The organism is Pseudacidobacterium ailaaui (genome assembly GCF_000688455.1).
GTDB classification, from domain to species: Bacteria; Acidobacteriota; Terriglobia; order Terriglobales; family Acidobacteriaceae; genus Pseudacidobacterium; species Pseudacidobacterium ailaaui.
The window spans coordinates 2,849,556-2,907,226 of sequence record NZ_JIAL01000001.1; the positions used below are offsets into that span (position 1 = coordinate 2,849,556).

46 protein-coding genes and 1 tRNA gene (2 of these 47 cut by a window edge) are annotated in these 57,671 nt (G+C 55.2%); 27 read left to right on the forward strand and 20 right to left on the reverse strand.

What is annotated here, in order from left to right; all coding sequences use genetic code 11:
• The 3 genes in view from N655_RS0112770 to N655_RS0112780 are tightly spaced (at most 11 nt apart) and all read right to left on the reverse strand, a layout consistent with a single transcriptional unit that may run on beyond the window.
• Positions 1–62 carry the beginning of a galactitol-1-phosphate 5-dehydrogenase gene (locus tag N655_RS0112770; RefSeq protein ID WP_026443299.1) on the reverse strand. Its footprint begins 970 nt before the window's first position, so only the first 62 of its 1,032 coding nucleotides appear in the window; it begins with the start codon at positions 60–62; the stop codon falls past the left edge of the window.
• An 11-nt stretch (positions 63–73) separates the two neighbouring features.
• Positions 74–1,597, reverse strand: coding sequence for an ABC transporter substrate-binding protein (locus N655_RS0112775; RefSeq protein ID WP_026443300.1), 1,524 nt, complete (start codon positions 1,595–1,597; stop codon positions 74–76).
• Positions 1,590–2,729, reverse strand: coding sequence for an anhydro-N-acetylmuramic acid kinase (locus N655_RS0112780; protein ID WP_238324724.1), 1,140 nt, complete (start codon positions 2,727–2,729; stop codon positions 1,590–1,592). Before N655_RS0112780 ends, N655_RS0112775 begins: the two co-directional genes overlap by 8 nt.
• A 200-nt stretch (positions 2,730–2,929) precedes the next feature.
• On the opposite strand from N655_RS0112780, the gene N655_RS0112785 reads away from it, so the two are divergent.
• From N655_RS0112785 to N655_RS18900, 4 genes are read left to right on the forward strand one after another with little or no spacing between them, the layout of a single operon-like run.
• Positions 2,930–3,952 carry a zinc-dependent alcohol dehydrogenase family protein gene (locus N655_RS0112785; RefSeq protein ID WP_026443302.1) on the forward strand — a complete coding sequence of 341 codons (1,023 nt, stop codon included), beginning with the start codon at positions 2,930–2,932 and terminating at the stop codon, positions 3,950–3,952.
• A gap of 6 nt (positions 3,953–3,958) precedes the next feature.
• Positions 3,959–4,462 carry a hypothetical protein gene (locus tag N655_RS0112790; RefSeq protein ID WP_026443303.1) on the forward strand — a complete coding sequence of 168 codons (504 nt, stop codon included), beginning with the start codon at positions 3,959–3,961 and terminating at the stop codon, positions 4,460–4,462.
• Between the two features lie 3 nt (positions 4,463–4,465).
• Entirely contained in the window at positions 4,466–5,065 is a 600-nt protein-coding gene (locus N655_RS18895) for a DUF4126 domain-containing protein (RefSeq protein WP_044934651.1), read from the forward strand.
• A gap of 33 nt (positions 5,066–5,098) precedes the next feature.
• The gene (locus tag N655_RS18900) at positions 5,099–5,707 is read left to right on the forward strand and encodes a UbiX family flavin prenyltransferase (protein WP_044935906.1); all 609 of its coding nucleotides are present in this window, start codon (positions 5,099–5,101) and stop codon (positions 5,705–5,707) included.
• A gap of 133 nt (positions 5,708–5,840) precedes the next feature.
• Here the strand turns inward: N655_RS18900 and N655_RS0112810 are convergent, their stop codons facing one another.
• The 4 genes from N655_RS0112810 to rpsO all read right to left on the reverse strand — a co-directional run bounded on the left by N655_RS0112810 (position 5,841) and on the right by rpsO (position 10,671).
• Positions 5,841–6,704 (reverse strand): aldo/keto reductase, encoded by an 864-nt coding sequence (locus tag N655_RS0112810; protein ID WP_026443304.1) that lies wholly within the window; start codon positions 6,702–6,704, stop codon positions 5,841–5,843.
• Between the two features lie 55 nt (positions 6,705–6,759).
• Positions 6,760–7,716, reverse strand: coding sequence for a CPBP family intramembrane glutamic endopeptidase (locus N655_RS18905; RefSeq protein WP_044934654.1), 957 nt, complete (start codon positions 7,714–7,716; stop codon positions 6,760–6,762).
• A gap of 92 nt (positions 7,717–7,808) precedes the next feature.
• The gene (gene pnp, locus N655_RS0112820) at positions 7,809–10,190 is read right to left on the reverse strand and encodes a polyribonucleotide nucleotidyltransferase (protein WP_026443305.1); all 2,382 of its coding nucleotides are present in this window, start codon (positions 10,188–10,190) and stop codon (positions 7,809–7,811) included.
• Between the two features lie 214 nt (positions 10,191–10,404).
• The gene (gene rpsO / locus N655_RS0112830) at positions 10,405–10,671 is read right to left on the reverse strand and encodes a 30S ribosomal protein S15 (protein WP_026443306.1); all 267 of its coding nucleotides are present in this window, start codon (positions 10,669–10,671) and stop codon (positions 10,405–10,407) included.
• A 296-nt stretch (positions 10,672–10,967) separates the two neighbouring features.
• Here rpsO and N655_RS0112840 point away from each other — a divergent pair, with 296 nt between their 5' ends.
• Positions 10,968–12,212: an NRAMP family divalent metal transporter gene (locus tag N655_RS0112840; protein WP_026443307.1), complete on the forward strand. Its 1,245-nt coding sequence runs from the start codon at positions 10,968–10,970 to the stop codon at positions 12,210–12,212.
• A 140-nt stretch (positions 12,213–12,352) separates the two neighbouring features.
• Here the strand turns inward: N655_RS0112840 and N655_RS0112845 are convergent, their stop codons facing one another.
• Positions 12,353–13,600, reverse strand: coding sequence for a molybdopterin molybdotransferase MoeA (locus N655_RS0112845; protein ID WP_049961422.1), 1,248 nt, complete (start codon positions 13,598–13,600; stop codon positions 12,353–12,355).
• A 127-nt stretch (positions 13,601–13,727) separates the two neighbouring features.
• On the opposite strand from N655_RS0112845, the gene N655_RS0112850 reads away from it, so the two are divergent.
• The gene (locus tag N655_RS0112850; protein WP_026443309.1) at positions 13,728–15,449 is read left to right on the forward strand and encodes a glycoside hydrolase family 57 protein; all 1,722 of its coding nucleotides are present in this window, start codon (positions 13,728–13,730) and stop codon (positions 15,447–15,449) included.
• On the opposite strand, the gene N655_RS18910 is transcribed toward N655_RS0112850, so the two are convergent.
• A complete protein-coding gene (locus N655_RS18910) occupies positions 15,446–16,351 on the reverse strand; it encodes an alpha/beta fold hydrolase (RefSeq protein WP_049961423.1) in 906 nt (301 codons plus the stop codon). The two genes, N655_RS0112850 and N655_RS18910, sit on opposite strands and share 4 nt — an antisense overlap.
• Positions 16,352–16,759: 408 nt before the next feature.
• Between N655_RS18910 and N655_RS0112860 the strand changes: the two genes are divergently transcribed.
• The 4 genes from N655_RS0112860 to N655_RS0112875 all read left to right on the forward strand — a co-directional run bounded on the left by N655_RS0112860 (position 16,760) and on the right by N655_RS0112875 (position 22,722).
• Positions 16,760–19,588, forward strand: a complete 2,829-nt coding sequence (locus N655_RS0112860; protein WP_026443310.1) for a GAF domain-containing sensor histidine kinase — start codon at positions 16,760–16,762, stop codon at positions 19,586–19,588.
• Positions 19,581–21,017: a sigma-54-dependent transcriptional regulator gene (locus N655_RS0112865; protein WP_026443311.1), complete on the forward strand. Its 1,437-nt coding sequence runs from the start codon at positions 19,581–19,583 to the stop codon at positions 21,015–21,017. Before N655_RS0112860 ends, N655_RS0112865 begins: the two co-directional genes overlap by 8 nt.
• An 85-nt stretch (positions 21,018–21,102) precedes the next feature.
• Positions 21,103–21,882, forward strand: coding sequence for an MlaE family ABC transporter permease (locus N655_RS0112870; protein WP_026443312.1), 780 nt, complete (start codon positions 21,103–21,105; stop codon positions 21,880–21,882).
• A gap of 6 nt (positions 21,883–21,888) precedes the next feature.
• Entirely contained in the window at positions 21,889–22,722 is an 834-nt protein-coding gene (locus N655_RS0112875) for an ABC transporter ATP-binding protein (protein ID WP_044934657.1), read from the forward strand.
• An 87-nt stretch (positions 22,723–22,809) separates the two neighbouring features.
• On the opposite strand, the gene N655_RS0112880 is transcribed toward N655_RS0112875, so the two are convergent.
• The 6 genes from N655_RS0112880 to N655_RS18915 all read right to left on the reverse strand — a co-directional run bounded on the left by N655_RS0112880 (position 22,810) and on the right by N655_RS18915 (position 26,741).
• On the reverse strand, positions 22,810–23,070 hold the full coding sequence (locus N655_RS0112880) for a 4Fe-4S dicluster domain-containing protein (protein ID WP_026443314.1): 261 nt from the start codon (positions 23,068–23,070) through the stop codon (positions 22,810–22,812).
• Positions 23,071–23,217: 147 nt separating this feature from the next.
• Positions 23,218–23,910: a type 1 glutamine amidotransferase gene (locus tag N655_RS0112885; protein WP_026443315.1), complete on the reverse strand. Its 693-nt coding sequence runs from the start codon at positions 23,908–23,910 to the stop codon at positions 23,218–23,220.
• A gap of 9 nt (positions 23,911–23,919) precedes the next feature.
• Entirely contained in the window at positions 23,920–24,813 is an 894-nt protein-coding gene (locus N655_RS0112890) for an inositol monophosphatase family protein (protein WP_238324727.1), read from the reverse strand.
• Positions 24,810–25,136 (reverse strand): RNA chaperone Hfq, encoded by a 327-nt coding sequence (locus N655_RS0112895; protein WP_026443317.1) that lies wholly within the window; start codon positions 25,134–25,136, stop codon positions 24,810–24,812. Before N655_RS0112895 ends, N655_RS0112890 begins: the two co-directional genes overlap by 4 nt.
• Positions 25,137–25,149: 13 nt before the next feature.
• Positions 25,150–26,046, reverse strand: coding sequence for a VWA domain-containing protein (locus N655_RS0112900; RefSeq protein WP_044934660.1), 897 nt, complete (start codon positions 26,044–26,046; stop codon positions 25,150–25,152).
• Positions 26,043–26,741, reverse strand: coding sequence for a molybdenum cofactor biosynthesis protein (locus N655_RS18915; protein ID WP_044935916.1), 699 nt, complete (start codon positions 26,739–26,741; stop codon positions 26,043–26,045). The genes N655_RS0112900 and N655_RS18915 overlap by 4 nt, the downstream gene beginning before the upstream one ends.
• A gap of 153 nt (positions 26,742–26,894) precedes the next feature.
• Between N655_RS18915 and N655_RS0112910 the strand changes: the two genes are divergently transcribed.
• Positions 26,895–26,987: transfer RNA gene (locus N655_RS0112910), tRNA-Ser, on the forward strand.
• A 41-nt stretch (positions 26,988–27,028) separates the two neighbouring features.
• Here N655_RS0112910 and N655_RS0112915 read toward each other — a convergent pair.
• Positions 27,029–27,691 carry a KdsC family phosphatase gene (locus N655_RS0112915; protein ID WP_026443320.1) on the reverse strand — a complete coding sequence of 221 codons (663 nt, stop codon included), beginning with the start codon at positions 27,689–27,691 and terminating at the stop codon, positions 27,029–27,031.
• 73 nt (positions 27,692–27,764) lie between these two features.
• On the opposite strand from N655_RS0112915, the gene thiE reads away from it, so the two are divergent.
• From thiE to N655_RS18935, 7 genes are all read left to right on the forward strand, one after another.
• Positions 27,765–28,409, forward strand: coding sequence for a thiamine phosphate synthase (gene thiE, locus N655_RS18920; protein WP_044934663.1), 645 nt, complete (start codon positions 27,765–27,767; stop codon positions 28,407–28,409).
• 319 nt (positions 28,410–28,728) lie between these two features.
• Entirely contained in the window at positions 28,729–30,723 is a 1,995-nt protein-coding gene (locus tag N655_RS0112925) for an alpha-1,4-glucan--maltose-1-phosphate maltosyltransferase (protein ID WP_026443321.1), read from the forward strand.
• A gap of 4 nt (positions 30,724–30,727) precedes the next feature.
• Positions 30,728–34,012: a maltose alpha-D-glucosyltransferase gene (treS, locus tag N655_RS0112930; RefSeq protein ID WP_026443322.1), complete on the forward strand. Its 3,285-nt coding sequence runs from the start codon at positions 30,728–30,730 to the stop codon at positions 34,010–34,012.
• Positions 34,013–34,018: 6 nt separating this feature from the next.
• Positions 34,019–35,227 carry a hypothetical protein gene (locus tag N655_RS19970; protein ID WP_049961424.1) on the forward strand — a complete coding sequence of 403 codons (1,209 nt, stop codon included), beginning with the start codon at positions 34,019–34,021 and terminating at the stop codon, positions 35,225–35,227.
• A 15-nt stretch (positions 35,228–35,242) separates the two neighbouring features.
• Complete coding sequence (locus N655_RS0112940; RefSeq protein WP_026443323.1) at positions 35,243–35,947, forward strand: mechanosensitive ion channel family protein; 705 nt, start codon at positions 35,243–35,245, stop codon at positions 35,945–35,947.
• 63 nt (positions 35,948–36,010) lie between these two features.
• Positions 36,011–36,526, forward strand: a complete 516-nt coding sequence (locus N655_RS18930; protein ID WP_081823718.1) for a MarR family winged helix-turn-helix transcriptional regulator — start codon at positions 36,011–36,013, stop codon at positions 36,524–36,526.
• On the forward strand, positions 36,523–38,397 hold the full coding sequence (locus N655_RS18935; RefSeq protein WP_044934666.1) for a chloride channel protein: 1,875 nt from the start codon (positions 36,523–36,525) through the stop codon (positions 38,395–38,397). The genes N655_RS18930 and N655_RS18935 overlap by 4 nt, the downstream gene beginning before the upstream one ends.
• Positions 38,398–38,433: 36 nt before the next feature.
• On the opposite strand, the gene N655_RS0112955 is transcribed toward N655_RS18935, so the two are convergent.
• Positions 38,434–38,703, reverse strand: coding sequence for a glutaredoxin family protein (locus N655_RS0112955; RefSeq protein WP_026443324.1), 270 nt, complete (start codon positions 38,701–38,703; stop codon positions 38,434–38,436).
• A gap of 166 nt (positions 38,704–38,869) precedes the next feature.
• On the opposite strand from N655_RS0112955, the gene N655_RS0112960 reads away from it, so the two are divergent.
• The 3 genes from N655_RS0112960 (at position 38,870) to N655_RS0112970 (ending at position 45,538) form a co-directional block, all read left to right on the forward strand.
• On the forward strand, positions 38,870–40,420 hold the full coding sequence (locus tag N655_RS0112960) for an APC family permease (protein WP_026443325.1): 1,551 nt from the start codon (positions 38,870–38,872) through the stop codon (positions 40,418–40,420).
• Positions 40,421–40,446: 26 nt separating this feature from the next.
• On the forward strand, positions 40,447–41,991 hold the full coding sequence (locus N655_RS0112965; RefSeq protein WP_026443326.1) for an amino acid permease: 1,545 nt from the start codon (positions 40,447–40,449) through the stop codon (positions 41,989–41,991).
• 286 nt (positions 41,992–42,277) lie between these two features.
• The gene (locus N655_RS0112970) at positions 42,278–45,538 is read left to right on the forward strand and encodes a TonB-dependent receptor (protein WP_238324729.1); all 3,261 of its coding nucleotides are present in this window, start codon (positions 42,278–42,280) and stop codon (positions 45,536–45,538) included.
• A 48-nt stretch (positions 45,539–45,586) separates the two neighbouring features.
• On the opposite strand, the gene lspA is transcribed toward N655_RS0112970, so the two are convergent.
• Both lspA and ileS read right to left on the reverse strand, forming a co-directional pair.
• On the reverse strand, positions 45,587–46,084 hold the full coding sequence (gene lspA / locus N655_RS0112975; protein ID WP_238324731.1) for a signal peptidase II: 498 nt from the start codon (positions 46,082–46,084) through the stop codon (positions 45,587–45,589).
• Positions 46,085–46,151: 67 nt separating this feature from the next.
• Positions 46,152–49,025, reverse strand: a complete 2,874-nt coding sequence (gene ileS / locus N655_RS0112980) for an isoleucine--tRNA ligase (protein ID WP_026443329.1) — start codon at positions 49,023–49,025, stop codon at positions 46,152–46,154.
• Between the two features lie 281 nt (positions 49,026–49,306).
• Here ileS and N655_RS0112985 point away from each other — a divergent pair, with 281 nt between their 5' ends.
• A complete protein-coding gene (locus N655_RS0112985) occupies positions 49,307–50,419 on the forward strand; it encodes an energy transducer TonB (protein WP_026443330.1) in 1,113 nt (370 codons plus the stop codon).
• A 50-nt stretch (positions 50,420–50,469) separates the two neighbouring features.
• Here N655_RS0112985 and N655_RS0112990 read toward each other — a convergent pair whose 3' ends face one another.
• Entirely contained in the window at positions 50,470–51,213 is a 744-nt protein-coding gene (locus N655_RS0112990; RefSeq protein WP_044934672.1) for a PIG-L deacetylase family protein, read from the reverse strand.
• 96 nt (positions 51,214–51,309) lie between these two features.
• On the opposite strand from N655_RS0112990, the gene N655_RS0112995 reads away from it, so the two are divergent.
• The 5 genes from N655_RS0112995 to N655_RS0113015 all read left to right on the forward strand — a co-directional run.
• A complete protein-coding gene (locus N655_RS0112995; protein ID WP_026443332.1) occupies positions 51,310–52,188 on the forward strand; it encodes a metallophosphoesterase in 879 nt (292 codons plus the stop codon).
• Positions 52,189–52,256: 68 nt separating this feature from the next.
• On the forward strand, positions 52,257–54,209 hold the full coding sequence (locus N655_RS0113000; RefSeq protein WP_026443333.1) for a peptidyl-prolyl cis-trans isomerase: 1,953 nt from the start codon (positions 52,257–52,259) through the stop codon (positions 54,207–54,209).
• A gap of 60 nt (positions 54,210–54,269) precedes the next feature.
• On the forward strand, positions 54,270–55,808 hold the full coding sequence (gene malQ, locus N655_RS18940; protein ID WP_285222261.1) for a 4-alpha-glucanotransferase: 1,539 nt from the start codon (positions 54,270–54,272) through the stop codon (positions 55,806–55,808).
• Positions 55,809–55,881: 73 nt separating this feature from the next.
• On the forward strand, positions 55,882–57,099 hold the full coding sequence (gene coaBC, locus N655_RS0113010) for a bifunctional phosphopantothenoylcysteine decarboxylase/phosphopantothenate--cysteine ligase CoaBC (RefSeq protein WP_026443334.1): 1,218 nt from the start codon (positions 55,882–55,884) through the stop codon (positions 57,097–57,099).
• 5 nt (positions 57,100–57,104) lie between these two features.
• Positions 57,105–57,671: the 5' portion of a uracil-DNA glycosylase gene (locus tag N655_RS0113015; RefSeq protein WP_026443335.1), read on the forward strand. The gene runs 270 nt beyond the window's last position; 567 of the gene's 837 nt are visible here — the first part of the coding sequence; it begins with the start codon at positions 57,105–57,107; its stop codon lies off the right edge, out of view.

Genomic DNA, 57,671 nt, shown 5'->3' on the forward strand with positions numbered 1-57,671 from the left:
GAGGGGCGGGGGAGGTCGGTGATCTCCAGCTTCTTGTACTCCGAAAGTAATAGCGCTTTCATGCTCTCCCTTTTTATTCCTTTACTGTCGCATCGCGCAAAAAATCATAATTGCCTGAAGGCGACAAATGAATATTTTGCAGCCTCCGGCTGTGGACCAGAACTGTATCCAGATACCAGAGGTTGAGAGTAGGCAGATCGCTGGCCAGAATCTCCTGTACTCGGTCATAGTCTGCCTTCTGTCTTTGTTGGTCTGTGTCGGAAGCCGCGTCTTCAAGCAAACGGTCGAGTTCGGGATTCGTATAGAAGCCTCGGTTGGCTCCATGTGGAGGAAAACTCGCCGTTGCGAAAGAGTAACGAAAGATGTCTGGAGCTTCATTTCCTCCGATCCAGCGTGAGGGCGCTATCTGGAAGATGCCGCGGCTGATGTCGGAGTAAAATGTGGCAAATTCATAGCTGCGAAGGTCCACTGCAATTCCTGCCTGCGAAAGCTGTTGCTGGATGGCCATGGCGAGCAGGCGGCTTCCTTCATCGGTAGAAGTCTTCAAGCCAATGTGAAAGCGGAAACCGTTGCGCTGGCGTGGATATCCGGCATTGTCGAGCAGTCGGTTTGCCGCTGCCAGGTCATACTTGTGTGCTTCTACATTTCCGTTCCAGGCCCAGTGCTCCGGGGGCAGTACGCTTTCGGCGAGTCGCGCCTGGTCACGGTACAAAGAGTGAATCAGCAGCGGGCGGTTGATGGCCAGTGCAATGGCCCTCCGCACGCGACCATCGCGCAGAATGGGGTCGCGCGTATTGAAAATGAGATACATCAGTGTGGTCCCAGGTCCGGAGTCGATCTCCAGATTGCGCTCACGCCGGAGCGCATAGACCGTATCGGCGGGCAGGGCATTCATGGCTGCGTCTGCGGAACCTTTCTGTAATTCCAAAGCGCGGGTGGTAGCATCCGGAACAACGGCGAAGCGCACCCTTTCGATAGAGGGTTGTGGTTGCCAGGAATGTGGTGCGCGTTGGAGGACGACTTCTTTGTCCTGTTCCTGGCTGACGAACTCAAAGGGGCCGCTGCCGATGGGGTGCTTCCAGAAATCGCGTCCGCTGCCTGCAGGCACAACGCCAAATCCGCCATCGCTCAGGTTCCACAGCAGCGCAGGGTCCGGCTTCTTCAGGTAAATGACTACAGTGAGCGGGTCGGGTGTTTCCACGCGGTCGATGGCCTGATAGGCATTCGCTTTTACGCTGATGACCATTCCCTGAAGGATGGAATCTAAGGTGTACTTTACATCTGTTGAAGTAAGAGGGTGGCCATTGTGAAAACGCACATCTTTGCGCAGATGGAAGACATAAGTCAGTGGGTTAGGAGTCTCCCATTTTTCTGCCAGCCAGGGTTGCAGATTGAAATGATGATCGCGGCGCACCAGCGCATCAAATAGGAGCGAGTCAATGCGTTCTGACTGGGCGTCTACGCCAATCCGCGGATCAAGGTTGGTTGGGCTGCTTTCAATCAGCACGGTCACGATGTTTCCTGTTGCATGGTACCGGTTGCAGCCGGAAATAAAAAAAAGGAGCGCAAGTACCAGCATGGCAAATCGTTCAGGCATAGGTAATCTGCCCCAGAATCGCCAGATGTTTTGCTCCGGTTGCAGAGGGCACATTGGCCGGCTTTCTGTGCCAGGTGTAGTAGGCAAGCAGAGCAAATGCCGCTGCCTCCTTGGCTTCCACGGGCAGGCCCAAAGCAGTGGAATCATGCAAAGTACAGCCAAAAGGCCCCAACCTCTCGCGCAGCATTCGCATCAGAACAGGGTTCTTTGCCCCGCCGCCGGAAACAATATAGTCCACCGGAGCGCTGCGTGAGAGGCTTGGACGCACAAAACGTTCAAAGGCAAGAGCAATGCTTTGTGCGGTGAGCGCCGTGGCTGTAGCGACAGCGTCTTCGCTCGATCCGCCCGCTTTTTTACATGCCCGCAGAAAGCTGGAGGTAAAGGCTGCCCCAAACTCCTCACGTCCAGCAGACTTTGGAGGCCTTGCCTGAAAAAAGGATTGTTGAAGCACCCGGTCCACTACCTTTCCAAGCACACGTCCCCGTGCAGCAATTCTCCCATTTTGGTCAAAAGGCCGATGGAATTGCTGCTCGGTCAGTGCATCGATCACCATGTTTCCAGGGCCGGTGTCGAAGGCCAGAAGTTTGTCGATCCCGGATGATGGAGGAACGAGCGTCAGATTTGCGATGCCGCCAATGTTCTGCAAAACGCGCGCGCGTTTTGTATCGGAAAACCATACGAAATCCAGCAGCGGCACCAGGGGCGCAGCCTGTCCTCCTGCTGCCATGTCCGCGGGGCGGAAATTACTCACCACAGGAAGACGCATTGTGGCAGCAATCAGTGCGGCTTCGCCGAGCTGCCAGGTACAGGAAAATTTCTTACCGGCGTACAAGGCCGGTTTGCCCTGATGGTAGATGGTCTGTCCATGGCAACCAATCAGGTCCAGTTTGCAAGGATGCAGGTCCCAGGTTTTTCGGACCGCTTCAGCATACGCGATTCCCAGACGCCAGTTCAGCCGGGCCAACTCTGCCGCAGAGATGGACCTTGCATCCATGGCCGCCAACACGGCTGTGCGCAGTGTTTTAGAGTAGGGAGACGATTCATGCGCGATCAGTTCAATCTTGAGCCTGTCTTTTTGGGGGCCAATATGCACAAATGCAACATCGATTCCATCTGCGGAAGTACCGCTCATGATGCCAGCCAATGTCATGGAACGAAAGGGAAGTGGTTTCAAGACGATTGCCTCGTAGCTACAGACCCATTGTAATGAGTCATTGTCCGGCACGGATTGAAATGCAGCGTGGCATACGGCCTACTGCTGAAAGAAGCGATACCGTTGCCATCAGGCAACTGCCAGGCAGATCACTGTAAAATCGTCGCATCAGAATCTGTATGCGAGCTGCTGTTCTTCGTCGTACTGGCCGAGTTGAGGAAAAACCGCTTCGTATCGAAGATCTCCCTTTGCCGCAGCCATCCGATGGAGAAGTTCTGTTGAAAGTGGAGGCGTGTGGTGTCTGCCGCACAGATCTGCATCTTATCTCCGGTGAATTGCCCCCACCATTGCCTGCCGTTACGCCTGGGCACCAGATCGTAGGCCGCGTGGAAGCAGTTGGCCATGGCGTAACCAGTTGGAAAAAAGGTGCACGTGCCGGAGTTTCCTGGATCGGTGGAACTGACGGAACATGCCTTCTTTGCCGTAAGGGGTTGGAAAACCTCTGCGACAATCCGGTCTTTACCGGTTACAGCGTGAACGGCGGATTCGCCGAATACGCCATTGCGCGCGCAGATTTTTGCATTCCTCTGCCGGAAAGCGTCTCTGCCATTGACCTTGCTCCTTTGCTTTGTGCTGGAATCATTGGCTTCCGCAGTCTGCGCGTTGCTGGTGTAGAACGGCAAGACCGTGTCGGACTTTTTGGCTTCGGTGCATCCGCACATCTGGCCATCGAAGTCCTGAAGCATTGGCGATGCGAGATCTTTGTTGCAACCCGCGGGGCCTCGCACCAGCAACTGGCCCGTGAGCTTGGTGCGTCCTGGGTCGGAGAAGCGATGGAAAGGCCGCCGGTGCCGCTGGACCGTGCCGTGACCTTTGCTCCCAGTGGAGACGTGGTCATTGCGGCGCTGCGCTCTCTTCGCAAAGGTGGAATTGTTGCGATTAATGCCATACACCTCGACCGCATACCGCAATTCGACTACGACACGCTGTTATGGGGCGAGCGCCAGTTACGCAGCGTGACGAACATGACCCGGCAGGACGCACAGGATTTTATAAAACTTGCGGCTGAAATCGGTATCCGTCCTCGCACCACGGTTTTCTCTCTGGACGAGGTGAACGAAGCATTGGCTGCCGTTTACCATGATTCTGTGAACGGAGCAGCAGTGGTGAAAATGATGGATCACTTAACATCCGCCAGCTAAGGTACTATGCTCAAACGCATGTGCAAACCATTCCTGTACATCGCTTTTCTCTTTGTCGTCAGCCTGGTTGCGTCAGGCGCAAATGCGCAAAGGGATGTATCTGTGCCGCAGAGCTGTACCCCGCAGGTCAACCAGAAGCTCGGTGACTTGCTGAGCGCCGGCCAGTCCCATGCCGTGGACAACGTGATGGTGTGCGGTATCACCGTCAGTTCTTCCCGCACGCAGCGAGGGGGGCGTCATGGCAGTCATGAGGTCCTACCCCTCCGTGTCCAGTTTCCTGACGGTAGCACTCATTTGGTCGAGGTGGTAACGAACGACGATCTGGACGGTATGGTGACGGCTCCTGTGAATGCCCAGGTCTTTGCATATGGACAGGCGTTCTTTCCTTCCCGCGGGCGCTTTGTTGCCGGAATCCATGATGTACATTGCGCTACGCATCGAGGTGCTGACAACGGCTGGGTCGTGGTGAATGGTCAGAAGTATCCATCAAGCTGTACCGCATCGAGGTGAGCCATGTCTTTTACGCCGACCACAATCGCCGCTCTTATCATTGCGGCCAGCTTTGCTGCCGGGCTGAATGTATATGCCACACTCCTCACACTGGGTCTGCTTGCTCATGTTCATTGGATTGCACTTCCAGCTGGCCTCGATGTTCTGAGCCACTGGTGGATCATCGGCGTAAGCGGTGCGATGTTCGTCATAGAGTTCTTTGCGGACAAAATTCCCGGCTTTGACATGATCTGGAATGCGCTCCATACCTTTGTGCGCGTCCCCGTCGCCGCGCTTCTTGCTTATCGCGCCAGTGAGCAGCTTTCGCCAGAGATGCAGCTACTTGCGGCCATTGCCGGCGCAGGGATAGCCATTGTCTCTCACGGATCGAAGACGGCCGTGCGCGCTGCCGTGACTCCAAGCCCGGAGCCGGTATCAAATATAGCGCTCAGCACAGGTGAGGACGTGGCTGCAATTGGCGTTACCTGGCTGGCGACGCGCCATCCATACCTTGCCGCAGGCATTGCGGTCTTCTTTCTCATCATGGCCGTCATCACCGTTCGCTGGCTGGCGCGCTTTGTCAGGCGCATGTGGAACAAGCCGCGAACTGCCAGTGCTACGTGATTCGCTTAAGATGGAACAGGCAGTCATTCCATGATGCATTCTCCACTTAACCTAACCGTCGCCATTACCGGGGCCAGTGGTTCCATCTTTGGGCAGCATCTTTTGCGGGCACTGGATATGGATTCCCGTGTGTCACGGATACACCTTGTAGTTTCAGAAAGTGCGCTGCGGGTCATGGCCGAAGAGCTTAAAATCAGCGGACGCAATGGACTCGCTGAAAAACTGCTGGGACGGCCCCCGGTCAAGATCCAGCAGCATCCTGAGTCTGACGTAGGCGCGCCGATTGCCAGCGGGAGCTATCCCTCACAGGGAATGATTATCCTGCCTTGCAGCATGGGGACCCTGGCAGGCATTGCCAATGGTCTGGCACAGGGCCTGATCGAACGCGCGGCGGATGTCTGCCTCAAGGAGCGACGCCCTCTGGTGCTCTGTGTGAGAGAGACACCTCTCAACAAGGTCCACCTGCGGAACATGTCGCTGGCAGCCGATGCCGGAGCGACCATTTTTCCTGTGATTCCTACCTTCTACAATCATCCAGTGGATTCGACCGTGATGGCAAAGCAGTTTGTGTCCCGTGTTTTGGCGCACATCGGGCTACCACAACCGGACGCCTTTGTGTGGAAGGGGGAAGACTCCACATAAAATTTGTAAATTCTTCAATATAAGAAGGTTATGGGCATGGTCCTTAAAACCTCATCAGCCGTCTTCCAGGCGTAAGAGGTTGGTCACGGTCATCCCCTACACCTCTTAAAAGATCCTGACACTGGCAATCAAACTATGCGGCTGCGATGCGACGGATCAGGTCTTCTTGCTCCTCAATGTTTTCTGCTCCAATCGTGAAGGCATCCAATACTCCAGTGCCCAGAGCAAAACGAAGGGCCTCATCCTGCCGGGTGCGCATGGCACCCTGGCCAAGAATCTTCATGCCGACAATTCCTTTTCCCTGCGTGCGCATTTCCTGGATGACGCCCATGACGGTATGCGGATCAGCATCCATATACGCACCTACGGGGTTCAGCCGGACCAGGTCGATTTCCACCCATGGAGATTTCGCTGCGGCGCGAAGCGCCCCGATGGAATGGCAGGAAACGCCGTGATGGCGGATGATGCCTTTTTCCTTGGCCTCTGAAAAAACATCCATGACGCCCCGATAGCGCTCGGTCCAGTCATCTTCTGTTACGCAGTGGATAAGGCAAATATCAATGTAGTCAGTCTTCAGCTCCTTGAGAAAGCGGTAAAGATCAGCCCGGGCCGCCTTTGGATCGCGTGAGTCGCACTTGGTCATCACAGTGACTTTTTCTCGCGGAATATGCTGCAGCGCCTCGGCGACATAGGGATGGCTGCCATAGGAGTCAGCGGTGTCGAAGAAGAGCAGGCCATTGTTGTAGCCATTCAGAAGAAGGCGGGTGGCGCTGCCATTTCGCGTTTGGTTTGATGATCCGCCATAGCCGATTGTGCCTGTACCCATCGCCAGACGGCTGGTACGGATTCCGGTTTTGCCGAGGACCACTATGTCCGTCGCCTTGAATTTACGTGTGAGGACAGGAATCTCGACGGGCTGGGGGAGGGCCGTGGTTGGATCAAGGCAGGTCGCACTGAAGCTGGCGGCCGCTGTGGTGAGGAATTGTCTGCGGTCCATACGCTTTCCTCCGGACGGCTTTCCCTGATTGTATGCCGAACGCTTCCTCTTTTTCTCAAAAATGAGGCAAGGGGGGCTGGCTACTGGCCCCGGCTGTCGCCCCTTGAGGGCGAGCAGCTCGGCCCCACCACAACCACATGGCCAACGCCATCAAGACAAGCAGAGGAAAGATCAACAGGCTGCCTTCAGGGCCTGTGGGGCCCCCGCTCCACAGCAGCGCTCCCACGGGATGCTCGGTGAACAGGTGTCCGTACACGGTTGTACCGCTATCAGCGGTGCCATAGAAATAGCTCTGCCCCCAGTCCCATGCGGCATGAAAACCGATGGCCCACCAGAGAGAGCCTGTGTACCAGAGGCTCAGGCAAAAAACCAGGCCCACAGCGCCGGCCGAGAAAAGCCCGACCGGGGACTCTCCTGGATTGTGCCCATGCAGGAGGCCGAAAAGCACGGAAAGCAGCAGGGCGGCCCACCAGAAGCCAAGGCCCCGCGTAAGCGTATATTGTAGGTAACCACGCAACAGGGACTCCTCAGCCAATCCCACAAAGAAAAAAACAACAGCCCATGCCGCAGCATACTTCCATATCCTGGGTCCGTGAAGGTTGAAGCCATCAAACGCAATCAGGCGCAATTTCCACAGAGTCCCTACCAGGAATGAAATGGCGATGAATCCCCAGAAAATTCCCCACAAGAAGCGGGCCAGCTTTGCGCTCCCGGCATATCCATAGATGCGAATCGGGCGATGTTCAATGGCTGCCATGACCGCAGTTGCAATGAAGATCAGGACGAATTCCAAGACATTCTGGAAAAGACCAAGCAAATAATTCAGCGGGGCCTTCAGGTCTGGATGGGAGTGCACAAAAGAGTGAAGCAAAAAACCAGCACTGACGATGAGTAGGGTGAGGATCAGGACAAAGAGAAGGGCGCTCCATCCTGCGCGAAGTCCATCAGCTCCGATAAAAACTCGATGAATGCCATGCGGTGGTGGCGGGGCTTCGGGAATTTCCTGCTGCATTTCCACGGAATAACTATCGTATGAAGCAGGGGACCATGCAACAGAAAAAATGAAGGCTGTGCCAAAGCACAGCCTTTTTTAACAGATGGCGCTTACTGAGGCCTGCGGTTTCCGCCGCCACCGGGACGGCGGCGTCCACGACGACGCCGGTTGCCACCTCCTCCGGGACGGCGATCTCCGCCTCCGGAGTGGACAGCAGACTCATCGGCCCGGTTGAAGTTGACTTCCTCGCCCTCTTCCGCCTCGTCATCGAAGTCATCGATGTCCTCTCCGCCTTCAATGGTAATGGTGCTGGCATTGGAAGCGGGCTGGCGCTCCTCCGATGCAGCAATCTCATTCACCTGGCCCGGTTGCGCTTCAGCGGCCTGGGCCAGCTTGGCACGATGCTCCTTGAGCAGGGCCTTGCGGGAAAGCTTGATTCGATTGCCTTCGATACCCAAAACCTTAACCAGGACCTGGTCTCCTTCGCGCAACTCGTCCTTGACATCTTTCACGCGGTGCTCGGCGATCTCGCTGATATGCAGCAGGCCGTCGGTGCCAGGAAAAATTTCTACAAATGCGCCGAACTCGGCCAGGCGGACAACTTTGCCCAGGTAGGTTTTTCCCACCTCCGGCACGGCAGTCAGATCGTTAATCATGGCCAGGGCCTTTTCCAGGCTCTCGACGTCGGGCGAGGCCACATTGACCCGGCCTGAGTCGTCCACATCGATCTTGGCGGCAGTGGCATCAATGATGCTACGGATGGTTTTGCCACCCGGTCCGATAAGGTCGCGGATCTTGTCCGGAGGAATCTGCAGAGTGCGGATCTGCGGGGCAAACTTTGATTTCTCCGTGCGCGGGCCACTGAGGACAGCATCCATGGTATCGAGCAGGAAGAGGCGGCCACGACGGGCCTGTTCGAGCGCCTCACGCATGATTTGACCCGTGATACCGCTGATCTTGATGTCCATCTGGAGCGCGGTAATGCCCTTGCGGGTTCCGGCAACTTTGAAATCCATGTCGCCATAATGGTCTTCGGCCCCGGCAATGTCGGTCAGAATGGCATAGTCATCACCTTCCTTGACAAGCCCCATGGCCACACCGGCAACGGCGGCCTTCAGTGGAATGCCGGCATCCATTAGCGCAAGGCTTGCGCCGCATACGGAGGCCATGGAAGAAGAGCCGTTGGATTCCAGAATGTCAGAGACCACGCGCAGAGCATAAGGGGATTCCGCCTCATCGGGAAGGACCGCAGCGATGGCGCGTTCAGCCAGCGCTCCGTGCCCGATTTCGCGGCGCCCTACTCCGGTCATGCGTCCGACTTCGCCGACAGAAAAGGGCGGAAAGTTGTAGTGCAGCATGAAGCGCTTCTTCTGTTCGCCCTCAAACGTTTCTACGCGCTGCAGGTCTTCGCCTGTGCCCAGCGTCGCGGTAACCAGCGCCTGGGTTTCGCCGCGGGTGAAGAGCGCCGATCCGTGCGTGCGAGGCAGGACGCCGACTTCAATGGTGATGGGGCGGATCTCATCAAAGGCGCGGCGGTCAGGACGGATGCGTTCGCGGGTGACCTGTTCGCGAAAGAGGCGCTCACGCAGAATCTCATAGTAGTGGGTGAGCTTCTTCTTTTCCGCTTCTGCATTTTCGCCCGCAGAAATTTCAGCCGCCAACTCGTCCTTGATCTGCTTGATGAGTGCGTAGCTTTCATTCTTGGGATGGGTCTTAGTATCAAGCGCATCCTTCAGGCGTTCGCCCACCTTTGCTTTCAGCGCTTCATAGTAGGCCGAGTCAAATTCCGGAGCTGTAAAAGCGCGCTTCGGCTTTCCGGCTCTGGAAGCCAGGTCTTCGATGGCGGCCACGATCTTCTTGATTTCCGCATGGCCGAACTCGATGGCGTTGACCACGACCTCTTCGGTTACTTCGCTGGAGCCGCTCTCAATCATCACGATGCCGTCTTTGGTACCAACGACAACGATATTAATGGAGCTGTCGCGGCGTTCAGAGTAAGACGGATTGACGATGAATTCGCCATTCACCTGTCCTACGCGGACAGCTCCGATGGGACCGTTGAAGGGAATGTCCGACAGCGCCAGGGAAGCGCCCGCAGCGTTGATGGCGACAATGTCCGGATCGTTTTCCTTGTCCGCTGAGAAAACCAGAGCGATGACCTGTGTTTCATTGCGGAAGCCTTCAGGAAAAAGGGGGCGGATGGGGCGGTCAATCAGGCGGCTGGTGAGGATTTCGCGCTCACTGGGGCGGCCTTCGCGCTTGATAAAGCCGCCGGGGATACGTCCACCAGCATAGGCATATTCGCGGTAGTCTACGGTAAGAGGAAAGAAATCAATTCCTTCCTTCACATCGGGGGCGGACACGGCCGTGGCCAGAACAACGCTGTCACCCTGAGTGACCAGCGCTGCGCCGGAGGCCTGCTTGGCCATGCGGCCCGTTTCAAAAGTCAGCCGCTTGCCACCTGCAAGCTCAACTGTGACTTCTTGTTTCATATTTTCCTCATTTCTTGGATCATGGCGGGAGCCGGGGCGGGTAGGAGCATCAGGCTGGACACGTCATCTGCCATCGCCGTGTGATGGCCGGTGTCCATCTTTGCAGTTGGGGCAGAAAACCCCGTGAACATGGATACACGCCAGCCTTTGGTATGGCCAGCGCTCTCCAATCCTGAACAGGGTTCCCGTCGCGTGCGCGTAGGAGACAAGGTGTCTACTTGCGAATGCCCAGCTTCCCGATGACGTCCCGGTAGCGGTCGGAATCGTGCTTCTTTAGATAATCAAGCAGGCGGCGGCGCTTGCTCACCAGCATCAGAAGGCCACGGCGCGAAGCATGGTCTTTCGCGTGGGTCTTGAAGTGTTGGGTAAGCTCGCCGATTCGCTCGCTCAGGATTGCGATCTGCACCTCAGGACTGCCAGTATCGGAGTCGTGAGTGCGGAAGCGCGAGATGATTTCAGATTTCTTTTGCGGTGCCAGCACGGGTGTGCGTTTACTCCTGTAAATTCAGTTCGGATACACTTCCTAAGTGTCTTGAATAAGAGTAACATAGATTGCCTTCCGGCAGCCACCCGCGCACAGGCGCGGCCGCCTGTGCTCCTGAAGCGGAAGGCGCAAGCGGAGAAATCAAGGGCGGCAACACGCAGCACGGACTTTACCGGTCTTGCCTTCGGAAAAAGCATCTCATCTGTTGTAAAACTGAATGAGAATTCTTAACTGCTCGTCCTTTCAATCACAATAACCTGACACTGTTTGCTCAAAATCTGATCTCTGAAGTTATGCTGCGACGCTGGAGAACCCGGATATTTCTGTTCCTTGCTGTGCTGGGACCAGGATTTATTACAGCCAATGTGGACAATGATCCCAACGGCATCCTTACCTATTCCCAGGCCGGAGCGCAGTTCGGATATTCGTTACTCTGGACCATCATTCCCATCACGCTGGCGTTGATTATCGTGCAGGAGATGTGCGCGCGCATGGGCGTGGTCACGGGCAAAGGACTGAGCGACCTGATTCGCGAAGAGTTCGGGCTGCGTATGACGTTTCTTGTCATGCTGCTGCTGGTGATTGTGAACTTCGGGAACATCATCGGCGAGTTTGCGGGCATTGCAGGAAGCCTCCAGCTCTTTCATCTTTCCAAGTACATCTCAGTTCCTGTGTGCGCGGTGCTGGTATGGCTCCTGGCGGTCCGTGGAGATTACAAGAGTGTGGAGAAGGTCTTCCTTGCGGCCTCAGTCTTTTACATCGCCTACATTATTACCGGTGTGCTTTCCGGGCCGAGCTGGCGCGAGGCGATTGTGGCGACAGTAAAACTGCCGCAGCGCGGAGTATGGGCGCAGCACGATTATGTCTACATGGTAATTGGGGTCATCGGTACAACCATCGCCCCCTGGATGCAGTTTTATCTCCAGTCATCCATTGTCGAAAAGGGAGTCAGTATTAAGAAATATGCGGCCACGCGCCTGGATGTGATTGTCGGCTCAATTTTTACGGATGTGGTCGCCTGGTTCATTATTGTGGCCTGCGCGGCCACGCTTTGGGCCCATGGAATGGGAAGCATTGCCATGCCTGCCGACGCGGCGGAAGCCATGAAGCCACTGGCCGGCCAGTATGCTTTTCTGCTGTTTGCCTTTGGTCTGTTTAATGCCTCGTTCTTTGCCGCTTCCGTGCTGCCGCTTTCCACAGCCTATACCGTATGCGAAGGACTTGGTTTTGAGTCTGGTGTGGACAAGCGCTTTCGGCAGGCGCCTTTTTTCTACTGGCTTTATACGCTGTTGATTGCAGGCGGCGCGGCTGTCGTTCTGATTCCGGACTTCCCGCTCGTGCAGTTTTCCATCTTTTCGCAAACACTGAATGGACTACTGCTCCCGATCGTGATCGTTTTCATGCTGCTGTTGATCAATCGCAGAGATCTCATGGGCAGCCATGTCAATTCCCGCTGGTTCAACGCGGCCGCCTGGATCACCGCGGTGATTGTTTCCGCGCTTTCTGTGATGTATATGGTGCAACTGGTCCGGCATTAAAAAGAAAGCCCCGGCTTCTGCGGAAAACCGGGGTTCAGGAGGTTGTGTTATCAAGAGACATTCTTAGAATAGGCAACTGAACGACCTGCGTCTTGGTTCAAAAGATGGTTTTTTCCCTCCACCTTCTGGTTGACTTTCCTTCACAGCAGAAGCACCGAAATCAGCGACCCTGCGGGTAGTGCTTCATCCACGTCGGGAAGAACGGCAAAAGCATTCGCGGAGGCGGTGCTGGCCAAGTCTCCGGAGCCTTGCCAGGGAACGATTGTGACACTTGCTCCTTCGATGGAATCATTCACCTGCGCGGGGAGAAAACGGGTGACAGACGATGTGCACCGGGCTTCATGGGCCACGCGCGCAAGCGCAAACCGAGGACCTCCTGCGGCTTCTCCACTGAGAGCGGCCAGCAGCGGTGAGACGAACAGGGAAAAAGTGACCAGAGTGGAAACAGGATTGCCCGGTAATCCGAAGAAATACAGGCTGGGAAGATGTCCAAAGACGACAGGCCGTCCGGGCTGAATTTTTGCTCCGGTAAAAAAGAACTTCGCGCCTAAAGAATCAAGTACCTGCTCGACGAGATCATACTTGCCCATCGAGACTCCGCCGGAGAGCAGAAGCAAACCGCAGCCTTCAACGCTACGGATGGAATCTGCAATGGAACCCAGATGGTCTCGGGCTGGGGGAAGCACGATGGGATCAGCACCGGCAAGTCGGATCTGTGCCGCCAAAGACTCGCTATTGGAGTTGCGTATCTGATGGGTCAGCGGTATGTCTTGGATGGAAACCAGTTCGTCGCCCGTGGCAAGCACGGCGACACGCGGTTTCTGGAAAACGGAAATGCGGGAGTATCCGCAGGCGGCTGCGGCTGCAATCTGAGGAGGAGCAAGTCGTGTTCCGGCAGGAACGATGACGGCACCAGCTTTTGCCTCAGCGCCGGCAAGGACGATATTTTCCCCGGGATGGGGAGTGCGGTCGCCGGCCAGTCTGATGTGGGACCCGTCAAGGAGGGTGTGTTCTACCATGACCACACAATCAGCCCCGTCAGGAACAGGGGCTCCTGTCATGATTTCAATGGCCTCCCCGGAGCGGACAGGCGGCCCTTGCCAGGTCTCGCCAGCCCGCAACTGGCCAAGGATCCGGAGTGGTCTGCGGGAAACAAGATCGGCAGCGATGCAGGCATATCCATCCCGTGTGGAGCGCGGAAATGGGGGCTGATCACGATCGGCCAGGATGGGGGAGGCCAGCACCCGGCCCAGGGAATCAAGCAGCGGGACCTCCTCTTTCGCCGGTTGGCTTCGCCGCAGCAGCTCTGCCTGGTCCCGAATGATTTCGATGGCCTCCTGGTAATGGACTACGCCTGCGGATGCACCCGAATCAAACACCGTACTCATCCTTTCATAGTAGACTTTTGCAAAGTGGTAGAAATTGCAGCCAAAAACAACCGTCAGCCAGTAGCGCGCGTCTTCCTAAGCAACCGTCCATTTTTCATGCAGTTTCAAAACTGAAAGGAAAAATTTTATGAAGACAGGCCGTCCACAGGGCTACATGACGTTCACTCTTCACGCGCACCTGCCTTACGTGGTTCATCACGGGACCTGGCCGCATGGTCTGGAGTGGCTGCTGGAGGCGGCTGCTGAGACTTACCTGCCTTTGTTGCGGGTTTTTCGCCGCCTGGAAGCCGATGGACTGGCGCTGAAATGCAATATCAACATCACTCCTGTCCTGCTGGAGCAACTGGCGCATCCCACTTTCAAAAAAGAGTTCCCAGAATATTTGAAGCGAAAAATTCTCTCCGCCTGTGAAGACGAAGTATATTTCAGGCAAAACGGCGAAAGGCACTTTGCTCAGACCGCGCGTTACTGGCTGGAGTTCTTTGAGCAGGACCTGAAGGACTTTGAGGACCTGGGCCGAGACATTCTTAAAGGCTTCCGTCATTTCAACGATTCCGGCCAGATTGAGGTGATGACCTGCGCAGCGACACACGGATATTTTCCTCTTCTGGGCACGGATGAAAGCATCACGGCTCAGGTGAAAACGGCCGTGGAAACGCATGAAAAATATTTCGGGAAAAAGCCGCGTGGTATCTGGGCGCCAGAGTGCGGGTATCGTCCGGCTGGCCGATGGCAGGCCCCTGTTGCTCCGGCAGGCGGGGCGCTCTGGCCCCCTTTTGAGCGGATTGGGGTAGAAGAGGCGCTGGCCGAGGGAGGGATCCAGTATTTCTTTGTAGATTCCCACCTGATTGAAGGATCGGTGAAATTTACCCCTTATGAGTTAAAAGGCGGTGGTCCTGTGGGAGTCGCAGCAGCAGCCGAGTTTGTGGAGAATGGCAGTCGGGGGTTTTATCAGCCCTATTTTGTAGATGGACCCCATGCCCACCAGCATCCGGTGGCCGTCTTTCCGCGCGATCCCAAGACCGGTGTTCAGGTCTGGAGCGGGGAAATGGGATATCCGGGAGACAGCCATTATCTGGACTTTCATAAGAAGCGCTGGCCCGGAGGGCATCGCTACTGGCAGGTGACCCACCCCAAAGTAGATCTGGGAGCCAAGACCCCCTACTATCCGGAGCGAGCGGCGGCGCGCACTCTGGACCATGCCAGCCACTTTGTGGGCGTGGTCTACGATGCGCTGAAAGAAAGCTTCGGGAATGAACGTACGCCAATTCTGGCTTCCCCCTTTGATGCAGAGCTGTTTGGGCATTGGTGGTATGAAGGACCATTGTGGCTGGAGCAGGTAGCACGGATCATGGCAAAAGAAGAGGTGCCGATTGCGCTGACATCCTGCGGTGAGTATCTGGACGTGGAGCCACCGTCGGGATATCTGGCGCTCCAGGAAGGGTCTTGGGGCAAGAACGGTACCAATGAGGTTTGGCTGAATCCCGATACCGCCTGGACCTGGACGCACATTTATCCCGCCGAGACCCGGGTACGCGAGCTGGCAACGGAGGGCCGCTGGCAAGATGGGGGTACCGGTGAGCGAATCATGAAACAGCTTTGCCGTGAACTGTTGCTGCTGGAGTCTTCAGACTGGCAGTTCTTGATTACCACCGAGGCCGCCCGCGATTATGCGGAAATGCGTTTTCAGACGCATGTCAATCAATTCCATGCCGTGGAAAAGGCATGGAATGAGTTTGCCGCAACTGGTGGATTGAGGCCGGAAACAGAAAAGCGTCTGAAAGAGATTGAGGAGCGTGACAACATCTTTCCCGACGTGAATCCTGAGCTCTGGAAGAAGCGTTCTTAGCTACGCACAAGTTGGGGTCCTGGGCGCGCCTCGCTGCGGTCAAGCTTACGCAGAAAAGTGTTGACCACCTCCGCGAATGCGCCCGGAGCCTCTTCAAACGGCAGATGGCCCACTCCGGGTAGGATGGCCATTTCCGCTTGTGGCAGGTTCTTCTTGAGGACCTTTCCTGATGCCATGCTGACAGCACGATCTCGCGTTCCCCAGATGAGCTGGACTGGAATCTCACGGATTTGTTTCAGTGCTGCTTTTAACTGGTGCATATCATCAAACCAGCATTCCAGAATGTTCAGTACATGATCGATCGTGCCGAGCACCTTCAGCGATCGCATGTATAGCTCCAGGACTTCGTCGCGAACAGGATGCTTCCTGTTGCCGTACATGCGTCCCAATGCCAGTTCCTGAAGTCCTGTCGGAAGATACGGGAGCTGATGGGCAAACCAGCGCCCAAGAGGCGTCCGGTAAAAGTGCAGCAGGGGGTCTGCAATATTAGAAAAAGGGTTGGCTGGGGCATGAAGCAAAAGGCTCCGCACCAACTCCGGATGCCGAGCAGCCAGCATCAGAGCAATGGCACCTCCATGGGAGGTGCCAAGAACATCGGCCCGATGTATGCCTGCCTGCCCCATAAAGCGCGCCATCCGGTCGGCCTGCGCCGAGAGGCTGGCGTCCAGTCCACTGACCCGGTCAGATCGCCCGATGTTTAAGGTGTCCACGGCATAAACCGTAGAGTCTTCTGCAAGCCGCGGCAGGCAGGGGACCCAGGCTTCAGCCGATCCCAGAAGACCATGGATGAGCAAGAGGGAAGGACCAGAACCGGCGACGAGACAATGCATGAGATGACCATGGATACGGACTTCCCTCTCGACCGGTGGCCCTTCAGCCAGCATCCATGTTGCAAGCGCCATCTCTACCTTCCTTCATCCCGACTCAATTCACAGGATGTTAACACTTCTTTTTGACCCTTTTCTGAAGCAAAAAGATGCTTTGATAGGTTCCTGATTCACAAATGGACGGAGGGTGTTCTCCAAGCGGAGGCGCCTCCTTGAGGTACGGGGAGGGGTGTGGACCGGGACGTCTCGCTCATTCATAAAAATATGATTTTTCATATATTCGCCGTATAAGAGTTCATTTTTTCATTCTAAGTAGTAGCCAGCAAATGAGTTCTGAGTGAGACAAAAAAACGTATCTTTTTCCAAATCAGCGACATGCCCCTCACGAGTACGCGAGTGGATGAATTTTTTTGCAATGGCAACAGATTTGCTCTGAAATTTTGTGCGTTCGTCTATTCTGAAGAAGCAAGTCCCGGCAATCGCATGGAAAGGTCGCTGCAAACCCGGATCAGTGTTCTGTTGCTGGGTCTTTTTACTGCTGCTGCGATCATCCTGGCAGTTTTCAACTTTCTTCAGGAAAACAATTACACGCTGCCCACGGATGGAGTTTTCTGGACGGAGGGTCATGGCGGCCTGGAGGCCCAGCGTGTACTCAAAAACAGCGCGGGGCAGAAGGCTGGAATTAAGGCCGGCGATGTGCTGGTGGCGGCAAATGACAAGCCGCTGCCGCGGTATGCGGCGCTGGCCCGGGAGATGTTCCTGACCGGGCCTTATGGAACCATCCATTACACCATCGAACGCGGTGGCGTGAAACTGACAAATGTCCAGGTCATCCTGGATGTGAAGGACCGCAGTATCAATCAGGGATTCCGGCTGATTGCGCTGGTCTATCTGGGTATTGGATTTTATGTCCTATTTCGGCGCTGGACGGCGCCGCACGCCATGCACTTTTATATTTTCTGCCTGGCGTCGTTTGTTCTTTACGCCTTCAAATATACGGGCAAGCTGAATACGCTGGATGAGGTCATTTACTGGGGAAATATCGCAGCCAATGCTTTGCAGCCGGCACTGTTCCTGCATTTTGCACAGGCTTTTTCTGAAGGACGCCGGAAACGCCGCTGGCTGACGGGCTTAATCTATCTGCCTGCCTGTTGCCTCATTGGATTGTACGTATATGCCGTGCAACGGTGGTCGGCGACTGCGGTGCTGGAGCATCGGTTAGACCAACTGGCCATCGGATACCTGGCCTTCTACTATGTTCTGGCCGCAATCATTTTCTTTGTCAGCTACCACGCTGAGGACCAGCCATTGCGCCGCCAGCAGCTGAAGTGGCTTACGCGGGGCACCTTTGTAGCGATCGTTCCTTTTACGCTGCTCTATGCAATCCCGTACATGGCCGACTGGGCAACGTCAGACCTGCTGACAAAGTTGGCCGGAATCTCACTGCTGTTTCTGCCATTGACCTTCAGTTGGGCGATCATTCGCTATCGGTTGATGGATACGGACCTGATCTTCAAGCGGGGCGTCACCTATACACTGGCCACCGCGGCATTGGTAGGACTTTACTTCGGGCTGGTAGCGGTGGCGGCGGAGATTGTTCATACGCGGCTGCCCAGCGCCGGTGTCTGGGGGCTGATTGCAGCAATCATCATTACTGCGCAGTTGTTTGATCCGCTGAAGCGGGCCATCCAGGACCGCGTGGACCGCGTCTTTGATCGTAAACGCTATGATTATCGTGAGACGCTGATCGAATTTGGCCGCGGCCTCAGTTCCCAAACTGACCTGAAAGCACTGCTGCGCTCCATTGTAGAGCGGTTGCCGCATACATTGCTGGTGGCCAGGGTGGCCGTATTTCTGGCAGAGAAGCCGGGAAGCTACCGTCTGGCGGAGGGGCATGGCATTCCGGCCGCTGCCCTGAATGGCAGTGAACCGCTGGACTTAGGGTTTTTGGACTTCGATCAACCCGACGCGGGATCGCATATCTTTCTTGAGAACCCGCAGCAGGCCTTGCATCTGAGTGAAAGAGAGCGGCGTACCGCAGAGCTGCTGGACCTGAACTACTATCTGCCGTGCCGGCTGCAGGAACGCACAATCGCTGTTATTGGTCTGGGACGCACAACCGATGGCGATTTTCTTTCCAGCGAAGACATGGAGCTGTTGGAATCTCTGGCCGGATACATTGGCATCGCCATCCAGAATGCGAGACTGTACCAGAGCCTGGAGCAGAAGATCACCGAATACGAGCGGCTCAAAGAGTTCAACGAGAACATCGTCGAGTCCATCAACGTTGGAATCCTGGCTGTGGATCTTGAAGAACGCATTGAAAGCTGGAATGCCCAGATGGAAGTGCTGTGTGCTTTGCCGCGACGAGAAGCTCTGGGCAAACGGCTGGCAGAGGTCTTTCCCGCAGCTTTTATGGAGGAGTTTGTCCGCGTCAAAGACGAGCCGGGCGTGCACAACCTTTATAAATTTCGTTTGGAGATGCGCGAAGGCGAAGCGCGCACCGCAAATATCGCGATTGCTCCGCTGGTGGCACGCAATTTTGAGACGGTGGGCCGCATCATCCTTGTGGACGATATTACGGAGCGAACAGAGCTGGAGGCGCAGCTGAGCCAGGCAGAGAAGCTTTCTTCAATCGGTCTGCTTGCGGCAGGCGTGGCGCACGAAGTGAATACACCGCTGGCGGTCATTTCCTCCTATACGCAGATGCTGGCAAAACAATTACGCGGCGATGAGCGATTGTCGCCTCTGCTGGAAAAGATCACTTCGCAGACTTTCCGGGCTTCAGAGATTGTCAACAACCTGTTGAATTTCTCACGGACCAGCAGCACGGAGTTTCGTGAGACGGATGTGAATGCAATCATCCGGGAGACGCTGACACTGCTGGAGCACCAGTTTAAGACAGCCAAGGTGGAGACCGTGCTGAATCTGGACCCGGACCTGCCGCCGATTTTGGGCAACGCAGGCAAATTGCAGCAGGTTTTCCTGAACCTGTTTTTGAATGCGAAGGACGCCATGACTGGCGGAGGAACCCTGCGCATCTCTACTGAAGCAAACGGCCATGTCGCGGTTTCGATCGCCGATAGTGGATCGGGAATCGCTCCAGAGCATTTACAAAGAATTTACGATCCCTTCTTTACCACCAAGACCGCGCCGAAGCAGGGGCAGCGGCGCGGCACCGGGCTGGGACTTTCCGTGACTTATGGAATCATTCAGGAGCACGCCGGCAAGATCCATGTTGAAAGCCAGCTCGGGACCGGTACCACCTTCTTTTTAGAATTTCCGATGTTGAGGAAACCTGTGCATGTCTGATGGCACACTTACAGCAACGCCACCCACCGCATCATCGCAATCCGAGTCTGCACACCGCATTCTGATCATTGATGATGAGGTTGCCATCCGGGAATCGCTCGAAACACTACTGACCCTGGAAGGCTACCGCGTGGATACGGCTGGGGACGGCGAGGCGGGCCTGGAGCGGCTGGGCCGCGCCACCTATGATCTGGTCCTTCTGGACCTCGCGCTTCCTGGAAAGAGTGGACTTGAGGTGCTGCCTCTCATCCGAGAACAGCACAGCGAGCTCCCGGTAATCATGATTACCGCCTATGGAACTGTGGACAACGTTGTAGAGGCCATCCGCGCAGGTGCGCAGAATTTCATCCAGAAGCCTTGGGACAATGAAAAATTGCTGGCCGATATTCGCTCAGCGATTGCCCGTTATCGCGTTGAAGAAGAGAACATTCAGCTCAAGCGCGCCCTTAAGCAGCGCTATAACTTTGAAAATATTGTCGGCAAGAGCGAGCCGATGCTGCGCATCTTTGACCTGGTCGCACAGGTTGCGCCCAGCCGTTCTACCGTGCTGATTCAGGGCGAGAGTGGAACGGGGAAGGAGCTGATTGCCAAGGCGCTTCACGCCAACTCGCCGCGCAAGGACAAACCCTTTGTTGCCGTCAATACAGGAGCGATGCCGTCGGAGCTTCTGGAATCGACGCTTTTCGGGCATGTGAAGGGGGCATTTACTTCGGCCATTGCGCATAAAAAGGGACTCTTTGAAATCGCCAACGGCGGCACGCTGTTTCTGGATGAAATAGCGACCATGGGACTGGATACCCAGGCCAAGATCCTCCGTGTTCTGCAGGACCGCAGATTCATGCAGCTTGGAGGGGTGCAGGAGATCCAGGTAGATGTGCGCATCATTGCCGCTACCAATGTGGACCTGCGGCAGGCGGTGCGAGAAGGCAAGTTTCGCGAAGACCTATATTACCGACTGAATGTGATCACGGTTGATCTGCCGCCATTGCGCAGCCGGCGCGAGGACATCCCGCTGCTGGCCACGCATTTTCTCAAGCGCTTCTCAGAGGAAAACGGTCTTCCGCTGCGGTCACTTTCTCCCGATGCGATGCGCGCGCTGATTGACTATGACTGGCCAGGCAATGTTCGCGAACTTGAGAATGTGATTGAGCGCGGCGTCGTACTCTCTTCTGGCCAAGTCATCAACTCTGATCTCCTGCCCGGCCATATTACCGGACGCAATTACTCTGCAAGCCTGCTGGAACATAATCCTAACGCCTCGCTGTTTGACATCATGGAGGAAGTTGAAAGGCGCATCATTATTGATAAACTCGAACGCTGTAACTGGAACCAGACCGATGCCGCCGAGCAGTTCCGGATTCCGCTCTCTACCTTAAACCAGAAGATTAAGCGGCTGAATATTGAAATCAGAAAACGTGTGAAGGAATAGCGCGGAAAGAAGACGGCCAGCTTTGTGACCTCCGTCCGTGGTACCTTCATCCTGTAGGCCGCATCTAAGCGAAATGAACGGGACCATGCCAATTACCACGCTGGATCGAGCTGCAAAGAAAATGGTCAGCGCTGTACAGCAGTATGCGCTGATTTCGGGCCGCGCACTCGGCAACCTATTCCGACGCCCTCTATACACGGCGGACATCATCACTCAGGCTGACATTATTGGGGTCGGCTCCATTCCCATTGTCATCCTTACCGGTTTTTTTACAGGTGGCGTGCTGGCATTACAAACCTCAGCCAGTCTGTCGCAGTTTGGCGCTGCGGGAATGACGGGCCAGCTTGTCAGCTTCTCCATGATTAAGGAATTGGGGCCCGTACTTACCAGTCTGATGGTTTCCGGACGGAATGCATCGGGAATGGCCAGCGAGCTTGGCTCCATGATGGTGACTGAGCAGATTGACGCGATGCGGGCGCTGGGTACAGATCCTCTGAAAAAACTGGTCATGCCGCGGATTGTGGCCACGATCGTGATGCTCTTTTTCCTCACGATTATCTCCGATGTCGTGGGCATCTCGGGTGGGGGCGCGGTCGCCGTTCTGATGCTTGGACAGGACAGCTCACAATATTTCCATACTGCCTATCAGGCCCTGCATTACGCCGACCTCATTCAAGGACTGGTAAAACCGCTATTCTTCGGCTTTATCATTGCCACCATTGGTTGTTATTACGGAATGTCTACGCGCGGTGGAACCCAGGGGGTAGGTCGTTCAACCACGCAGGCTGTGGTGGCCGCTTCGGTGCTGATTATCGCCACAGACTTCATTATCAGCCGTTTCATGATCGGCATTTTTGGCAGGTAGGGTCGGATGAGTCAGGCCGCAGTCGCTCCGGAGCTGAAAGAGCATCCGCAAGACGAGCCAACGATTGTTTTTGAGCATGTCTCCATCGGTTTTGAAGGCAAGCCGGTGCTTCAGGACATTTCTTTTACGGTGAAGAGAGGCGAGACCCGTATTTTGCTGGGACCTGCCGGAGTTGGTAAAAGCGTCCTACTTAAGCTTGCGGATGGGCTGCTGCGGCCCGATGAGGGTCGCATTTATGTTTTTGGGCAAGAAATCAGCGCGATGCGGGAAAAGGACCTGTATTCTCTGCGTCGGCGCATCGGAATCGTTTTCCAAGAAAGCGCCCTGTTCGATTCGCTCACCGTCCGGGACAATGTGGCCTACAGGTTGATGGAAGAGCACGTTCCTCCGGAGGAAATTGAGCAGCGAGTGACCGAGGCGCTGCGCTTTGTGGAACTGGAGCACACGCTCGATAAATTTCCTGCTGAGCTTTCCGGAGGAATGCGGCGCCGGGTTGCGATTGCGCGGGCGATTGTGACACGGCCGGACCTGCTGCTCTACGATTCACCCACGGGTGGGCTAGATCCGATTACCTCAACCACGATCATAGAGCTGGTGGTCAAGCAACGCGATGTATACCGCACGAGTTCCTTGCTGGTCACGCATCGCCTGCAGGATGCTTTTTTGCTGGCCTCGCATCGTTTTGACCGGGAAGCCAACCGGATGGAGCCGTTGCCCGAAGGGCACTCGGACCCGCAGACCAGTTTTCTGGTGCTCAACGAAGGACGGCTCGTGTTTGATGGATCTACACACGATCTGGTGCATTCCGACGATCCATTTTTGAAGCAGTATCTCTCTTGATAAGGGGCGGTCAGCATTCTGACCGCAGGTCCCGGCAAAAACACAAACGCGCAGCCATGGCTGCGCGTCGTAGATTGCCTGAAGAACTCAGCGGCCGTAATAGGATGCGTTCTTTTGGGCATAGTCCTGCCATTTTTCAGGCAGGTCGTCAGCGGCAAAGATGGCCGAGACCGGACAAACGGGAACGCAGGCGCCGCAATCAATGCACTCAACCGGATCAATATAGAGCTGAGGCTGTTCGGCGTGGGGGGCCTCGTCTTTTTTAGGGTGGATGCAGTCGACCGGGCACGCATCCACGCAGGCCGTGTCTTTTGTGCCGATACAGGGTTCCGCGATTACATAAGCCATGAAAGCCTCTCCGGAAATGTGGGTGATTAAAAAATATTGTAGCAGGACTTGCCGTCCGGGCCGCCGTGCTTTGCGCCAACTTCCTCAGAATTTAGTTTCACTGACCTGTACTTTTGGGGCTGCCGCCGGCTCCAATGCTGGATCAGGCTATATTCCCCCTGAGGCGAGAAAATCCATGACTTTCCATAAAATAGGACGCACCGCAGCCGAAGCCTGCGGAGTTTGCGCGATGATGGACTGCGGCGGCTGCTGAAACGGCTCGCCGTCTTCAATTTCATGGGCGGCATTTTCAATGAGGGAAAACACGCTCTCGGGCGTGGCCTCGATGTGAAACTGCATCCCGATGGCGCGACCAAGCTGGAATGCCTGATTGGGAGTGACGCAAGTGCCAGCAAGTCGCACGGCCCCGGCTGGAAGGTCGAAGGTTTCTCCGTGCCAGTGGAGCGGTGTGAAGATTTCCGGCAAAAGGGCCCCGGCCTTTTCCTCAGTCACGCGACGCACGGGAAACCATCCGATTTCCTTTTGCTCGGCAGAATAGACCGGTGCACCCATGGCGCTGGCGATCATCTGCGCACCAAGACAGACGCCAAAGATGACCCGGCCTGCTGCAAGCGCTTTGCCTACCAGACGCTTTTCCTCACGCAGCCAGGGATAAATGTGCTCATCGTTGACGCTCATGGGGCCGCCCATGAGAATGAGCATGTCAAACTCAGACAAGTCCGGAAGCGGATCGCCACGATACAGATGCGATCCGGTGATGGCATGTCCGGTTTCCACGGCCCAATCGAGAATCGCAGCAGGACCTTCGAATGCGATGTGCTGAAGAAAGTGAAGGCGCATGGAGGTGCTCTATCGGCTGCGTTCTGCGCGACGCTCTGCGAACTCCTTGGGAGTGGGAATGGGGTCAAGATTGCGGCCTGCGAACATGTCCTGAAAGAGCGAGACAATTTCGTTCAGGATAAGCCCGTTGGTAGCCAGTACTTCTTTGCTGTTCAGTCTGAATGGGCTGCCGTCAAAGGTTGTGACGCTGCCGCCGGCCTCCATCACCAGCAGAGCACCCGCGGAGGTGTCCCACGGATTCAGGTTGAATTCCCAGTATCCATCAAAGCGGCCGCAGGCCGTATAGGCCAGGTCAAGCGCCGCGGAACCCGCGCGTCGCACCCCGTGCGAGCGCAGCGTCATCTGGTGGTAAAAATGAACATTCGGGTTCTGGTGGCGCGAGCGGCTGGGAAATCCTGTAGCGACCAGGCACTCGGCCAGATCATTGGTGCCAGACACATGGATCTTCTTTCCATTGCAATACGCCCCCTTACCTTTTTCCGCAACGAACAGCTCATCCCGGGTCGGATCATACACAATTCCCGCTGTCAGAATGCCGTCTGCATCCGGAGCAAGGCCGGCAGGCCGGTGCTCCAGGCCAAGAGAGACGCAAAAGACCGGGAATCCATGGGCAAAATTCGTAGTCCCGTCAAGGGGATCGACATACCAGCGGTATTCACAGTCAAGGTTGTCTCGGGTACCCTCTTCGCCGTAAATACCATGACCGGGAAACTTTTGCCGCAGTCGTTCGACGATGAGTTTTTCCGATGCGCGGTCCGCTTCCGTGACAAGGTCCACATCCCCTTTGTATTCGGCGGCGACTCCGCGATGATAAAAGTCGCGGATGAGCGCTCCGGCTTCGCAGGCTATGACAGCGGCAGGCGCGGCAAATTCCAGACCGACATTTTGCGGCAGTTGCGTCAATGCTGTTCTCCCAGGGCAGAGTTCTGAGTTTCTTCCGACGTGCGGCGGGCACTGCGGCTGCGTCCGGCCTGGCGGCCGGTCTGTTCGGTGATGGTGCGGATCTGTTGCTTGTAGATAAACAGGTTTGGCTTGCCCTCCCGCGTGAGGCGTACCATGCGGTCATCAAAATATTCAATCCAACCGGAGACTGTCTCACCATCGCGCAACTTGATGGCAACGGGAGTCTGTTTCTCACTCAGGGAGCGCAGATACAGCGCTTCCTGTCCGGTATCTCCCGGGGGTGGGGTCTTTTGTTTTCTGCGTGGGGAATACGAAGCAGGCATGACCTCATTGTATCTACTGGCGCGGAGAAGCATAATATCCGGTACGGTGCCGCACGGTGTAGTGCGCGCCTGCGGGCTGTTTGACCGTGACTGTAATAGTGCGAAAGTCAGAATCTGTGCGGCGGTGCTCGGGGTAGTAGGCCAGCAGGTATTGGGTCCTCAGGTCCTCTGATACTTTCTGGAAGGCTTCAGGCAGGTGTGCTGCATCGGCATAAAAATATTTGCCTCCGGTCTCTTGCGAGAGTGTGATCATGGCGTGCTCGCCCCCGGTGTCGCGGCCAGCATCGGCCTGAATGGGAACATCAATAATGCTGTAAACCATGGTTTCCGAGCGAACCGCCTGTTCGAGCGCGTCGGCATAATCCACGCCTTTGACTGTATTGCCGCCATCTGAAATCAGCACAAGCACTTTACGTCCGGGACGGCTGTTCAGGCTCTGCGCTGAAAGATAAACAGCGTCGTAAAGAGCCGTCGCTGGACCGGTGCGCAAATTTTCAATCCCATAATCAATTCGGCTGAGCTTATTGGTGAAGGGAACCACTTCGCGGACGTCATCGGAGAATTCGATCAAGTCGAGGCTGTCTTGCGGACGCAGGAGCGAGTGGACGAAGTTGTGTGCTGCGCGTTTCTCAATGGCGAGGTCTTTATTGACACTACCGCTGGTATCGACAGCAAGAACGATGGAAAGCGGCATGTTGGACTGTTTTTCAAAAACAGCAATTTTTTGCGGATGACCATCTTCCGCGATCGTGAAATCTTCCTGAGTAAGTCCGCTGACAGGAGATCCGTTCTGATCAGTCACATTGACAAAGACATTGACCAGATGCACATCCACACGGATCGGGGGGACACTCTGTGCATACAACCCTGAGGTGAAAAACATAAGCGCGATGGCCAGGATCTGCTTCATGTTGCAAGCGGGCCTCGCAGTTCCTGAGCAAAAGGCTCACCATCGGCCCAGACGGCCCCGTCCTCAAAGTACTCCTTCTTCCAGATGGGAACCGTCTTTTTCAGCGTGTCGATCAGCCAGCGGCAGGCATCAAAGGCCGCAGACCGGTGCGCGGAAGCCACGGCAATCAGCACGCTGGTTTCGCCGATATGGAGTTTTCCAAGTCTGTGGACCAGAAGGACATCGCGGACCGGAAAGCGCTTCAATGTTTCCTGCGCCAGCGATTGCATTTGTTTGAGCGCCATCTCTTCATAAGCCTCGTATACCAGGTAGAGTGTGCGCCGACCGCGTGTATGGTTCCGTACGATGCCATCAAAAATCACGACCGCACCATCTTCGCCCTGCTTGAGTTTGTTCATGAGAGCGTCGGCATGAATAGGATCGTGTACGAGGGCAACATGGGAAGAGAGATTGCCTCCGCTGACCGGGGGAAGCAGCGCAACTTCGTCGCCTTCGGTAAGCGGATGAGTGGGGCCGGCATATTGCTGGTTTACCGCCACGGCGATCGAGTCCAGAAGCTGAGCATGCTGCGGTGCACGTGCGCGAAAATAATCAAGCAGCGTAGCGACGGCCGCCCCGGCCGGCATTTCCAGCGATTCAACTGCTGCGGGAAAAAGGTCCCTGAGGACGCCAAACATCAGGACACGCACGTGCATACCTACAGAATACTGTTGTTTAGACGCAGAGACGAAGCGGGATGAAAGCGGAAGCAGGGCTGCCGCAACTCCCGTCAAGATTTTCAGTCATCCTTGAGCGGGAGCGTGTACAGATGTAGCGAGAATTCCGATATAATCCAGTAGAACAAACCTGGAGAGATGGCCGAGTGGCTGAAGGCGGCGGTTTGCTAAACCGTTATAGGGCCAAAAGCTCTATCGAGGGTTCGAATCCCTCTCTCTCCGCCAGCATCCTGTTTTCGCTTCGGATTCACCCTGGGTCCGGAACGCTACATTCCTCCCTGTCCGATGTCCATGCTTTTGGCGATGGGATTACGCTCATCAATATATTTTTCGATGACTTCGTGGAGTATCCCTTTGGCTTCCAGGATGAATTCCACAGCATCGCGGCCTGCTCCGTGCCCGCCTGGATTGGGTGTAATGTAATGGGCCGCATCCTTTACCTGTTTGCGGGCGTTTGCCACAGCGATGGAAAGTCCCACCTCGCGCATGACCGGTAAATCAATCACGTCATCACCTACATATGCAATTTGCTCAAGGGAGATGGATTCTTTTTCCATGATCTCGCGCACGGCCTGCATTTTGAATGCCTGTCCCATATAAACGAATTCAAGCCGTAGATCACGGGCCCGCAGGGCCACTGTTTCCGAAATGCGTTTTGTAATGATGCCGCATTTCATCCCTCCCAGGCGGGCAAGAGAGATGCCGGAGCCATCATGCGCATGGAAGCCTTTGGCCTCGACCATGTTGGCTGAGTGGATTGCATAACCGCCCTTGCTCTCCATTTCCTGAGCCTGGGCCGCGGTTGTGTGACTCGGGGCTGGCGCCGGAAAGATCCAGATGCCTCCGTCTGTGAGCACTCCGTCTACGTCAAAAAGAATGACCTTGATGCGCCGGGCGCGTTCTTCCGCAGAGAGATTTTGTGTTGGCATATATCTGCATTTTAGCGAGGAACAGAACGGGCTTCTTACGTAGACCAAACGGTATATTCTGGATACAGAATCTATGGCTCTCCAGTTGCCAAAGCTGTATCCCATTTTGGATGCCGGCTTACTGCCAACCGACCGTCGGGAAGAGTTTTTAGCGCATCTGATTGCTGCTCTGGCAAATGCAGGCGTGACCTTGCTGCAATACAGAAACAAACTGGGGCCAGAGGACCGGATTCTTGCTGATGCTGAAATCATCAGGTATGCCGCCGATGGCAGGCTTACGCTAATCATGAATGACCATCCGCATCTGGCCCTACAGGCCAGTTTTGACGGAGCACATGTAGGCCAGAACGACATTTCTCCTCAAGAGGCGCGCAAAATCCTTGGCCCCGGGAAGATACTCGGTGTTTCCACCCATAACCGTCTCCAACTGGAAGCGGCCCAGGCACAGCCGGTGGACTACGTTGCCATCGGTCCTGTATTTCCTACTTCAACCAAGTCAAATGCAGATCCTGTGGTGGGTCTGGACGGAGTGTCTGAAGCACGCAGATTGACAGCAAAACCACTGGTGGCCATCGGTGGAATGACACTCGCAAATGCGCCGCAGGTGCTCAAAGCAGGTGCGGACTCCATAGCCGTAATCTCAGCAATTTTTCAACAAAGTGATATGGCGGCAACGGAAGCAGGAAAATTCATCCACGCTCTGAAGACATTTGCCTAGAGATTGACCATGGCCATTGCGAACCGTGGTTCCAGGAGAGTATGGCAGGGTCACCGGCCTCTTCCTGGCGGGCGCTTTACTGTATTGTGTTGCGCGGGGAGCGCTAGATTTGGACATGCAGGCTACCAGACAGGGAAGCGAGAAGAGCGGATGGCGCAAATTTCCGGTGCGGCGGGGACCATCCGCGGCTGTCCACTGGTCTATCATTCAATTCCAAAAATTATCTCTAATCTAACGAACGCATTCTATTGAATTTGCATCTGTCTGGAGTGGGGCCCGATAACGCGGGCTGGGCCAAATTCTTCAGAACGGAAGGCGCATGGCAAAACCGAAGGACGGAAGACGGCGCGTCGTCATTGAGCATGTTTCGCCTGAGTTGGATGCAGGCAGATTTCCTGTCAAACGCACCGTGGGAGACGCCGTCGAGGTTGAGGCCGATGTTTTTGCCGATGGTCATGACCACGTGGCCTGCCGGGTGCTGTATCGCCATGAAGATGAGCGCAACTGGTCAAGTGTAAAGATGGAAGCCCGCGAGAATGACCGCTGGCACGCTTCCTTTGTGGTGACAAAAATTGGCCGTTACGTCTATACCATTGCTGGCCGCATTGATCACTTTGACACATGGCGGAGCGACCTGATGAAGCGTATTGAGGCTGGTCAGGACGTTGCACTGGAACTTCAGACGGGCGCGGTCCTGGTGGAACAGGCAGCCAAGCGCGCCCGGGGCAAAGAGGCGAACCAACTTCGGCGTTGGGCTGAAGTGCTGAAAGCCAGAAGCGACAGCCAGGAGGCCAAAACAGCCGCCCTCGATCCGGCGCTCGCGGAAATGATGGAGAGGTTCCCTGATACGTCTCTTGAAACCAGGTACGAAAGGGAGCTTCGAATTGTGGTAGATCGTGAAAGGGCCCGCTTTTCCTCCTGGTACGAACTGTTTCCGCGCTCCTGTTCTGCGGTTGCCGGCGTGCATGGCACGTTTGCTGATGTGGAAGCGCGACTGGAGTATCTTTCTCGATTGGGGTTCGATGTGCTCTATCTTCCGCCCATCCATCCCATTGGCCGGAGCTTCCGGAAAGGGAAAAATAACTCTGTAACGGCTGAGGTCGAAGATGTGGGAAGTCCGTGGGCCATTGGGGCCGAGCAGGGCGGCCACACGGCGATTCACCCACAGTTAGGCACGTTGGAGGATTTCCAGAAGCTGCTCCAAAGCGTAAAAAAGTTCGGAATGGAGATTGCCCTCGATATTGCTTTCCAATGCTCGCCGGACCATCCTTGGGTGAAAGAGCATCCAGAATGGTTCCGCAGGCGGGCGGATGGTTCCATTCAATACGCAGAAAATCCACCCAAAAAATATCAGGACATCTATCCCCTTAACTTTGAAAGCGAAGACTGGAAGGGTTTGTGGGATGAGCTGAAGAAAGTCTTTCTGTTCTGGATTGAGCAGGGTGTGCGCATCTTTCGTGTGGACAATCCTCATACCAAGGCCTTTCCCTTTTGGGAATGGGTGATTGAGGAGATCAAGTCAGTGTATCCGGATGTCCTTTTCCTGTCGGAAGCATTTACCCGCCCTCGCGTCATGGAGCGATTGGCGAAGCTCGGCTTTTCGCAGTCGTACACCTACTTTACGTGGAGAAATACAAAAGAAGAGCTTACGGCCTACATGCAGGAGCTGACGCTATCAGAAATGCGGGAATACTTCCGGCCCAACTTCTGGCCGAACACCCCTGATATTTTGCCAGAATCCCTGCAGAGCGGCGGCAGGCCTGCATTTCTGGCCCGGCTGGTACTGGCAGCTACATTAGGGGCCAGCTATGGGATCTATGGTCCGGCCTTTGAATTGTTGGAAAATACTCCCATCCGGCCGGGCAGTGAAGAGTATCTGAACTCAGAGAAGTATGAGCTGCGACACTGGGACCTGGATGCTTCGCACAGCATTGCGCCGGTGATTGAAAAAGTAAATCGTGCACGCCGAGAAAACCGCGCGCTTCAGGCATCTCACGCGCTTACGTTTCACGAGACAGACAATCCATATCTGATTTGCTACAGCAAGCAGAGCATGGATGGAAAGAACACGGTTTTGGTGGCGGTAAATCTAGATCCGTACCATGTTCAGTCTGGCTGGGTCACACTGAATCTGGAAAGGATGGGGCTTTTTCCGGACGAGCCTTTTCAGGTGCTGGACGAGCTGACGGGTCATCGCTACCTGTGGCAAGGTGCACGGAATTACATCGAGCTTTCGCCACAAACAATTCCGGCGCATATTTTCCGCGTTTTAAGACATATCCGTTCCGAAAAAGACTTTGATTATTACCAGTGAAGACATGAGTACGCCCACAGCACCATTGCATCTCAGCAAGCGCCCAGGAAGTGCCAGTGATCCCCTCTGGTATAAAGACGCGATTATTTATGAACTCCACGTACGCGCTTTCTATGACAGCAATAACGACGGCATCGGAGATTTCCCCGGACTGATACAAAAACTGGACTATCTCCAGGACCTTGGGGTGACGTGTCTGTGGTTATTGCCCTTTTTCCCCTCCCCTCTGCGTGATGACGGTTACGATATTGCAGACTACATGACCGTGCATCCGAACTATGGAACGCTTGAAGATTTTCAGCGCTTTTTACATGCAGCCCACGATCGAGGGATGCAGGTCATGATTGAACTGGTCATTAATCATACCTCTGACCAGCATCCATGGTTCCAGCGCGCTCGCCAGGCGCCGGCTGGCTCTCCGGAGCGCGATTTTTACGTCTGGAGCGACACTGATCAGAAATACAAAGACGCGCGGATCATTTTTACCGATACCGAAAAATCCAACTGGACGTGGGACCCTGTAGCGCAGGCCTACTACTGGCATCGATTTTTTTCCCATCAGCCGGACTTGAACTATGACAATCCGCTGGTAATGGAAGAAGTGCTGAAGATTCTGCGCTACTGGTTGGACATGGGTGTGGATGCACTCCGCCTGGATGCAATTCCTTACATCGTAGAACGCGAAGGTACCAACTGCGAGAACCTGCCTGAAACCCATGCCGTCATCAAGAAAATTCGCGCAGCCATGGATGAAGGTTATGCAAATCGCATGATTCTGGCCGAGGCCAATCAATGGCCGACAGATGTGCGGCCCTATTTTGGAGATGGCGACGAGTGCCATATGGCCTTTCATTTTCCCCTGATGCCGCGCATCTATATGGCCTTGAGGCAGGAAGACCGTCTGCCGATTACAGAAATTATGGCGCAGACTCCGGAGATCCCGGAAAGCTGTCAGTGGGGACTTTTCCTGCGCAATCACGATGAGCTGACGCTTGAAATGGTTACCGATGACGAGCGCGATTATATGTATCTGGCTTATAGTGCCGACCCCCGCATGCGCATCAACATCGGTATCCGGCGTAGGCTCGCCCCTCTGGTGGACAATAACCGCCGTCGTATCGAGCTGCTCAACAGTATTCTTTTTTCCTTTCCCGGTACGCCAATCATTTATTACGGCGATGAGATTGGCATGGGAGACAACATCTACCTTGGAGATCGCAATGGCGTGCGTACACCCATGCAATGGACCGCAGACCGCAATGCAGGGTTTTCCCGCGCCAATCCAGCACAGCTTTACAGCCCCGTCATTATGGATCCGGTTTGGGGCTATCAGGCGATCAATGTTGAGGCGCAGCATACGGACCCTTCGTCTCTGCTGAACTGGATGCGCAACATGATTGCGTTGCGCAAATTGTTCCCAGTATTCGGCCGAGGATCGCTCAAGTTCCTCCCCTCAGCCAATCGCAAGGTGCTGTCGTATGTACGACAAAATTCCGAGCAAATCGTGTTATGCCTGGCCAATCTTTCCCGTTTTCCTCAACCCGTCATGTTGGACCTTTCAGAATTTGACGGCATGATTCCAGTGGAAATGCTGGGTTATGTAGAATTTCCTCCTATTACAAAAACGCCCTATTCGCTGACCCTGGGCCCTTATGAATTTTTGTGGTTTGAACTGCAATCTGCACTGCTGCCGCTGGAAAGCAATGATTCCGGACCGGACAATGCGCTGATTGAGGTGGGAAATGATCATGACTGGAAGGCGATTCTGACGGGCGTCAACCTCGAAAAGCTGCGTTCCTCCCTTTTGCCGGAATATATCTCCAGGCAAAGATGGTTTGGCGGGAAGGCGAAACAAATACGTTCTGTGGCTGTTACAGACTGGGCCACTTTTGATGAGGGCCGTTCTGTTTGTCTGATGACTTCAGTCCGATATGACTCCGGAGATGAGGAATCCTATTTTGTTCCATTGACGCTGCTTTTTGAGGAAAAGGCCGAGGCCGTCCGCCAATCACACGGAAATGCAGTGGTTGCTCCCGTGAGAACAGCGAGGAAAGAGGGGGTCCTTTGCGACGCACTGCTCAGCGAGAGTGCCTCCTTTGCGTTGTTGCGGATGATCGATGACCGCAGCGTATCAGAATCTATGAATGGGGGGAGCATACGGGGATTTGCGAGCAATCTTTTGCCCTCCCTGATGACCTCGGGCGGGACATACATGTCGGCCCGCCTCAGTTCAGCAGAACAAAGTAATTCGTCTGTAATTTTTGGCGAACGCATGATCATGAAATGTTTTCGCCGTAGTGAGGTTGGTACGAATCCGGACACAGAGATATCAGCTTTTCTTACCGAACATACCGGGTTTCGTTCTATCGCACCATTTGGAGGATGGCTGGAATATGTCCGTCCGGATGGCGCACGGTCCACGCTGGCCATGCTCCAGGGTTTTGTCAGCAATGATGGAGACGGATGGACGTGGACATTAGACAGACTGGAGAAGTACTACAGATTTTGTGCGGAAAAGACAGATGAAGGCGCAGCGCTCGGGTTCATACGGCAGGATTATCTTGAAGCGGCGCAGAAGCTGGGTCAATTGACCGCCGCAATGCACAAGGCACTGGCCTCTTCTTTGGAAGACCCTGATTTTAAGCCAGAACTGATTACGCATTCTGAGATGGAAGAGATCAGCAAGCGATTTGCCGAGCGTGCCGCGCATACGATTGATTTGCTGAAAGCCAATCTGAGCAAACTACCGGAAGATGCACTGGAACTGGGCGGCATGGTCGCTGGGAGAAGGCGGAAAGCTCTGAGTAGTTTTCACCGATTGACGACCCTGCAGAGCCAGTGGGTCAAAACGCGTGTCCACGGCGACTATCACCTGGGACAAGTGCTTCATACGCAAGATGACTTTGTGGTCCTGGACTTTGAGGGAGAGCCGGCGCGAAGTCTGAGTGAAAGAAAAATGAAACAGCCGCCCTTGAAGGACGTGGCAGGTATGCTGCGCTCGTTCAGCTATGCAGCATGGTCGGGCCTTGCTCGTTCCACTTCAAGTCTACAGGAGTCACAGAGGCCGGAAGAATGGGCAAAACTCTGGATCCGGGTGGTATCGGATGAGTTTCTGCAAGCATATTTGGCAGAAATGGCAGGATCGGGTCTGCTGCCGCAAACCGAGCTGAAGAGCTTGTTGGATGCCTATCTTCTGGACAAGGCCCTTTATGAACTGAACTATGAGATGAATAATCGCCCAGACTGGGTGCGAATCCCTCTGATGGGGATTGCGGCTTTGCTGTCATAAAACGTCATGAACGAAGAACAAATTCCGCAACGCGAGCAGACAGTCATTACGGAGAGGGGAAACACTGTATTGCTAGGCATTACTGGCACAGTGGATCCAGCTGTCCTCAGGCAATTTGTCCAGCAGGCAGGAGCGGCCTCTGTTGGGCGATGGATTGTCGCAGCGCCAGGCCTTGAAGAGGCCCAGGTGGACGGCGCAAAACTTCGCAGTTACTCCATCTCTTCATCCGCCCCGGATCTCTTGCCGTGGGTCCATGCTTCCGCTGCGCAGCGCGCGCTTTGTTCCCTGGCGCTTCAGGAGCAGGCAGAGGTTTGCGTATTGCTGCACCATGATCTGCTATTGTTGCGGGAAGATGTCCTGCAGTTGATGGTGCAGCCGATCGTGGAGAAGCGTTGTGATGTGGTACTGCCTGTCTATGCAGCAGGCAAGTTTGATGCTCTGCTGAATCATGGGATCCTGGCCCCGCTCACGAGGTCTCTGTTTGGGCATAGGGTGCAATATCCCTTGCCTCTTGATTTCAGTTGCTCTGCGGAGATGTGTGCGAAATTTACAGTTCCTTCACTGACCACAGAATCCAGAGCGGAGGAGATCCTTTGGCCGGCAACTGTGGCGGCGGTCGCTGGCAAACAGTTCTGTCAGGTCCATGTTGATGTGAGTCACGGACGTCAGACCGATGGCATCGAGCTGCGTACTGCGCTGGCCAGCCTGGTAGGTTCCATCTTTCTTGAAATGGAAAAATATGCTTCTTATTGGCAGCGGGTACGAGCTTCGCGGCCTGCTCCGGTATGGGGCCAAGGGATCCATCAGGCGAAGGAAGAGGATGGTATCGACGTGAAGCCGCTGATTGATTCCTTCCAGCTCGGAGCACGGAATCTGCAGGAAATCTGGGGCCCTGTGTTGCCCCCGGTCACACTTTTTGAGCTGAAAAAACTCTCGCGCCTCAGACCGGAGGAGTTCCGTATTCCCGATGAACTGTGGGTGCGCATTGTTTATGACTTTGCGCTTGCGCATAGACTCCGCACTGTCAGCAGAAGTCACCTTCTGGGCGCGCTAACACCGCTTTATCTGGGATGGGTTGCATCCTACGTTCAGGAAGTGGCCGCTTTGTCTCCATTTGTGGCACAACAGCGGCTGGAACAACTGGCCCGGGTTTATGAGGAAAACAAACCTTACCTACTGCGCCGGTGGCGATGGCCAGACAGATTCAATCCATAGAAAGGATCGTGAGAAATGTGGCAACAGGTTGAACAATCCTTGCATGATTCCATGTGGCGCGTCTTTACGAAAGTGGCCACATTGTTGCCGGGCATCCTTGCCTTCCTGGTGGCACTGCTGATTTTTCTTCTGATTGCGTGGATCGCAGCAGCAGTGACCCGGCGCGTCCTTCTGGCCCTTGAATTCGACAAACGCACCTTGTCCACGGCAGGCGCGCTGAGTGAGCTCGCTCCACGCCAGACACCCACAGTGCTGGCTACGCGCGCTGTTTTCTGGGTATTTGTCATCATCGGCGTACTTCTGGGCGTTTCCGCCTTCGAGGCGGCATCTGCTGAGTCAGGGATTTCTGCATATGTTTTCGCCTATCTTCCTCACCTGATTGGCGCGGCTGTGCTCCTGTTCTTAGGCACGATCATCGGACGCTTCCTGGCACGCAGCGTATTGATTACTGCCGTGAACCTGAATCTGCAGTATGCGCGTCTGCTGGCCACCGGAGTGCGCTGGCTGATTTATGTGCTGACAGCCGCCATGGTGCTGGACCATCTGTCAATCGGGGGAGAGATCGTGCCTCTGGCCTTCGGTATCCTTTTTGGCGGAATTGTGCTGGCGCTTGCGCTTGCTGTCGGCCTGGGTTCGCGCGATCTGGTCAGCCGTTCGCTGGAAAGGGAAGCCGTGCGGCCCGACCAGCCTGCAACGGAAGAAAAGATCCATCACTTTTAAGTACAGAGAGATGGCTCTTTGCAGATATATCGTGATACGAGATAGTCGTGATACGATATATTCATGGTTTCTGCCACACAGCCGCAGGCAGCTTCCGCTTCCCGTGTTGAGGACAGTGGAGGGCCAAGGCCGGCCGGCCTAAGCGTAGAGCAATTTCAGCGTCTGGCCGAGTTCCGTTTCCAGCTCCGTCGCTTCCTGCATTTCAGCCATCTGGCCGCAGAAAATGCCGGATTGCGACATCAGCAATATCAATTACTCCAGTGTGTCTACGGCATGCCTGGGGAACTGGACCCGACCATTGCCAATGTCGCGGCGAGAATGTTGCTGAAGCACAACAGTGCGGTCGAGCTCGTGGACCGTACCATCGAACAGGGGTTGTTACGCCGCTGCCCTGATCCCACAGACCATCGCCGTATTCTGTTGCGAGTGACCTCGCTTGGCGAAAAGATACTCGCTTCTCTGGCGGATCATCATCTTCAGGAGCTGGAACAAACAGGGCCGGAACTCATCCGGGCACTGCGTCGAGTGTTGAGTATGAAACAGACATCTACCGGGGGAAAAAGGCCGGCACGGCAATGACAATCTCAGAAAAGGCCACAAACCCAGACAGGACTGTTTCTGCATTCCGCTCTCATCTGCGTGATTTCACGGCAGATCCTCGGATGCTTGTGCTTAGCGGACTGGCACTGGTGCTGGGCGGAGCAGGTTCCGTACTGGCATATCTGCTCCTGCATTTGATTTACGCGGCCACCAACCTGTTTTACTTTCATCGTCTGAGCTGGCAGTTTATCTCTCCTGCAGAAAACCATTTACACTGGCTTGCCGTCTTGGTCCCCGTGGCCGGAGGTGTCCTGATTGGCCTCATGGCCCGATACGGCTCAGAAAAGATTCGCGGGCATGGGATGCCTGAGGCTATTGAAGCCATTCTGATTCATGGCGCAAAAGTAGACGGGAAGGTGGCGGTCTTCAAACCGCTTTCGGCTGCAATTGCCATTGGATCCGGAGGTCCCTTTGGAGCTGAAGGCCCCATCATTATGACGGCAGGCTCGGTCGGCTCCCTGCTGGGGCAGCTGTTTAAATTGAGTGATGCCGAGCGGACCACCATGCTGGTCGCTGGGGCTGCTGCGGGCATGACCGGGGTCTTCTCCACACCGCTGTCGGCCGTTCTATTGGCAGTCGAACTGCTTCTTTTTGAGTGGAGGCCGCGTAGTCTTGTACCCGTGGCCGTGGCTGCAACAACGGCAGGTGTACTGCGTCGGCATCTGCTCGGGCCAGGACCGTTGTTTCCCATGTCACTGTACAACATGACGGTCGGTCCCCGCGCAGTCGCGGCGGCTCTACTTTTGGGTGTACTGGGAGGCCTGGCCGCTCTGCTGCTAAGTCGCGCCGTCTATGCGAGTGAAGACTTCTTTGAGGAGCACCTGCCGGTGCATTGGATGTGGTGGCCGGCAATTGGCGGCCTGGTCATCGGCTTGGGCGGATTGATTTTCCCGCGTGCTTTGGGTACTGGCTACGATGTCATCGACTCCCTGATCGCTGGCAACGCTGCATGGCAGCTGATTGCCGGCGTGCTGATTGTGAAAAGCATCATCTGGGCTTTTTCTCTGGGATCAGGGACATCGGGCGGCATTCTTGCCCCTTTGCTGATGATTGGCGGAGCTCTGGGCGCATTAGTGGGTCATGGTCTGCCTTTTATCCAGGTGGGAGCGTGGCCTCTGGTGGGAATGGCTGCGGTCCTTTCCGGGGCCATCGGATGTCCATTGACGGCCGCCGCCCTAAGCATGGAACTGACCCACAATTATGGTCTGATGCTGCCTTTACTGGCCGCCTCAGTGGCTGCACATGCCTTTACGGTGCTGTTCCAAAGACGCTCGATTCTCACAGAGCGGCTGAGCCGTAGGGGATATCATCTCAGCCGTGAATATAGTGTTGATCCATTGGAGATCATGACCGTGTCCCAGGTCATGCATTCCAGCGTTGTGGCCCTTCCTTCCGGAGCGCGCATCGGAGATGTCAAGCGGTGGATTGAAGACCGCAGGCCGGGGAAACCGGTCGAGGCAGGCAAGACCCGAAAGGGCCAAAGACTGTATCCGGTTGTCGATGAAAATGGAAAACTCCAGGGCATCGTGACACGGGCCATGCTTGAGCGATATGTTGCGACGCATCCCTCCGATTCTGCTCTGCCCTGGAAAGAGGCAGAGATTGCCTATCCGGATGAGACGCTGCGCTCCGTGGCCGAGCGCATGGCAGCCTTGAAGATTTTTGTATTGCCGGTCATCGAACCAGGCACTCGAAAAGTCGTCGGTATTCTGTCACTGGAAGATATGCTGCAGGCACGACTGCGCTCTCATGAACGCGAAACAAAACAGGAACGTATCAGAAAACTCCGGCTACCGTTCCGTACAGCGAACATACAGCGCGTCGAAGAAAGCATGGATGCGGCGGGTTAAGGCGGGTACGGAAAAAGACGACATTTTGAGGGGCTGTCAGCGCACGACTGTGAGTCCCAGCACTTCCCGCATCTCGTGATAAAGAAGCCCGTGCCCCGGGCGGTACGGCTGGAACCATTTTCCATCAATCACAAGCTGGGGAATGGCGCGTTTCCCCACGTGGCGCAAGACCTCTTCCGCCGCCCCGTCCACTGTTTCAATATCAATTTCAGTATAGGAAATTCCGTTTTCATCAAGAAAGCGCTTGGCTTCCCTACAGTCGCGGCACCAGGGTGCTGAATAGAGCAGAATCTGCATGTAGCACATCATACCGGCTAATAGGGACCTTTGGCATCTGGGCGGCGTCGGCTGTTTTACTTAGCGAGCAGTTCTGCAAATCTGGCAGATTGATTTTGCTGATACCATCATTGCCAAGGCCATTTCGTAAGAAAATGATGGCTAAGTCCTTATTTTTTCTGTAGAACATCAAGAAGTGAGCACAAGTACCCGGACCTCAACACAGACGCATTCCGCAGCTCCACATCTGGCGCAAAGACTTGGACTTTTCAGTTCGACGGCCATTGTAGTCGGCTCCATGATCGGGTCGGGAATTTTTATCGTTCCGAGTGAAATCAGCCGTGGAGTAGGTTCTCCCGCTCTCTTGATTGCGGCCTGGGTAGTCACTGCCGTGATGACAATGATCGGCGCACTCAGCTACGGCGAGCTTGCGGCGATGATGCCGACTGCGGGCGGACAATATGTGTATCTGCGAGAAGCATTGGGCCCCATGTGGGGCTTTCTTTTTGGATGGACGCTTTTTCTCGTCATTCAAACAGGAACCATTGCTGCCGTGGTGGTGGCTTTTGGTAAATTCCTTGGTGTTTTTGTGCCCGCAGTTTCGTCTTCCCACTGGCTGGTGCATCTGGGGCATGTTCCGGCCGTGCGTGTTGGCCCAATGGTCCTGGGCAATATGGAAATTGGACTGAACACAGCAAATCTGACCGGGATCATCATTGTGCTCTTGCTGACCGGGATCAACATTCTTGGGGTACGTCTGGGCGCGCTGGTCCAGAACATTTTTACGACCGCAAAAACAGCCGCCTTGCTGGGGCTAGTAGTGGTAGGGTTTTTGTTTGGCCGTAACCCGGCCGCCATAGCATCAAATTTCGGGGCTAACTTCTGGCAGAACGCTTCGTGGCACTCGCTGCATCCGGTTCAGGTGGGGGTGGGCGGCCCGATTGCCATGGTGGGACTCTTCGCCATTCTTGCCATTGTGCAGACCGGATCTTTATTTTCAGCAGATGCCTGGAACAATGTGACTTATACAGCAGGCGAAATCCGAGACCCGAAGAGGAATCTGCCGCTTTCTTTGGTGCTGGGAACGGTCATCGTCATTGCGCTGTATATCGCGGCAAATTTTGTGTACCTCTGCGCGCTGCCATTGCATGGGGACCCTAATGGAGCCACGGCGCTGTCGCGCGGCATTCAGTATGCCTCAGAGGACCGTGTGGCCACGGTGGTTCTGCAGCAGATTTTCCACCGCAGCGGGGCATTTCTAATGGCCGGGGCCATTCTGATTTCGACCTTCGGATGCGCGAATGGACTGGTTCTGGCAGGTGCCCGCGTGTACTATGCAATGAGTTGTGACGGGCTTTTTTTTCAGTCGACAAGCCGTCTGCATCCGCGCTTTAAAACGCCGATCTGGGCGCTGGTGATCCAGGCCCTGTGGACCTGCTTCCTGTGCCTGACTGGGTCTTATAGCCAGTTGCTGGATTACATTATCTGTACGGAACTGGTCTTCTACATTCTTACGATTTCCTGTCTGTATGTGCTGAGAAAGCGTCGGCCAGATGCCGAACGTCCTTACCGTGCGTTAGGATATCCAGTTCTGCCCGCGATCTACATTGTGATGGCGGCCTGGATCTGCATCATACTGCTGCGCTATAAGCCGCAGTACACGTGGCCAGGTTTGCTGATTGTTCTGCTGGGGATCCCGGTGTTCATGGTCTGGTCGCGCCGCAGGCAGGTAAGAATACAAGATTGATGTTTGGAAAGGGAAAGCGCTCGTACATGGCAAATCTGTTTGCAATCAAACCGCTCTCAAAGCTCAGGCAGGAAGCTGCTGAAGAGGGAGAGCATACCCTCAAACGTTCCCTTGGTCCGATTAACCTGATTACATTGGGTGTTGGTGCGGTCATTGGGGCGGGTATTTTTGTCCTGACTGGCCAGGCCGCCGCGCTCCATGCAGGACCTGCTATTGCCCTCAGCTTTGTCCTGGCCGGTGTTACGTGTGCCTTTGCCGGACTCTGCTATGCGGAATTTGCCTCTCTGATTCCGATTGCAGGGTCGGCCTACACTTACGGATACGCAACGCTGGGCGAACTCGTTGCATGGGTGATCGGATGGTGCCTGTGCCTGGAGTACGCGTTCGGCGCAGCAACCGTTGCCTCGGGTTGGGCAGGATATTTTCTGAGCCTGATTGAGCAGTTAGGGATTACACCCTCGGCTTCGCTTGCGCGCTTTACAACAACTTATGGCAATGTGATTTATCTCTATGACCATCGCTGGATGCCGAAAGCATCTCTGCCCCCGGGAGTAGACTTCACGGGACTTCCGCATGTAACGGGCCTTTTTAACATTGTTGCCTTCGTTGCCATTGCCGTAGTGACGATGGTCCTGGTGATTGGCATCAAGGAATCGGCCAACCTCAATTCTGCCATTGTGTTTGTAAAAGTTGGCGTGGTAGGCATCTTTCTTGTGCTGGGCATCGGATATCTGCTGCAACACCCTGATTTGGCACGGATGAATTGGCACCCGTTTATTCCTCCGAAGCAGGGACCGGGACAGTACGGGATAAGTGGCATCGCAGCTGGGGCGGCCTCCATCTTCTTTGCCTATATCGGATTTGATGCTGTTTCCACTGCTGCTCAGGAAGCCAGAAACCCGCAACGGGACATGCCGATAGGTATTCTCGGCTCTCTCGTCATCTGCACCATTCTCTATATTGCTGTATCACTCACCCTGACAGGACTTGTCAGCTACAAAACCCTGAATGTGGCCGAGCCGGTCGCCATTGGAATTGACGCTACCGGAGTGCGGTGGGGTGGCATCCTGGTGAAGATTGGCGCTGTGTTCGGCCTGGGTACGGTCATGCTGGTGATGTTGCTGGGACAGTCGCGTGTCTTTTATTCGATGTCGCGGGATGGTTTGCTGCCGAAGTGGGCGGGGGCCATTCATCCGAAATTCCGCACGCCCTGGATTTCCAATATTGTTGTAGGCACAATTGTTGCATTTCTGCCTGCACTGCTCCCGATTGATAAGCTGAGCGCCATGGTGAACATGGGCACATTGCTGGCCTTTGCAATCGTCTCCGCGGGTGTATGGATTCTGCGCGTTCGCCAGCCTGAACTGGAACGCCCATTCAGGACACCTCTTGTTCCTATTGTGCCGATTCTGGGAATCGCCAGCGCCCTGTATCTGATTGCGAGTCTGCCCACGCTCACCTGGATTGTCGTCAGTATCTGGCTGGTTATCGGCCTGATTATCTATTTCACCTACTCCACAAAGCACAGCAAGGTGCAGAAGTTTACTCCTGCAACGACCGCAGGCAAATAAAAAACGCCCTGGATTGGTTGTCATCCAGGGCGCATTTCTTTACATAGACAAACGGTTTGTCTCACCTTGACGGCAGAGAGCACCATTGTGAAACGGAAAAACCTGCCCATATAATGGCCAGTGAAATGAGGGGTGGCCATGTTTCGCCCTCCCGCTAAAAAAAACAGAAGGCTGGGCTTTTTCCGAGGTGAGGCGTATACATCCTATCAAGCTGGTACTTTTGCTGGCCATCAGCATTTTTCCTTTCGCATTTGCACAAACAAGCTCTTTTGCATGGAGAGGTGTGGTGCGCGGAGAGGATGGCTCCCCAGTCAGTGGGGCCGTACTTACACTCACCGGGACAGGTCATGACTACACCGCCGTCACCGCGACGGATGGAAGGTTTTCCGTACAGGGGCCAGAGCCGGAAGAATATCGGATTTCTGTACAGATGAGCGGGGCCAGGTTCAGCAGCAATGCGTCCATCCTGCCTCAAGCTGGTCTGCCCGTTGTCATCGTCCTGCAGAACAACGGGACGCTGTCCATTGTTCCGCAGGCTGCCCACCAGGAGGCCACCGGAGGCGAGCAGCTTTCCAGCAAGACCGTCAGCGAGCTTCCGCTGAATAAAAGGGACTTCAGCCAATTACTTCTTCTTGCCGCCGGTACCATGACCGACGTAAATGGGGCCACCAATTTCACGCAGCAGTTTGCCATTAACGGCCAGCGCGGCGTGGAGGCGACTTTCGCCATGGATGGCGCAGATATCAGCGACCCGGAAATGGGTGGTGGCACCTTCACCAACTTTAACGTGGATGCCGTCGAACAGATCGAATCCAGTTCAGGATGGATGCCGGCAGAGATCGGCAGAGGAGCTGCGGGCTTTACCAACATCATTACGCGGTCCGGCCAGAGTGGCTTTCATGGATCGTTCTTTGAATTTCTCCGCAATTCGGCCCTTGATGCGCGGAACTACTTTGATCATCCGCCACATGGTCGGATTCCGCCTTTTCGCAGAAATGAGTTTGGATTTACGAATGGCGGTCCCGTGGTCTTGCCCGGAATTTACGACGGTCGCGGAAAGACCTTTTATTTCGGAGAGTACCAGGGCTTCCGGCAGGTGCTGGGGACGACACAAGTACTTGCTGTTCCTACCGCGGAGGAGCGGTCCGGTATCAATGCAACTGCCTATCCCGGCGATGTGTTGTATGTTCCCGTGGATGCGCAAATTGCACGGGTCCTGGCCCGATACCCCTTACCGAATTACGCCGCGGGGCCATTTGGTGAACACACCTTTGCAACATCCTCCAATGTGTCCACCAATGCCGACCAGTTTTCTGTCCGGATTGATCAAAAGATCGATGAGAAGTCCAGTATCTTTGGACGATTTACATATGACAATTTGAATGGACCCACTACAAACCCAGACGAAACTGCGATCGATCCCAGCTTTGCTGTGGAATACACAGACCGGCAGCGCAACGCCGTGCTGACTTATACACGCACCGTCTCACCACATTACTCTTTTGAATCTTCCATCAGCTTTACTCGCACCACCCCCTCCTTTCCTACACCGAACCATACAGATCCAGCGGTGAAATTTAATGATGGGCTCTTCCAGGCATTCAATTCTGCCGGGGGGTCTGTGATGACTGCCTTTGGGAATCTCTTTCAGGCGCGTCAGAATTTCTCCTTGATCGCAGAAAACCATACTTGGAAATGGGGTGGAGAAGTCCGTCTCAATCGCGATACCACTTATTTTGGAGTGAGTGTGAATGGCGAGTATGACTTTGGCGGCGGTGTCGTGTACTCTCCGGTGGAAATTCATTCCCAGAGTGGCACTCATGAGATTCATCCCGGAGATCCCCTGCCCGACACGCTGACCGCACTGCTCACCGGCAGTCCTTTTTCCTACAATGTGGCGGTGGCGCCCCCTTATTTTTCAAGCGGACCTCATATCGGTCCTGCTGCGATTAACCGAAACAATTTTTCCGTTTACGTGCAGGACACATGGAAGATTTCCGACCGTTTTACACTCGACTATGGCTTGCGCTATGAGGTGTACGCACCCATTGCAGAACGTGCCAAGCGCACCTCAGGGTTTCTGAATGTGAATGGAATCCAGCGTTTTGTGGTGAATCCGCAGCCGGCATATCAGACGAATGCTAACGGCCTGGGACCGCGTGTACAGCTCGACTGGTTGATGACAACCAAGACCCATCTGCGGGTTGGGGGAGGCATCACGACGATTCCGCCCAACATCTGGCAGGACAACTCACTGACCGGTTCGACGCCATTCGTGATCTACCCACACCTGAGCGTCACAAAAGGAGCGCAGCTGCATTATGGTTTTCAGATTACGCCTGACCAGCTGCCTCATGCCTATTCACTTTCGGGACAAGACATTTTTGCCAGCGGAGACACCAAGAAGGTCCCTGCAAATACGATCTTTGATGTAGACCGTTATGAACGGGACATGGCTGCGCTTTCTCCCGCGCACCAGATTGTGCCGCTGAACCTTGGCGGGATCGACCGTTCCTTCGGCAATGGCTATCTGGAAACCTGGACTCTGGGAATTGAGCGGCAACTGGGAAATCTTACTGCCAATCTTGGATATGTGGGGACTGCCGGAGTCAAGCTGCCGCGTATGAATTATCCCAATGCGTTTCCAGGAGCAACGCCAGAATTTGCTCCCCACACCCAGTTTGATGGTGAGGGAAATGTGACTGGCGGCTTTGGGGTAGAGACGGTCGTGGATGATACCTCGCATTCGACCTATCATGCTTTGCAGGCCTCGCTTCAGGGTACAGTGCAGCATGGAGGGCCGGGAGTTCAGGCCAGTTATACGTGGTCAAAGTCGCTGGATGATGTGAGTACCGTTATCGGCGGAGGCACTGGATCTACAGGCGCAGCTGTGCAAACCGCCCCCCAGGATCCCTTCAATACGCGAGCGGAGAAGGGCCCTTCCACTTTTGATGTGGCCCACTCGTTTAACCTGAGCGTCGCGCAAGACCTTCGTCTGGATGCGGTGGAATGGCTTCATCCCGTGACGAAGAAGCTCACTGCAGGATGGCAGCTTCTGAGTGTGTCAGGAATCAGCAGCGGGGCCCCATTCACCGTGTATTCAGGCATTCAGCAGACGGGTGCTGGATCGAATGGAGCAGACCGCCCAGACCAGATCGCAAAGCCACATCTCTCTACCGCGCGCAAAGTCCGCGAAGATTACTTTGGACTGGGAAAAAACAACGCATCGTTTTTTGTGATTCCGATCCATCTGCCCGGAGGATCTGGGCCAAACAGCGGCCGATTCGGACTGCTTGGACGCAATACATTCCGTGGTCCTGCTTATTACAATTATGACTTTGCGCTGATCAAGAACACTCCCTTCGGCACACGGCAGAGTGGAAGTGAGGTCATGGACCTTCAGTTTCGTGCGGAATTTTTTAATCTCCTGAACATCGTAAATATGGGCCTGCCGGCAAACACACTCGCTGGCACAGGTTTTGGAGAAATCAACAAAACCGCAGGGAACTCGCGGCAGATACAGTTCTCACTGAAGTTGATTTATTGACCTGTGACGGAAGTTCCATTTCAGGATTGCCGTCTGAGGATCGCACGCTTATTGTTTTTTTGAAAGCAGGGAATCAAGCAGGATGAGGACTGCACCACAGGAAATCGCAGAGTCAGCGACATTAAAGTCAGGCCAGTGGTAACTCCAGTGTCCGAAATGTAGCTGCACCAGAAGAAAGTCCGTGACTACGCCATAGCGAAGGCGGTCCCAGACGTTTCCGATAGCACCGCCCAGAATCAGTGACAGAGCAAAGTTGACTGCCGAAAGGGGGCGTCTTTTGGCCAGGAAATAGACGAGGATCGCCAGAGCAGCAGCAAGCGAGAAGCTGATGAGCATCCAACGCGTACGCTCCGGCGAAGCTGAATTAGAAAAGAGGCTGAAGGCAGCACCCGGGTTGAGAACATGTGAAATCCAGAACCATCCCGGCACAACGGTCTTCAGATCCCCCTCCGGAATATGTCTTGTAACCAGAACTTTCGTCCAGCGGTCCAGCGCGATGATGAATGCGGCAATCAGCAGGAGGATGCCGCGACGGTCTTTATTCAAGCTCAGGTCCTTTTTTAGAGAAAAATGGGCCAAAATTTCCGGAAATCAGTTGCATTCCAAATGTGCCTTACACACTTACAGTTTGCTGATACCCCATCTGTTCCAAAGCCTCTGCACAGCGGGCACAGACCTTGGGCCATACGCCAAAGGGGGCCACATCCAACATGAAATTCCAGCAGCGCTCGCACTTTGTGCCATCGGCAGGCAAAGTTGTTACCTCCACCGCAGCGGCGGGTCCGGGCTGGATTTCTACCTGAGAGACATTGAACAGCTCTTTCAGACTGGATGCATAGGTTTTCAGGAGCACCAGAGTATCTGTGTCCGCGGCAATCCGGATTTTCGCTTCCAGCGATTTGCCAATCCGCTTTTCTTTGCGCGCCTCTTCAAGACTTCTCAAGACCTCATCGCGTACTGTAAAGAGCTTCTTCCAGTCATCCAGCAGCTCAGGATGGGCCGGAGCAATCTGGTCTGGCGTATAAAAATGTGTCAGATGAACACTGGAAGGCCGGCCTTCTGACCGTGGCAGATATTGCCAGACCTCATCTGCCGTAAGGCTCAGAATCGGGGCGACCATGCGCACCAACGCTTCAGCAATTTTCCACAGGACCGTTTGCGCGGACCTGCGGGCGAGACTGACTGGGGCGAAAGTGTACATACGGTCTTTCAGAACATCAAGATAGATGGCGCTCAGGTCCACAATGCAGAACTCATTGATGGCATGGTAAGCACGATGAAACTGAAAGTCCCCATACCATCCACCCTTGCCGTCCTGGCCACACACTTTTTCCGCCAGTTCTCGCGTGCGTACCAGGATGTACTGGTCCAGCGGCAACAGGTCTGCATAGGGTAGTGCGTGTTCAGCCGGGACAAATCCATGCAGGTTGCCCAGCAGAAAGCGGAAGGTGTTGCGCAGCTTGCGATAGTTGTCCGCAATACGCTGCATAAGATTTTCGCTGGCCGCAACATCCTCTCGGAAGTCAACCGAGGCCACCCACAAACGCACCGTTTCAGCTCCCAGGCGATTGGCGATGTCCACAGGGTCCACCACATTGCCCAACGATTTCGACATCGCGCGGCCCTGTTCATCCAGGGTCCAGCCTGAGGTGCCCACCATCGTATACGGCGCCTGGTGCTTTTCACTGACTGCAACCGATGTAAGCAGGGCAGTATGGAACCAGCCGCGGTATTGGTCTCCCCCTTCAAAGTAAAGATCGGCAGGTGGAGCAAGGTCGGGTTCGGCCTCAAGCACGGCGTGCCAGCTAACGCCGGAGTCAAACCAGACGTCAAGAATGTCCATCTCTTTGCGGAAACTTTTGGAGCCGCACCGGCATTTGGTTGCCGCAGGTAGAAGTTCTTCCACCTCGCGCGTGTGCCAAACTTCTATCCCTTCCTCTTCAATCAGAGTAACCAGGTTGCGATTCAGCGCCGGGTCTTTCAAGGGCTCATGGCACTGATTGCAGAGAAAGACCGCAATCGGAACCCCCCAGATACGCTGGCGTGAGATGCACCAGTCGGGACGGGTTTCAATCATGTTCGCGATACGGTCTTCGCCCCAGGCCGGGTCCCACTGAATATGATTTCGGATTTGGTCCAGAGCCAGCTGGCGGAAAGTGGTCCTCGTCCCATCAGCCTTCAGCATCGGCGTATCGATGGCGATGAACCACTGTTCCGTCGCCCGGAAGATGACCGGGTTGTGGCAACGCCAGCAATGCGGATAAGAATGATAAATTTCGTTACGGCCTAACAGGACGCCGCGCGCTTCCAGCAGTTGAATGATGGGACCATTGGCCTTGAATACCGATAGGCCATCATATTCTGGCAGCCCATTCCGGAGACGGCCCGCGTGATCAACATTGCAGGCCTGGTCTAATCCATATTTTGCCCCGGTGTAGAAGTCGTCGGCTCCATGCGCCGGCGCCGTGTGGACTGCGCCCGTGCCCTGGTCCGTAGTGACGTAATCGGCGAGGACGCCGAGGATGCTGCGGTCGAGAAACGGGTGCTGAAAGGTAGCGTACTCCAGCATTTTCCCTTTAAATCGCGCGATTTCTCGTGCATCTGCCAGTTTGCAATTGTCACGTACCGACGGGGCCAGCGCAGCAGCCACGATATAGACTTGACCGGCCTGTTCCAGCCCGACATACTCCAGCTCCGGGTGAAAGGCAACCGCCAGCGATGCAGGCAGCGTCCAGGGAGTCGTCGTCCAGATGATGGTCGAGACCGACTTCCCGGCCAGTGTAGGATCAATGCCTGCCGGATCGCTGGTGAGTGCATATTTCACGTAAACGCTGGGGCTGGTATGCATCTCATATTCAATTTCTGCGTCTGCCAGTGCCGTGCGATCGTGGATGCACCAATAAACGGGCTTCAGGCCTTTATAGACAAAACCCTGCTCAAAGAACCGGTAGAAAATCTCAAGAGTTTTTGCTTCGTACTGTCGGGACATGGTGAGGTAAGGCTTCTCCCACTGCCCGAAGACACCCAGCCGGACAAACTGGCTTGTCTGGAGGTCCACATACTTTTGCGCATATTCACGGCAGGCACGCAGAAATTCAGTGGAGGACATCTCCAGCTTTTTGCGGCCAAATTGTTCGTCCACTTTGATTTCGATGGGCAAGCCATGACAATCAAAACCGGGAATGTAAGGGGCATCAAACCCCGCCATTGTTTTTGATTTGACGATAAAGTCCTTCAGGCACTTGTTCAGCGCGTGACCCAGGTGGATCGGCCCGTTTGCATAAGGCGGCCCATCATGCAGAAGATAACGCGGGGAGCCTTTCCTTTCTTTGCGGATCTGGGCGTAAAGATTTTCCTCGGCCCATTTTTTCAGACGGAGAGGCTCGTTCTGAGGCAGATTGGCCTTCATGGGGAAATCAGTATGCGGCAGCGTCAGGGTCTCCTTGAGCGCAGGGTACGGGCTGCCGGATTCAGGTTTGGAGGACATTCCTTCTCCCAGGGGAAAATATTTGATAAAGGTAAAACAATATTGTATCTGTTTAAGGACGTAACTTTGTGATGCTTCCATCGTCTATATTGGAAGAATCAGGCCGGTGACAGGGCGGCGCAGCAAGTAGCAACTTCCGCGTTCCGCTCAAAAAACAGAGTAGAAGGTGTTCCGCTGAAGATGACAGCAGGAAAAGAACTTTCAAGACAAGCGGCACACACGTCGTCCATAATGGAGAGATACGGTCGGGTACATGCTTTTTCCCCTGACTGTGAAGTGCTATGGGCAATCAGGTTTTGACACCTCCGGAACTGGAGCCAGGAAAAAGCCGGCCTCAGGAAGAAGAGCCAGAACTTCTTATCGAAGCTGACGGCTCTATGTGGCAGTCTCTTCTGAGGAACCTGCGCGACGCCTTTTCTGCCAAGCAGCCTCCACTGCAGTTGACTTCAAAACCCGACACAAACGGGGAGTTGGTGGAGACCATCGAAGAAGAGCCCATCTGGAAATCTCTCTGGGCCAATCTCCAGGACGCCCTCTTTCCCAAGAAGCTCCCACCACTGGAGCTGACCTCCAAGCCGGCCGAAACAACTGCGCTGCTGAACATAAAGCGGGACCCGAAATCCAGTGCCTATTCAATCCTTGCGCACGCCCTGGTCATCGGTTTGATTGTGCTGGCCATCATCGAAATGCGGATCCACGCCAAACCCGTACAGAAGACCCAGGTGACCGCAGTGGACGTATCTCCCTACATTCCGATGGCCCCGGCGAAGGACGTCATGGGTGGCGGCGGTGGCGGCGGAAACCACGAACTGGTGGATGCTTCGAAGGGCAAGTTGCCGAAGTTTGACAAGCAGCAGATTACTCCACCCCAGAAACTGCTGGTGGACAAACCGAAGATCCCGGTGCCCCCGACTGTTGTCATGCCCAACATCAAGATGCCGGACACCAATATGCCGAATCTAGGCATCCCGCAATCCAGCCAGGTTGCGTTGGCGTCTCAGGGGCAGGGGGCAGGTTCGGGATTTGGCAGAGGGAGTGGTGGCGGCCTCGGTCCTGGGAACGGAAACGGTATCGGACCTGGCTCTGGTGGCGGCACGGGTGGCGGAATCTATCATCCGGGTGGAGGTGTCTCTGCCCCGCAGGTGATTTATGCACCTGATCCGGAGTTCTCTGACGAAGCCCGCCGGGCCAAATATCAGGGCATCTGTGTTGTCGCTCTGATTGTCGATGCGCAGGGCAACCCGCAGAATGTGCATGTTGTCCGTCCGCTGGGTATGGGGTTGGACGAAAAGGCCGTTGAGGCGGTCAAGCAATATAAATTCAAGCCTGCGATGTTTCAGGGACATCCGGTTCCAGTGGAAGTAAACGTAGAAGTAAACTTCAGAATCTACTAGGAACCGAGAGTTGTATCCAGGTGCTGGAGAAATGCGTAAGGGCTAAAGGGCTAGTCCTCCGTCACCCCTGCAAACAACCCCGTATCTTCCAGCAGGTCCTTGCTTTTCGACGCTGCCAGCAGGTACCGCTCATATCCGAAGGCCTTGTCGATAAAGCTGCTGACGCGCTCAAGCACTCCATGCTGGGTCACATGCTGGCGGAAAGCTTCTATTTTCTTTTCCTTCCACTTACCTAATTCCAGAGTGAGCGAATGTGGCACACGCGCTGTATCGGCGCCTTCGTTTGATTGGAATACGGAGATGAATGGCGGGCTGGAGTAGTAGAGCTTCTGCGGAGCATAGGGCGGCCCGGCGTCGGGAAAGATCGCGCTGCGTGCTGCCCAATGGAAGGCCGCCGTTGTCGCCAGAGAGACAACCGTATGGTCCCGATGCAGGTTGACGCCTCCCTCTCCGCCAAAGGTGAGTACGACATGAGGACGAAATGCCCGTACTTTGGCCACCAGAACCGCCACCAGCTCAAAAAAGTCCTGCCGGTCGAGCGCTCCGTCTGGAAAATGCATCACCTCGGAATGGGTGATACCCAGAACCTTCGCCGCCGCGGCCATCTCCTGCCTCCGGATCCGCGCCAACTCTTCATCGCTGGTGCCCTCGCCGCGAAAACTGCCCGCAGACCCTTCGGTCAGGCACACGACGCTGGTCAGGGCACCCTGGGCATGGGCCAGCAAAAGAGCACCTCCGAAAGCGCCGCTCTCGTCATCCGGGTGCGCTGTGACACATAACAGGCGATATGGCAACTTTATGCTCCTGGATTTTCTCTGTTGCGGAACTCTTAGTGTAACGAAAGCGCAAAATGGGTTTCTTGTTGTGAATCCTGCCAGTATCATTATGTAATGGGCGTTATAACGCTTGAAAAGAAGCCCGTTCTTACCCGCCGCCGTTTCCTTGGACTCTCCGCCCTGTCTGCTGCCGGGTTGGGGCTTTACGCTGGTGAAATTGCGCGCCACGAGATTGATGTCGTCCCTCTCACCATCAGGATTCCGGGCCTGCCGGAGGTCTTTCGAGGCTTTCGCCTGATACAGATTTCTGACATCCACATCATGGAATTCACCGAGCCCTCCTTCCTTCGGCTGGTTTTACATCAGGTAAATGCCCTGAAGGCAGATCTGGTGGTTCTGACAGGCGATTTTGTGAGCTATGGACCCATCCAGAGTAAACGGGCGGTCCAATGGGCCTATGAATGCGGTCAACTGTTGACACATGTTCATTGCCAGGTGCGGTATGCCATTCTGGGAAACCATGACGGAGTGGTGGGGCAGGAGGCAGTCACCGACGCGCTGACCACACATGGAATTCCAGTGCTGGCGAATGAATCCATCCCGATGGAGCGCGAAGGAAAGCGCTTCTGGCTGGCCGGTACGACAGACGCACTTGAGGGAAAGCCAAAGCCGGACTTCGTCAAGGCCTTTCCCAAGACGGCGAAGGCGGATGGCGAGCCTGTCATCCTTCTGGCCCATGAGCCGGATGTGGCCCCGGAAGCCGCAAAGCATGGGTACCAACTCATGCTTTCCGGCCACACTCATGGTGGACAGGTACGTCTTCCCTTTGTGCCCCCTGTGTATCTTCCGCCGCTGGGAAAAAACTATCTTGCGGGGCATTTTCAGGTAGGCCCGATGCAGCTTTATGTCAATCGAGGCATTGGCGCGGTGGGGGTCCCATTCCGGCTGAATTGCCCCCCTGAGATTACCGTCATCACGTTGGAGACGGCCTGAGGAAGATGCCTGCTGATTTATAATCAATCCGATACTCACGTTCCTACAGCTAAAGGCCGCAAGCATTCATGATTCGTTTCCTTCAAAAAGACAGCCGCATCGTCAAATGGATTTTTATTGTCATCATCGCTGTTTCCTGCATCACGATGGTGATCACACTCGTTCCTGGTATCTTCAGCGATACCACGACAGGTTCTGATACGTACGCCACCATTCGCAGCGGCGGGGTCTTCGGGCGTTTTTTTGGCTCGGGAGATCAGGTCCCGATGCAAGATGTGCAGATGATTGCGCAACGGATGATGCAGCGTCAGCAGCTTCCTGACTTTGTGCTGCCATACATGGTGCAGCGCGTCGGCCAGGGGCTGATCCAGCAGCATATTGAGCTGGAGGAGGCCCGGCGTCTGGGAATCCATGTGACAGACGACGATCTGCGGAATTTCCTGCATACAGGGATGTGGGGACAGGTGCTGTTTCCGAATGGCCAATACATCGGCGACGACCGATATGCCAGCCTGGTCTCTGAAAACTTTGGGATTTCCCGCGAAAAATTTGAGAGTGAGCTTAAGAAGGAGCTGACGGAGCAACGTCTGCGGGCATTGATTACAGCTGGTGTCACGGTTTCCGACCAGCAGGTACGGGATGCTTATACGCAGCAGGCCACCAAAATCAAGTTTCAGTATGCAGTGCTCAGCGCCGACGACCTGCGCAAGCAAATCAATCCTACTGACACTGAGCTGCAAGCCTTCTTTAAGCAGAATGCTGCGCGCTATGCCCGGGCCATTCCGGAGAAGCGCAAGATCGAATATGTTGCTTTTACCACAGCCAATCTTCCCGGAGGAGCGCCTCAGGTTACGGACGCGGAGGTGCAGCAGTACTATAACCAGCACCAGAGCGAGTATCACGTAGACGACCAGGTCAAAGTCCGTCACATTCTGATTAAGGTGGATCCAAATGCCGATGCCAAAGCTGATGCTGCGGCAAAGCAGAAGGCAGAAGACATTCTGAAGCAGCTGCACAATGGTGCAAACTTTGCCGACCTGGCCAAGAAATATTCAGATGATCCTGGCAGTAAGGACCAGGGCGGGGAACTTGGGTTTATCAAGCACGGTGTAACGGTCCCGGAGTTTGACAAGGCCGCCTTTGCATTGCAGCCCGGGCAGATTTCGGATCTGGTCCGCACCAAATACGGTTATCACATCATTCAGACTGAAGAGAAGCAGGCGGCCCATACCCGTCCCCTGGATGAAGTGAAGCCGGAAATTGTGGCGATGCTCACGCGCCAGAAAGAAGCCCAGGCCGAGCAGGCATTTGCAAATCAGCTTGCTCAGGAAGCCCAGAAGAGCGGGCTGGAAAAGACGGCGCAGGCGCATCACCTGCAGGTGGTCACCACCGACTACCTGGAACAATCTGCCATTGTCCCGGGGCTTGCCGATGGCTCCCAGCTCCTGAGCAGCGCGTTTTCCGCCAAACCTGGATCGGCACCTCTGGTAGCATCCATCGGAGACGGATATGCCGTTTTCCAGGTGAAGGACATTCAATCCGCCCATGCCCCTACGTTTGAGGAATACAAGTCGCATGTGCTGGACGACTACCGGGACGAGCAGCTGCCCCAGTTGCTGGCCCGTAAGACGAATGAACTTGCCGACAAGGCCCATGCCGAGAACGATCTCGAAAAGGCAGCGAAGGAAGTCGGGGCCACGGTCAAGACCAGTGATCTGGTGGGCCGCGATGCTCAGGTACCTGACGTAGGACAGCTTTCCTCCGTGGCCCCTGGACTCTTTGATCTCACTCCAGGGCAAATCAGCAAGGCCATCAACACCGGCCGTACAGGAGTCGTCGCCAAACTGCTGGACAAGCAGCTTCCTACTCCGGACGACATTAAGAAAAACTTTGAATCTACGCGCGATGCTTTGCTGAACCAGCAGCGGGACCAGATGTATGAAGTTTTTCTTTCCAGCCTGATGGAAAAGTATGAAAAGGAAGGCCGCATCCGGATCAACCGGCGAGTGCAGCAGTCCTAGCAATCTGAATGAAGGCAACTAAGACCCGCACTGGAGAATCTCTCGAATGCGGGTCTTTTCATTTTCAAAGGACATTCTTCTATGCCATCTGAACGGGCCTCCGGACTTCTGCTTCACATCACATCCCTGCCTTCCTATGGCGGTATTGGCGATCTGGGCCCTGCGGCCTACGCTTTTGCTGATTTTTTGGCCGCCGCAAAACAACGGCTTTGGCAGGTCCTTCCGCTCAGCCCTACCGGCTACGGGAATTCACCGTATGCGGCGCTCTCAGCGTTTGCCGGAAATCCACTGCTTGTTAGTCTGGAGAAGCTTTCAGACTGGGGTTGGATGGATGGTGCCAGGATTGCCGGTCTGGAGGGGCGATCAGGAAATGTACGCTTTGATGTCGTAGGGCAGCAGAAGGTCCCATTGCTACGAGAGGCCGCACGTAACTTTCTTCATGACCACAGCAAGCCGCATCATCAGCAACAGTGGTCGCGATTTGAAGACTACTGCCGCACGAACGGAACATGGTTGGACGATTTTGTTCGGTTCACGGTTCTACGTCGTAAATTCGGCTTTACAAGCTGGAACACCTGGCCCGGGGAGCTGGCCTATCGGAACAAGGAAGCGCTGGCCCGGTTTGACCAGGAGCACAGTGAAGAGCTGGCCGTAGAGCGGATTATTCAGTTTGCGTTTGACGAGCAATGGGCAGAGCTGCGCCGATACTGCGCTGAACGGGGCATTCGATTTATCGGCGATGTGGCGATTTTTGTCAGCTATGACAGCGCGGACGTGTGGACACATCCAGACATTTTTGAGCTGAAGGAAGACCTCTCACCCCTGCGTGTGGCTGGAGTGCCTCCGGATTACTTCAGCAAAACAGGACAGCGATGGGGAAATCCGCTTTACCGGTGGGAGGTGCTTGCGCAGCGCGGCTTTGACTGGTGGGTGGACCGCATCCGGCGTGCCCATGCGCTTTATGATTTGATCCGTCTGGACCATTTCCGCGGCTTTGAAGCATATTGGGCGATTCCTGCAGAAGAAGAAACGGCGGTGAACGGGGAATGGGTCAAGGCCCCGGGTGAGGCATTATTTCGACGGCTGCAAGATGCTCTGGGCGAACTGCCGTTTCTTGCCGAAGACCTGGGAGTTATTACCCCGGAAGTGGACCATCTCCGCGAAGAGTTTGGTTTTCCGGGTATGAGAGTCTTGCAGTTTGGTTTCTCCAATCGAGGAGCACATAATTACCTTCCTCATCGCTTTGAGAAGAATACCGTGGTCTACACGGGCACTCATGATAACGACACGACCCGCGGCTGGTGGGAAAATGGCGCAACCGAGGCAGAACGCTCCGCTGTAAAAGCCTATCTGGGACCGACGGCCGACGGGGTGGTATGGCCGCTCATTCGTGCCGCAGCCAGTTCCGTGGCCGATATCTGTCTCTTTCCTGCTCAGGACATTCTGGAACTCGGCTCTGAGGCGCGCATGAACATACCGTCGCAGTCGGAAAACAACTGGGGTTGGCGCTGCCCGGAAAATGCATGGACCCCGGAACTTGCGCAGAAGCTGGCAGAACTCACCGAGGTCACGGACCGGGATGGGGCTACAGGACCCTGAGTGTAGCGGTCCTCCATGCGCGGCCGGGTCTGGCGGAGCATTGAATAGGAATCCAGCGTAAAATCTCATTTGTATGAAAGTCACGGTCGGGGTCTCGGGTGGAATTGCGGCCTACAAGGCGGTAGAACTGGTCCGTGCATTTCAGCGCCAGGCGCTGGATGTTCACGTTGTGATGACGGAAGCGGCTCAGCGGTTTATTCAGCCGCTTACGTTCGCCTCGCTGACCGGGCACCGGGTCATCACCAGTTTATGGAATGACGGGCCCGAGGAAGAAAACCCGGCCTCAGCGATTGAGCATATTGATACGGCCATTTCCACCGATGCACTGGTTGTGGCTCCGGCGACGGCAAATCTTGTGGCAAAGTTTGCGCAGGGGCTTGCAGATGATTTCCTGACGACGATGTATCTGGCGACTCCTGCGCCGGTGGTGCTGGCCCCGGCGATGAACGTGAATATGTGGAACCACCCGGCGACGCAGGCCAACCTCAGGCTGCTTGAAGACCGTGGCGTCCGGATTGTGCCTCCGGAAAGCGGCCAGCTAGCCTGCGGAATGGTCGGCAGCGGACGGCTGGCAGAGACAGATGCGATCCTGCGGGCCGTACTGGATGTGCTCCATCGCCGCAATGATCTGGCCGGCGAGACGGTGCTGATTACGGCCGGGGGCACCCGCGAGTCTATCGATCCGGTGCGGTTTCTGGGAAACCGTTCCAGCGGGAAGATGGGCTATGCCCTGGCAGAGGCCGCCCTGCGACGGGGAGCGAAGGTGGTACTGGTCAGTGCGCCCACGGCCTTGCGTCCACCGCTTGGCTGCGAGGTCGTTCCTGTGACGACAACCGAAGAGATGCGGACTGCTGTGCTGGGCCGCTTGCCGGAAGCTACGATCATCGTCAAGGCCGCAGCCGTGGCGGACTACCGTCCGGTGGTCCAGGCCGAGCAGAAATTGAAGCGTTCCGGGCCTCTGACGATTGAACTCCAGCCAACCGAGGACATCCTGGCTGAAGTCGTGCAGCGGAGGCGCGAAGGCCAGCTTGTGATCGGGTTTGCAGCCGAGACTGAAAATGCTTTGGTCCACGGCCGCGATAAGCTGCTGCGCAAAGGGGCCGACGCCATTGTGCTGAACGATGTCTCCCGCGAGGGGATTGGCTTTGATTCCGATCGCAACGCGGTGACGTTTCTCACCCGGCAGACAGCCATCGAATTTCCTGAGATGACCAAGCGGGAACTGGCCGACCGGATCCTGGAAGAGGTCATGTCGCTGCGCAGGCCCCAGAAGGTTGTAGCGGAGCAGTGACCCTGATGTCTCTCACTCCTGAAATGCAGCAGGCATTGGCAGCACGTCTACGTTATTACCGCGATCTCGGTGTTGGAGAGTTTTACCGCCGAGGAAATCCCGAGAGGAATGTAAGCTGCTCCGAAATCCCGGAGCCGGAACCCGAAGATCTCATGTCCAGGACCCAGGCCCGACCCGCACCCGCTGCAGAGTTGTTCGTTGACGCCACCGAAGTCCTTTCGCCGGAAAAACGGGCCGATGCCCTGCGCCTGGTCCAGCAGGAGATCGGCGAATGCACGCGCTGTCCGCTGGCATTTCTGGGCCGGCATACCATCGTTTTTGGTGAAGGGGACCCGAATGCCCGCCTTCTTTTCGTTGGCGAAGGACCAGGCGCGGATGAAGACATGCAGGGACGTCCCTTTGTGGGCCGGGCCGGGCAGCTGCTCAATAACATGATTTCGGCCATGGGCCTCAAGCGGGAGCAGGTGTATATTGCCAACGTCGTCAAGTGCCGACCTCCACAAAACCGCACACCGGAGCCTGTGGAAGCCACAACCTGCTCGCAGTTTCTCTTCCGGCAGATTGATATTCTC

Bases quoted from the DNA above. Each gene is read 5' to 3' on its own strand.
- N655_RS0112775 (WP_026443300.1), bottom strand. From the start codon at position 1,597: ATGCCTGAACGATTTGCCATGCTGGTACTTGCGCTCCTTTTTTTTATT.
- N655_RS0112780 (WP_238324724.1), bottom strand. From the start codon at position 2,729: ATGAGCGGTACTTCCGCAGATGGAATCGATGTTGCATTTGTGCATATT.
- N655_RS0112785 (WP_026443302.1), top strand. From the start codon at position 2,930: ATGCGAGCTGCTGTTCTTCGTCGTACTGGCCGAGTTGAGGAAAAACCG.
- N655_RS0112790 (WP_026443303.1), top strand. From the start codon at position 3,959: ATGCTCAAACGCATGTGCAAACCATTCCTGTACATCGCTTTTCTCTTT.
- N655_RS18895 (WP_044934651.1), top strand. From the start codon at position 4,466: ATGTCTTTTACGCCGACCACAATCGCCGCTCTTATCATTGCGGCCAGC.
- N655_RS18900 (WP_044935906.1), top strand. From the start codon at position 5,099: ATGCATTCTCCACTTAACCTAACCGTCGCCATTACCGGGGCCAGTGGT.
- N655_RS0112810 (WP_026443304.1), bottom strand. From the start codon at position 6,704: ATGGACCGCAGACAATTCCTCACCACAGCGGCCGCCAGCTTCAGTGCG.
- N655_RS18905 (WP_044934654.1), bottom strand. From the start codon at position 7,716: ATGCAGCAGGAAATTCCCGAAGCCCCGCCACCACCGCATGGCATTCAT.
- pnp (WP_026443305.1), bottom strand. From the start codon at position 10,190: ATGAAACAAGAAGTCACAGTTGAGCTTGCAGGTGGCAAGCGGCTGACT.
- N655_RS0112840 (WP_026443307.1), top strand. From the start codon at position 10,968: ATGCTGCGACGCTGGAGAACCCGGATATTTCTGTTCCTTGCTGTGCTG.
- N655_RS0112845 (WP_049961422.1), bottom strand. From the start codon at position 13,600: ATGAGTACGGTGTTTGATTCGGGTGCATCCGCAGGCGTAGTCCATTAC.
- N655_RS0112850 (WP_026443309.1), top strand. From the start codon at position 13,728: ATGAAGACAGGCCGTCCACAGGGCTACATGACGTTCACTCTTCACGCG.
- N655_RS18910 (WP_049961423.1), bottom strand. From the start codon at position 16,351: ATGGCGCTTGCAACATGGATGCTGGCTGAAGGGCCACCGGTCGAGAGG.
- N655_RS0112860 (WP_026443310.1), top strand. From the start codon at position 16,760: ATGGAAAGGTCGCTGCAAACCCGGATCAGTGTTCTGTTGCTGGGTCTT.
- N655_RS0112865 (WP_026443311.1), top strand. From the start codon at position 19,581: ATGTCTGATGGCACACTTACAGCAACGCCACCCACCGCATCATCGCAA.
- N655_RS0112870 (WP_026443312.1), top strand. From the start codon at position 21,103: ATGCCAATTACCACGCTGGATCGAGCTGCAAAGAAAATGGTCAGCGCT.
- N655_RS0112875 (WP_044934657.1), top strand. From the start codon at position 21,889: ATGAGTCAGGCCGCAGTCGCTCCGGAGCTGAAAGAGCATCCGCAAGAC.
- N655_RS0112880 (WP_026443314.1), bottom strand. From the start codon at position 23,070: ATGGCTTATGTAATCGCGGAACCCTGTATCGGCACAAAAGACACGGCC.
- N655_RS0112885 (WP_026443315.1), bottom strand. From the start codon at position 23,910: ATGCGCCTTCACTTTCTTCAGCACATCGCATTCGAAGGTCCTGCTGCG.
- N655_RS0112895 (WP_026443317.1), bottom strand. From the start codon at position 25,136: ATGCCTGCTTCGTATTCCCCACGCAGAAAACAAAAGACCCCACCCCCG.
- N655_RS0112900 (WP_044934660.1), bottom strand. From the start codon at position 26,046: ATGAAGCAGATCCTGGCCATCGCGCTTATGTTTTTCACCTCAGGGTTG.
- N655_RS18915 (WP_044935916.1), bottom strand. From the start codon at position 26,741: ATGCACGTGCGTGTCCTGATGTTTGGCGTCCTCAGGGACCTTTTTCCC.
- N655_RS0112915 (WP_026443320.1), bottom strand. From the start codon at position 27,691: ATGCCAACACAAAATCTCTCTGCGGAAGAACGCGCCCGGCGCATCAAG.
- thiE (WP_044934663.1), top strand. From the start codon at position 27,765: ATGGCTCTCCAGTTGCCAAAGCTGTATCCCATTTTGGATGCCGGCTTA.
- N655_RS0112925 (WP_026443321.1), top strand. From the start codon at position 28,729: ATGGCAAAACCGAAGGACGGAAGACGGCGCGTCGTCATTGAGCATGTT.
- treS (WP_026443322.1), top strand. From the start codon at position 30,728: ATGAGTACGCCCACAGCACCATTGCATCTCAGCAAGCGCCCAGGAAGT.
- N655_RS19970 (WP_049961424.1), top strand. From the start codon at position 34,019: ATGAACGAAGAACAAATTCCGCAACGCGAGCAGACAGTCATTACGGAG.
- N655_RS0112940 (WP_026443323.1), top strand. From the start codon at position 35,243: ATGTGGCAACAGGTTGAACAATCCTTGCATGATTCCATGTGGCGCGTC.
- N655_RS18930 (WP_081823718.1), top strand. From the start codon at position 36,011: ATGGTTTCTGCCACACAGCCGCAGGCAGCTTCCGCTTCCCGTGTTGAG.
- N655_RS18935 (WP_044934666.1), top strand. From the start codon at position 36,523: ATGACAATCTCAGAAAAGGCCACAAACCCAGACAGGACTGTTTCTGCA.
- N655_RS0112955 (WP_026443324.1), bottom strand. From the start codon at position 38,703: ATGTGCTACATGCAGATTCTGCTCTATTCAGCACCCTGGTGCCGCGAC.
- N655_RS0112965 (WP_026443326.1), top strand. From the start codon at position 40,447: ATGGCAAATCTGTTTGCAATCAAACCGCTCTCAAAGCTCAGGCAGGAA.
- ileS (WP_026443329.1), bottom strand. From the start codon at position 49,025: ATGTCCTCCAAACCTGAATCCGGCAGCCCGTACCCTGCGCTCAAGGAG.
- N655_RS0112985 (WP_026443330.1), top strand. From the start codon at position 49,307: ATGGGCAATCAGGTTTTGACACCTCCGGAACTGGAGCCAGGAAAAAGC.
- N655_RS0112995 (WP_026443332.1), top strand. From the start codon at position 51,310: ATGGGCGTTATAACGCTTGAAAAGAAGCCCGTTCTTACCCGCCGCCGT.
- N655_RS0113000 (WP_026443333.1), top strand. From the start codon at position 52,257: ATGATTCGTTTCCTTCAAAAAGACAGCCGCATCGTCAAATGGATTTTT.
- coaBC (WP_026443334.1), top strand. From the start codon at position 55,882: ATGAAAGTCACGGTCGGGGTCTCGGGTGGAATTGCGGCCTACAAGGCG.